This window comes from Xenorhabdus budapestensis, assembly GCF_002632465.1.
GTDB lineage: Bacteria > Pseudomonadota > Gammaproteobacteria > Enterobacterales > Enterobacteriaceae > Xenorhabdus > Xenorhabdus budapestensis.
Window position 1 is genome coordinate 22,565 of sequence record NZ_NIBS01000010.1, and the last position, 57,671, is coordinate 80,235.

At 42.1% G+C, this 57,671-nt stretch carries 50 protein-coding genes, 1 tRNA gene and 1 pseudogene (1 of these 52 cut by a window edge); 26 read left to right on the forward strand and 26 right to left on the reverse strand.

All coding sequences use genetic code 11. The annotated features are described in order from the left end of the window. Positions 1-360: 360 nt before the first annotated feature. Positions 361-840 carry a nuclear transport factor 2 family protein gene (locus tag Xbud_RS10525; protein ID WP_099136026.1) on the reverse strand — a complete coding sequence of 160 codons (480 nt, stop codon included), beginning with the start codon at positions 838-840 and terminating at the stop codon, positions 361-363. 255 nt (positions 841-1,095) lie between these two features. On the opposite strand from Xbud_RS10525, the gene Xbud_RS10530 reads away from it, so the two are divergent. Next, complete coding sequence (locus tag Xbud_RS10530) at positions 1,096-1,632, forward strand: TetR/AcrR family transcriptional regulator (RefSeq protein WP_099136027.1); 537 nt, start codon at positions 1,096-1,098, stop codon at positions 1,630-1,632. Between the two features lie 629 nt (positions 1,633-2,261). On the opposite strand, the gene Xbud_RS10535 is transcribed toward Xbud_RS10530, so the two are convergent. Continuing rightward, on the reverse strand, positions 2,262-3,119 hold the full coding sequence (locus Xbud_RS10535; RefSeq protein WP_099136028.1) for a queuosine precursor transporter: 858 nt from the start codon (positions 3,117-3,119) through the stop codon (positions 2,262-2,264). After that, entirely contained in the window at positions 3,103-3,717 is a 615-nt protein-coding gene (locus Xbud_RS10540) for a helix-turn-helix domain-containing protein (RefSeq protein ID WP_099136029.1), read from the reverse strand. The genes Xbud_RS10535 and Xbud_RS10540 overlap by 17 nt, the downstream gene beginning before the upstream one ends. A gap of 1,807 nt (positions 3,718-5,524) precedes the next feature. On the opposite strand from Xbud_RS10540, the pseudogene Xbud_RS10545 reads away from it, so the two are divergent. From Xbud_RS10545 to Xbud_RS10555, 3 genes and pseudogenes are all read left to right on the forward strand, one after another. Further along, positions 5,525-5,922, forward strand: a pseudogene (locus Xbud_RS10545) (GNAT family N-acetyltransferase). Positions 5,923-5,946: 24 nt separating this feature from the next. Beyond that, the gene (locus tag Xbud_RS10550; protein WP_099136030.1) at positions 5,947-6,636 is read left to right on the forward strand and encodes a helix-turn-helix transcriptional regulator; all 690 of its coding nucleotides are present in this window, start codon (positions 5,947-5,949) and stop codon (positions 6,634-6,636) included. A 26-nt stretch (positions 6,637-6,662) separates the two neighbouring features. Next, positions 6,663-7,946: a cytosine permease gene (locus tag Xbud_RS10555; protein ID WP_099136031.1), complete on the forward strand. Its 1,284-nt coding sequence runs from the start codon at positions 6,663-6,665 to the stop codon at positions 7,944-7,946. 55 nt (positions 7,947-8,001) lie between these two features. Here Xbud_RS10555 and iolB read toward each other — a convergent pair whose 3' ends face one another. The 8 genes from iolB to Xbud_RS10595 form a co-directional block, all read right to left on the reverse strand. Further along, complete coding sequence (iolB, locus tag Xbud_RS10560) at positions 8,002-8,832, reverse strand: 5-deoxy-glucuronate isomerase (protein ID WP_099136032.1); 831 nt, start codon at positions 8,830-8,832, stop codon at positions 8,002-8,004. A 35-nt stretch (positions 8,833-8,867) separates the two neighbouring features. Next, the gene (gene iolE, locus Xbud_RS10565) at positions 8,868-9,758 is read right to left on the reverse strand and encodes a myo-inosose-2 dehydratase (protein ID WP_099136033.1); all 891 of its coding nucleotides are present in this window, start codon (positions 9,756-9,758) and stop codon (positions 8,868-8,870) included. A 28-nt stretch (positions 9,759-9,786) separates the two neighbouring features. Continuing rightward, on the reverse strand, positions 9,787-11,745 hold the full coding sequence (locus Xbud_RS10570) for a bifunctional 5-dehydro-2-deoxygluconokinase/5-dehydro-2-deoxyphosphogluconate aldolase (protein WP_099136034.1): 1,959 nt from the start codon (positions 11,743-11,745) through the stop codon (positions 9,787-9,789). A gap of 253 nt (positions 11,746-11,998) precedes the next feature. After that, positions 11,999-13,132: a Gfo/Idh/MocA family protein gene (locus Xbud_RS10575; protein WP_099136035.1), complete on the reverse strand. Its 1,134-nt coding sequence runs from the start codon at positions 13,130-13,132 to the stop codon at positions 11,999-12,001. A gap of 35 nt (positions 13,133-13,167) precedes the next feature. Continuing rightward, positions 13,168-14,856: a solute:sodium symporter family transporter gene (locus Xbud_RS10580; protein ID WP_099136036.1), complete on the reverse strand. Its 1,689-nt coding sequence runs from the start codon at positions 14,854-14,856 to the stop codon at positions 13,168-13,170. Between the two features lie 102 nt (positions 14,857-14,958). Beyond that, a complete protein-coding gene (gene iolG, locus Xbud_RS10585; protein WP_099136037.1) occupies positions 14,959-15,945 on the reverse strand; it encodes an inositol 2-dehydrogenase in 987 nt (328 codons plus the stop codon). A 403-nt stretch (positions 15,946-16,348) separates the two neighbouring features. Continuing rightward, positions 16,349-18,313 (reverse strand): 3D-(3,5/4)-trihydroxycyclohexane-1,2-dione acylhydrolase (decyclizing), encoded by a 1,965-nt coding sequence (gene iolD / locus Xbud_RS10590; RefSeq protein WP_099136038.1) that lies wholly within the window; start codon positions 18,311-18,313, stop codon positions 16,349-16,351. Positions 18,314-18,317: 4 nt separating this feature from the next. Continuing rightward, positions 18,318-19,829, reverse strand: a complete 1,512-nt coding sequence (locus Xbud_RS10595; RefSeq protein WP_099136039.1) for a CoA-acylating methylmalonate-semialdehyde dehydrogenase — start codon at positions 19,827-19,829, stop codon at positions 18,318-18,320. Between the two features lie 271 nt (positions 19,830-20,100). On the opposite strand from Xbud_RS10595, the gene Xbud_RS10600 reads away from it, so the two are divergent. Then, positions 20,101-20,934, forward strand: coding sequence for a MurR/RpiR family transcriptional regulator (locus Xbud_RS10600; RefSeq protein WP_099136040.1), 834 nt, complete (start codon positions 20,101-20,103; stop codon positions 20,932-20,934). A gap of 208 nt (positions 20,935-21,142) precedes the next feature. Next, positions 21,143-22,318, forward strand: a complete 1,176-nt coding sequence (locus Xbud_RS10605; protein ID WP_099136041.1) for an MFS transporter — start codon at positions 21,143-21,145, stop codon at positions 22,316-22,318. Between the two features lie 335 nt (positions 22,319-22,653). On the opposite strand, the gene hpaR is transcribed toward Xbud_RS10605, so the two are convergent. Further along, positions 22,654-23,103, reverse strand: a complete 450-nt coding sequence (gene hpaR / locus Xbud_RS10610) for a homoprotocatechuate degradation operon regulator HpaR (protein ID WP_099136042.1) — start codon at positions 23,101-23,103, stop codon at positions 22,654-22,656. Between the two features lie 394 nt (positions 23,104-23,497). On the opposite strand from hpaR, the gene Xbud_RS10615 reads away from it, so the two are divergent. The 13 genes from Xbud_RS10615 to dtpB all read left to right on the forward strand — a co-directional run bounded on the left by Xbud_RS10615 (position 23,498) and on the right by dtpB (position 37,995). Beyond that, complete coding sequence (locus Xbud_RS10615) at positions 23,498-24,145, forward strand: fumarylacetoacetate hydrolase family protein (protein ID WP_099136043.1); 648 nt, start codon at positions 23,498-23,500, stop codon at positions 24,143-24,145. Next, positions 24,142-24,906, forward strand: a complete 765-nt coding sequence (locus Xbud_RS10620; protein ID WP_099136044.1) for a fumarylacetoacetate hydrolase family protein — start codon at positions 24,142-24,144, stop codon at positions 24,904-24,906. Before Xbud_RS10615 ends, Xbud_RS10620 begins: the two co-directional genes overlap by 4 nt. Further along, positions 24,903-26,369: a 5-carboxymethyl-2-hydroxymuconate semialdehyde dehydrogenase gene (gene hpaE, locus Xbud_RS10625; protein WP_099136045.1), complete on the forward strand. Its 1,467-nt coding sequence runs from the start codon at positions 24,903-24,905 to the stop codon at positions 26,367-26,369. The genes Xbud_RS10620 and hpaE overlap by 4 nt, the downstream gene beginning before the upstream one ends. Positions 26,370-26,475: 106 nt before the next feature. After that, positions 26,476-27,351, forward strand: coding sequence for a 3,4-dihydroxyphenylacetate 2,3-dioxygenase (gene hpaD, locus Xbud_RS10630; RefSeq protein WP_099136046.1), 876 nt, complete (start codon positions 26,476-26,478; stop codon positions 27,349-27,351). Positions 27,352-27,363: 12 nt separating this feature from the next. Next, positions 27,364-27,762: a 5-carboxymethyl-2-hydroxymuconate Delta-isomerase gene (locus Xbud_RS10635; RefSeq protein WP_099136047.1), complete on the forward strand. Its 399-nt coding sequence runs from the start codon at positions 27,364-27,366 to the stop codon at positions 27,760-27,762. A gap of 69 nt (positions 27,763-27,831) precedes the next feature. After that, the gene (locus Xbud_RS10640) at positions 27,832-29,304 is read left to right on the forward strand and encodes an NAD-dependent succinate-semialdehyde dehydrogenase (protein WP_099136048.1); all 1,473 of its coding nucleotides are present in this window, start codon (positions 27,832-27,834) and stop codon (positions 29,302-29,304) included. A gap of 21 nt (positions 29,305-29,325) precedes the next feature. Further along, positions 29,326-30,129, forward strand: coding sequence for a 2-oxo-hept-4-ene-1,7-dioate hydratase (gene hpaH, locus Xbud_RS10645; protein WP_099136049.1), 804 nt, complete (start codon positions 29,326-29,328; stop codon positions 30,127-30,129). Positions 30,130-30,146: 17 nt separating this feature from the next. Next, positions 30,147-30,953, forward strand: a complete 807-nt coding sequence (gene hpaI, locus Xbud_RS10650) for a 4-hydroxy-2-oxoheptanedioate aldolase (protein WP_099136050.1) — start codon at positions 30,147-30,149, stop codon at positions 30,951-30,953. A gap of 241 nt (positions 30,954-31,194) precedes the next feature. Next, positions 31,195-32,556, forward strand: a complete 1,362-nt coding sequence (gene hpaX / locus Xbud_RS10655) for a 4-hydroxyphenylacetate permease (RefSeq protein ID WP_099136051.1) — start codon at positions 31,195-31,197, stop codon at positions 32,554-32,556. A gap of 65 nt (positions 32,557-32,621) precedes the next feature. Beyond that, positions 32,622-33,515 carry a 4-hydroxyphenylacetate catabolism regulatory protein HpaA gene (hpaA, locus tag Xbud_RS10660; RefSeq protein ID WP_422645743.1) on the forward strand — a complete coding sequence of 298 codons (894 nt, stop codon included), beginning with the start codon at positions 32,622-32,624 and terminating at the stop codon, positions 33,513-33,515. A 261-nt stretch (positions 33,516-33,776) separates the two neighbouring features. Next, positions 33,777-35,339: a 4-hydroxyphenylacetate 3-monooxygenase, oxygenase component gene (gene hpaB, locus Xbud_RS10665; RefSeq protein WP_099136053.1), complete on the forward strand. Its 1,563-nt coding sequence runs from the start codon at positions 33,777-33,779 to the stop codon at positions 35,337-35,339. A 21-nt stretch (positions 35,340-35,360) separates the two neighbouring features. Next, positions 35,361-35,879 (forward strand): 4-hydroxyphenylacetate 3-monooxygenase, reductase component, encoded by a 519-nt coding sequence (gene hpaC, locus Xbud_RS10670; RefSeq protein WP_099136054.1) that lies wholly within the window; start codon positions 35,361-35,363, stop codon positions 35,877-35,879. Positions 35,880-36,528: 649 nt separating this feature from the next. After that, complete coding sequence (dtpB, locus tag Xbud_RS10675) at positions 36,529-37,995, forward strand: dipeptide/tripeptide permease DtpB (RefSeq protein WP_099136055.1); 1,467 nt, start codon at positions 36,529-36,531, stop codon at positions 37,993-37,995. Between the two features lie 105 nt (positions 37,996-38,100). Here dtpB and fbaA read toward each other — a convergent pair whose 3' ends face one another. From fbaA to dnaQ, 7 genes are all read right to left on the reverse strand, one after another. Beyond that, entirely contained in the window at positions 38,101-39,177 is a 1,077-nt protein-coding gene (gene fbaA, locus Xbud_RS10680) for a class II fructose-bisphosphate aldolase (protein WP_099136056.1), read from the reverse strand. Between the two features lie 57 nt (positions 39,178-39,234). After that, entirely contained in the window at positions 39,235-40,401 is a 1,167-nt protein-coding gene (gene pgk / locus Xbud_RS10685; protein ID WP_099136057.1) for a phosphoglycerate kinase, read from the reverse strand. Between the two features lie 51 nt (positions 40,402-40,452). Beyond that, positions 40,453-41,472, reverse strand: coding sequence for an erythrose-4-phosphate dehydrogenase (gene epd, locus Xbud_RS10690; protein ID WP_099136058.1), 1,020 nt, complete (start codon positions 41,470-41,472; stop codon positions 40,453-40,455). A 336-nt stretch (positions 41,473-41,808) separates the two neighbouring features. Continuing rightward, a complete protein-coding gene (gene tkt / locus Xbud_RS10695; RefSeq protein ID WP_099136059.1) occupies positions 41,809-43,803 on the reverse strand; it encodes a transketolase in 1,995 nt (664 codons plus the stop codon). Between the two features lie 95 nt (positions 43,804-43,898). Then, complete coding sequence (locus Xbud_RS10700) at positions 43,899-44,195, reverse strand: macro domain-containing protein (protein ID WP_099136060.1); 297 nt, start codon at positions 44,193-44,195, stop codon at positions 43,899-43,901. 61 nt (positions 44,196-44,256) lie between these two features. After that, a tRNA-Asp gene (locus Xbud_RS10705) sits at positions 44,257-44,333 on the reverse strand. Between the two features lie 138 nt (positions 44,334-44,471). Continuing rightward, entirely contained in the window at positions 44,472-45,221 is a 750-nt protein-coding gene (gene dnaQ, locus Xbud_RS10710) for a DNA polymerase III subunit epsilon (protein ID WP_099136061.1), read from the reverse strand. Positions 45,222-45,284: 63 nt separating this feature from the next. On the opposite strand from dnaQ, the gene rnhA reads away from it, so the two are divergent. Beyond that, a complete protein-coding gene (gene rnhA, locus Xbud_RS10715; protein ID WP_099136062.1) occupies positions 45,285-45,755 on the forward strand; it encodes a ribonuclease HI in 471 nt (156 codons plus the stop codon). Between the two features lie 11 nt (positions 45,756-45,766). Here the strand turns inward: rnhA and Xbud_RS10720 are convergent, their stop codons facing one another. Continuing rightward, complete coding sequence (locus Xbud_RS10720; RefSeq protein ID WP_099136063.1) at positions 45,767-46,483, reverse strand: class I SAM-dependent methyltransferase; 717 nt, start codon at positions 46,481-46,483, stop codon at positions 45,767-45,769. A gap of 48 nt (positions 46,484-46,531) precedes the next feature. Here Xbud_RS10720 and gloB point away from each other — a divergent pair, with 48 nt between their 5' ends. From gloB to Xbud_RS10735, 3 genes are all read left to right on the forward strand, one after another. After that, positions 46,532-47,287: a hydroxyacylglutathione hydrolase gene (gloB, locus tag Xbud_RS10725; protein WP_099136064.1), complete on the forward strand. Its 756-nt coding sequence runs from the start codon at positions 46,532-46,534 to the stop codon at positions 47,285-47,287. Between the two features lie 72 nt (positions 47,288-47,359). Next, positions 47,360-48,691 carry a murein transglycosylase D gene (gene mltD / locus Xbud_RS10730; protein WP_099136065.1) on the forward strand — a complete coding sequence of 444 codons (1,332 nt, stop codon included), beginning with the start codon at positions 47,360-47,362 and terminating at the stop codon, positions 48,689-48,691. A gap of 140 nt (positions 48,692-48,831) precedes the next feature. After that, positions 48,832-49,362: a MepB family protein gene (locus Xbud_RS10735; protein ID WP_099136066.1), complete on the forward strand. Its 531-nt coding sequence runs from the start codon at positions 48,832-48,834 to the stop codon at positions 49,360-49,362. Between the two features lie 619 nt (positions 49,363-49,981). Here Xbud_RS10735 and Xbud_RS10745 read toward each other — a convergent pair. Together Xbud_RS10745 and Xbud_RS10750 are read right to left on the reverse strand one after the other, a co-directional pair. Then, complete coding sequence (locus tag Xbud_RS10745; protein ID WP_099136067.1) at positions 49,982-50,752, reverse strand: ABC transporter permease; 771 nt, start codon at positions 50,750-50,752, stop codon at positions 49,982-49,984. Continuing rightward, positions 50,749-51,675, reverse strand: a complete 927-nt coding sequence (locus Xbud_RS10750) for an ABC transporter ATP-binding protein (protein WP_099136068.1) — start codon at positions 51,673-51,675, stop codon at positions 50,749-50,751. Before Xbud_RS10750 ends, Xbud_RS10745 begins: the two co-directional genes overlap by 4 nt. Positions 51,676-51,856: 181 nt before the next feature. Here Xbud_RS10750 and can point away from each other — a divergent pair, with 181 nt between their 5' ends. Continuing rightward, positions 51,857-52,510, forward strand: coding sequence for a carbonate dehydratase (can, locus tag Xbud_RS10755; RefSeq protein WP_099136069.1), 654 nt, complete (start codon positions 51,857-51,859; stop codon positions 52,508-52,510). Between the two features lie 80 nt (positions 52,511-52,590). Here can and hpt read toward each other — a convergent pair whose 3' ends face one another. From hpt to Xbud_RS10775, 4 genes are all read right to left on the reverse strand, one after another. After that, a complete protein-coding gene (gene hpt / locus Xbud_RS10760) occupies positions 52,591-53,136 on the reverse strand; it encodes a hypoxanthine phosphoribosyltransferase (RefSeq protein WP_099136070.1) in 546 nt (181 codons plus the stop codon). Positions 53,137-53,520: 384 nt separating this feature from the next. Continuing rightward, entirely contained in the window at positions 53,521-53,784 is a 264-nt protein-coding gene (locus Xbud_RS10765; protein ID WP_099136071.1) for a helix-turn-helix domain-containing protein, read from the reverse strand. Positions 53,785-54,077: 293 nt separating this feature from the next. Beyond that, positions 54,078-54,269, reverse strand: coding sequence for an AlpA family phage regulatory protein (locus Xbud_RS10770; RefSeq protein ID WP_244589918.1), 192 nt, complete (start codon positions 54,267-54,269; stop codon positions 54,078-54,080). Beyond that, positions 54,266-55,147 (reverse strand): integrase domain-containing protein, encoded by an 882-nt coding sequence (locus Xbud_RS10775; RefSeq protein WP_099136072.1) that lies wholly within the window; start codon positions 55,145-55,147, stop codon positions 54,266-54,268. Before Xbud_RS10775 ends, Xbud_RS10770 begins: the two co-directional genes overlap by 4 nt. 1,142 nt (positions 55,148-56,289) lie before the next feature. Between Xbud_RS10775 and Xbud_RS10780 the strand changes: the two genes are divergently transcribed. Both Xbud_RS10780 and Xbud_RS10785 read left to right on the forward strand, forming a co-directional pair. Beyond that, positions 56,290-57,279: a tyrosine-type recombinase/integrase gene (locus Xbud_RS10780; RefSeq protein WP_099136073.1), complete on the forward strand. Its 990-nt coding sequence runs from the start codon at positions 56,290-56,292 to the stop codon at positions 57,277-57,279. Beyond that, positions 57,276-57,671, forward strand: the 5' end (the start) of a protein-coding gene (locus tag Xbud_RS10785; protein ID WP_099136074.1) for a tyrosine-type recombinase/integrase. Its footprint extends 1,734 nt past the window's final position; 396 of the gene's 2,130 nt are visible here — the first part of the coding sequence; its start codon is at positions 57,276-57,278; the stop codon falls past the right edge of the window. Before Xbud_RS10780 ends, Xbud_RS10785 begins: the two co-directional genes overlap by 4 nt.

A 57,671-nucleotide genomic window follows, 5' to 3' on the forward strand; every position in this document is an offset into this window, starting at 1 on the left:
CTCTGCAAGATTGAGAAGACCCGCTTTGTGTTTAATAATTGGATTGCTAGTATGTAGCATGAGAGTTACCTCTTAGTTTCTTTGATTTAAGATTCAGCATCTTTAATCAAAGCGGGTAACTCTCTTCTTTTCAAATCGAAGTGTCAGATCTAGTCTGAACTAATACATATTTAGAACCAATCAACACGTTGAATGCATGACCCAAATCTGCTAATCCCCGCTTGTGCTATTTTACCTCGCCCTAAAAGGGCGAGATTTGTCACGCTTATTCGTCATAACTACTTACAGTAGCAATAAATTTTGGCTTGCATTCTTCCAAACTTGCCCACCAGTTTCCTTTGGCAATTATGCGACTGCAATTTATAGACCTAATTCACTGAGTCCAGGGTGATTATCTGGACGACGTCCCAAAGGCCAATGGAATTTACGTTCATCCTCATTAATAGGCATATCATTGATACTTGCAAAACGGTTGACCATCATGCCGTTTTCATCAAATTCCCAATTCTCGTTACCATATGAACGAAACCAATTTCCTGAATCATCATGCCATTCATAAGCATATCTTACAGCAATTCTGTTTCCCTCCACTGCCCATAGCTCTTTAATCAAACGATAATCCTGCTCTTTTCTCCATTTTCGGATTAGTAAATCTTTTGCTTCATTCCGGCCATTTACGAACTCTGTTCTATTTCGCCATTTGGTATCTTTGCTATATGCCAGAGCAACTTTAGCTGTATCACGAGTATTCCAACTATCTTCAGCAATACGGACTTTCTGCATTGCAGTTTCATAAGTAAATGGTGGAATAGGGATTCTTTTTTCAAAGGATTCAGACATACTTTCTCCAAAATATTTAACATGTTATGGAAAGAAATTGATAACTTCACCAATCTCTCTTACGTCATCCGCAGTAAATAGATTATTTCACTTTCAGATTAACAATCTGCAATAAAGTCCAATAGGTATGATACCATGTGTACAAACTTGTACACCCAGATAAATGTACAGATCTGTACACACAAAAACAACCTTAGATTTACCCTAAAAGCTATCTTTTATAGAACTAGATCGAATAACTAACAAGAAAATATTATGAGTAAAAAAGAACACATCCTAGATATTGCCGAGTCACTATTTAATAAATTTGGCTACAACGTTGTTGGCGTCGATTTGATAAGAGATCAGGCGAATGTATCAAAAACCTCCATGTACCGTTACTTTGGTTCCAAAAATAAGCTGATCGAAGGAATGCTATTCAGACGCCATCAGAGGTTTAAAAAAGAACTCACTATTGCTGTGTCTTCAACAGAAGGAATCGAAAACAAACTCAATGCCATCCTGGATTGGCATTTTTCATGGTTTGCTACAAAAGATTTTCAAGGGTGCCTGTTTATGCATGCTTTGGCTGAATTCAAAGGACACGATGAAGCTATCGTTAAACAAGCTCAACAACACAAAACATGGTTAAAGTCACTGCTATTATCAGTTTTCTTAACAGTCTCAAAAGATACGGAATCCAAAGCAGAAGCGTTGATAACATTTATTGAGGGAATGATAGTTAGAGCTGAGTTCGGGGAAGTTGTCGGTCATGAAGAATGCTATCGCACGATGGCTTACCGCTTGATTTAAGATGTTAAACTTGTTCATAAAATTAAGGTTATTCAGTCTCTTAACCAGCAGAGCTGACTAAGAGACTGATTACCATATAAGAACAAAAAGTGTTCTAAGATTACCCTGGTGTTGGGCGAGTCAAAACTAACTATTCAAAATAATGAAAATATTTGTCTACATAAAAGGCAGTGAAGATGCACTACCTGATACTCAGACAAAACCTTAATTATAACTTATATTTTTACAGACAAATTAATACACCAGACGCACGATAAAATCAACAAATAAAAGTTCAAATGTTGATTTTTATACTCAATCTCGGCGTCATTATTTGATACATAAAAAAATAAAACATAGCACAAAATCTCATATTTGATTGATTTTAATAAATAAAATAAAAATTCGTTGCACTAACTATTAAATATAAAAAAACAAACGCATCTGATAAAATTTCTTACATAGATGATGTGAATATGAAAAGAACTACTGTATAACTGTACGGAAATTGTAGCAGCCTTCTAGTCACAATCTGGTTTCAAAAACGTACCAGCCAGCAACTAGCTTCATTCGCATCGCAAGATGTTATACAACATAAAATAGGATTCAATCGAGGAAATAGCATGGAGAAAAACTCTCCATGCTGCTCATTAATGTGTGGTGTTAACAACCCAACGATTGAATAAATAACGCGAACCGTAAGCGGGGAAGACATTAAATAGTGCAAAGAAAATTTTAATTAATATCTGAATAATCATCATTGCAATAATTTGATTTAATGGAAGTTTTCCGTAGAACGCAACAAAACAGAAAACAAAACTATCAAGAATCGACGCGATGAAAGTACTGAAAAATACTCTTAGTGCTAAGAATCGGGAATTTGTCATGGCTTTTAACTTACACAAGACATATGAATTGACTAGTTCAGATACTAAAAATGACAACGAGGAAGCAAAAATCGCTGATAGGATATGGTTCATCAAATCATTGTATTGATCATTCAAACTCCAATTTGGAATAGCTGGTAAGCTCGTCGATATACTCAATAATGAGACTATGATCAGGTTAGAAGCCAGCGACATATATATTGCTTTTCTTGCTAATCTGAACCCATAAAATTCACTGAGTAAATCAATGACTAAAAAAGAAAAAGGGTAAATGAAAGTACCCGGAGTAACGATGATATCAAAATATTCGATATAAACAGGCTTGGCTGCTGCTATGTTACTGAAAGTATAGAAAATTGCCAGCAATAAGGCGAGAAGTGAATAAACAACCCAAGACTTTTCATTTCGTTCTTCAATTTCATAGATTGAGGGAGAATTTGGAAAGCTGGAGTATATCTTCCTGTAGAGTGATTTTGTTTCGTGATTATCAAAATCATCCGCTATTTCACTCTTTTCTAGCTCCTTTATATTAATCCTTAAAACTTTTCCGGTTGATGAAATCAATACATTCGCTGTATTATTCTGACTGTTGAATCCTAGTAATTTATATTTTTTTCCCATACCCAAACCGCTCTTCCATTATATCCCCAATCACTATCAAATCATCTGCATTTTCAATATAAAACTCGCTGATATGAAACTTTTTCTGTTTTGGTTCGAAACATAACTTAGGATTATCGCTTTGATAATTACCTCTCCTAACTATTAATAAATCACCAGCATTATATTTACCTGAAAAATCATTCTCAAGTAAAATGGCGACGATATTAGGGCCAAAACCAAAATAATAAGTCAGCTCTCTTCCAACGATCAGGGAACCAATTTTACTTTCAAAGAATTCGGCAGTGACACATTCAGATTGCCTAAACAACGGCACAGCGCTGGGATTCATATTACCTTCATAAGAAACAATCGCATCAATACGTTCTTTTTCTGCTATATCAGTTGTCTCTATTTCACTATACGAAACACCAAAAAAGTTGGATACTTTCTGGATAGTTGAAGAGTGAACACTTTGTACTCGACCATCTAAGATATTGTAGATAGTTGTACGATTAAGCCCGGTCCGATCACAAAGTGATACTCTGCTTTCCCCTCTGGAATCAAGTAAATATTGTAGATTTTTTCTCAGGTATTCCATTTTTTGTTTTTTATACATAGCAATGCCTAGAAAGTATTTAATCGGTTCACATAATATCGCATACAAAAAATATTTCTCTTTGAAGCATTACAAAAACCACTTTTATAAAAAAACACTTATTGATTAAAATATACTAATAAACAGAATTTAAATTTACTTGAAATAATAAATAATCACATAAATACAATCAATAATAATATCCCATATTTTTGCATAAGAAAGAAGATTACCTTTAAAAAAATTATCTTTCTGATACTTTATTTTCTTATCAATTCTAGTAAATTAACACAAATACAATTCTTTAGCGTAATTTATTAATCCGGTTGAGTTAATTGAAAAAATAATTACACTTTTCTTCAAGAACCTTGAAACAAAAAACACTAATCACTTTGACATAATTTTCATTAAGAATGAACATAAACCCCTATATCTTTAGATGTAAATTTTCAAGGATTATCTAAAAATACTTTAATTTTTTAAAAGGAAGATTTTATTCTCATATAATGTTTTATGAGAAAGACTACATACCTAACTCTTACTTTTCAAAAAAATCATAATTCAATAAAGTCAGTCTATATATCATATTATTAACTTTAGCTTTATTTGAAGCCCATCCAAAAGCTATATTATCATCCATACTCCAGAGGATCCACTCACTTATTACCACATTAAATCTTTAAATCCACAGGATATATAAAAAATTAGAGATTTAACTTTATATAATTTATGAAATAAAAAATAATCATTGTGTATTATTAGACTAACTTTAACTATATTTTTAACATCTCATCAAATTAAAAAATTTATATAAAGAGTGTTTAGTTAAATATTTAACAAAACCCATAGTAATGAATTATAAAAACAATAATCTCTACTCTATATTTAACAGTACCATACATAAATAACATTTTTTAGTACAATATTATATTTTTTATTATATATATCAATTTTGATTTCCACACGGAAAACTAAAAAAATCACATAAAGTTAAAATAACCAATGCGATTAATTAAAAGAAATCAATGTTGATTAGAAATTGGTAAGAAATAATTATAATAAAGATTAAAATAAGAACAAATAGTTCTAAAAATAAAAAATAAATTTTTGTTACCATTTAGGCGGCTACCTCTTCAAAGTAAAGAGCGGCTATTCATATAAAAAAACCTATCTATATTTTATTCTGTTCTAATAAGAATACTTACTAGGTGACAGATGGATTTTTTTTTGCTAAATAACAGAACGTAATTTAATAAGGTTAGAGGCCCAAAATCATCTACTCTTTTTTAGGTGTTTTTTTATATCATCATATACCTTAGAGAAAGCAACTTATGGTTTTCAGTATTCTATTTTTTTCACTACATACAAAAGCAATCAAAATGAAAACACTGAAAACCACCAAAAAAATTGATCCAAGTAAAAATAATGTAATTTATATGTGAAATTATTTTAAGGTTAATATTTATGAAACTTACGTATTTTGAAGATAAATGCTGAAGAGAACAGTTTTCTAGATATCTAGAAAAACCTTGCGTACTTCCTTTATATCAAAACATAAGTGTAAGTAAATTTCCCTGGTAATGCCCTAACTGGTCGCTATATTTTTTTAATAATATCAAATAGATTGGAACAGAAAATATTACGGAACGGTGAATTTCGCACTCTTCTGTCCCTTTAGTTAAATATAAGCATTTTTTATATAAAATTAAACGGGTGAAAAACACTCTTGAAATAAAGTTAAAAAAATGATATTGGCTAGGTTAGGACATTAATTTCACCAAGAAATAATAAAATAAATAATTATCTGGAGGAAAAATATATGTCGAAAATAAAACTCCATATTACAGATACTCCAAACTCACAAGATGAAGCATATGTGATCCAAAATACCTGGGCATTTAATGAACAATACACACCTGTAGATATTCATCCATTATTTCTAAGTATTACTGATGAATTTAACAAAATTATTGCAGGATTAGTCTTCAAAGCTTGGTGGAGCTATCTTAAAATTCAATATTTCTGGGTAAGTGAAAAGTATCGACAAAAAGGTTTGGGCAAACAGCTAATACTGAAGCACCAAAACGATATTGTCATATAGCTTATGTTGATACTTTTTGTTTCCGAGCAAAAGGCTTTTATGAAAAATTAGGCTATCAAACTTATAGAAAATTAGAAGGGTATACTCGTCAATATACCCGTTTCTACTTAGCAAAGAATATTTAAAACATCTAACGATGTGGCACAGATATGAATTTATCCTTTAAAGATAATGGTTCCTATTTGAAGGGATTAATAGCCATGATGGAACATCTTAGTGAACCTTGGGGTATTAAAGATTTGAGTTCACGCCATGTCTATATGAACAAGGCTGCCTATCTCTATACTAATACGCCTCTACAATTTGATATAGAAGGAAAATCTGATAACGAATTCCCTGCTGATTGGGCTGAATTAGCAGGGGATCTCACTGAGCATGATAAAAGAACGGAAGAAGCACAAGATAGAGTTTCTGTTATAGAAACTCATTATTGGTTCGGAAGAGACTGCTTAACACCTTTCATCAGTGAAAAATTTCCGGTGTATAACGATGACAAAAAGTGTATTTGGATAGTTTGGAATGCCAAGCCACTCAATACATTGTCACCATTACAATATATTAACCAACAAAAACCCAGCATCCTGACAACCGGAACCAGCACAAACCTTTTTACCAAGGCTGAGCTCGATATCATTTTTTTCATGTTGCATAGGTTTTCAAATAAGGAGATAGCCAAGATCTACAATGTCAGCCATAAAACGATAGAAAATCGAATATACAACATCTACCAAAAAGCTAATGTCCATTCTCTCCAACAGTTTGAAGAGTTTTGTAAACATATACATCTAGACAGCTATATCCCTGAACGCCTGATAACAAAAGGCATCCTTTTTATCTGAATTATATCGCAGAATAACTGAATATCATGATTAACGTTGAAGACTACCCACTTAGCCGAATGCCACAACAACAGCGCTTATCTCTGCTGAGCGTGGCTATCGTTCATATGGGCATGTTAACAGCATTAGATCAGTTTATGCTTGGAGCTGTCCTCGGCAGCTCCATGACACTGACAAATGCGTTTATTGTTATTTTTATTGGCAGCCTGATCTTTGGTATTGTAACTTTTGGGCTTGGCTTTGCAGGTATGCGAGAGGGGTTATCTGGCAGTTTACTGGCACGGTGGTGTGGTTTTGGTCGAATCGGTTCGGTGTTAATTGGCCTTGTTATTGCTGTCAGCTTATTAGGCTGGTTTGGCATCCAAAATGCTATTTTTGCTAAATCTTTTAACTTTGCCTCCGGGAATAAACTCGGATTTGGTTTAGCTGCGGCAATATCCGGTACTTTATTGACGACATTAGTCGCTTTTGGTTTTAAGGCATTACGGTTTACTGCCAGAATTACTGTCCCCATGTTTATTCTTCTGGTTGTTTATATCTCTACCATCGTATTATCAGGCGGTTCAGGTCAACATTGGTATGAGATTTTAAATCTGCCTCATTCAGATGAAACTCTGTCCATCAGTGCAGGTATTACGATAGTTGTTGGGGGTGCGATTGTTGCCAGTCTGATGACCCCGGATCTGACACGCTATACCAAATCAGGAAAACATGTTTTTGGGATCACTTTGCTGACAATTATTGCTGGTGAATTTGTCATCAATAGTCTGGCAATTTTAATCGCGAAAGCATTAAATACTGCTGATGTCGTGACTATTATGTCACAAGTCGCAGGTGGTGCAGGTTTGTTCGTTGTCGTATGCTCAACATTAAGAGTTAATGATCTGAACTTATACTCTTCATCATTGGGAATTATTAATGCTGTCGAAGGTATCACCGGTAAAAAATTACGCTATCCTCCTACAACAATCATAATTGGAATATTAGGAACTTTGTTTTCCATTCTCGGCATTTTAGACCGATTTGTAGATTTTCTTACTGTACTTGGTGTTGTTTTCCCACCAATATTGGGCGTAATGTTAGTTGATTATTATATCTTGCGCTCTTATCGCAAAGTATTAGATGAAAGTAAACAAAAAGGTAATCTTCCAGACGAAACTCCGACTATCGGCTGGGCAGCAATAATCGCCAGTGTTGTAGGTAGTGTTATTGGATTAACTATTGAATGGGGAGTACCAACAATTAATTCATTACTGACGGCAAGTGTGGTTTATTGGTTAATTAAATGTGCCTTTAAACGCCTCTCATAATGATAATCCTTGATGTATTGCTCCCCGTTTGGGAGCAATAATTGGAGCACAGCCCCTAACGTCTGGCATGCTTTTCGGCATAAGCTTCATCATTAACCCACTGATGGTCTGTTTCCCAAGTAAATAACCATTTACGAGTTGGCCCTGCCATCACATTCAGATAGTAGCTGTCATACCCAGCAATAGTCGCTACCGGGTGATACCCTTCCGGCACCATAACAACATCTTTGTCATATACCGCCATCGTTTCATCTAGTGAACGATCATTAGTATAGACACGCTGTAAACAAAAACCTTGTGGTGGATTTAATCGATGATAATAAGTTTCTTCTAAATAGGTTTCCTGTGGTTCATTATCAGTATCATGTTTATGGCTAGGGTAAGAGCTAGTACAGCCTTCATCAGTATAAACTTCAACCACCAATAAACTATCAGCAGGCTGATTATCCGGTAGGATGTTATGAACATAACGACGGTTGTTACCGTTACCACGTTGTTCAGCACCGATATCCTGTGGTGTAATCAATCGGGTGGAATAATTCCCTTTACTTTTTGCCTGACAAACAGCCAGTTCAAGATGAGTTTGGGCGACAATTTCCATTGTTTCATGCGGCGCAACATAAACAGCATAAGGTTTTTTACGCTCAAATGGACTCATACGATCACCAATCTGCTCGAATCTTTGTTGGGCAGTAATCACAGTCGCTTTTCCTGCAACCAATACTAAACAAGTTTCATTTTCCGAAGCCGCTAATGATATTGACTCTCCCGCATTCAATTCATAAACATCAAAATGAACATAACCCCAGTTCGCTATTTCCGGCGTGATATGTTGCGTCCGCTTGTGCTGATCAGGCTTATGATACTTTGATAGCAAATTAGACATGTGATTACCTCAAGGTCATTTTTAATGTCAGCGTCTTAAATCAACCCGGCTTCTCTGGCGAAGCGTGACAAATTGTTATACCCCAGTGTGGCGTAAGTCAGTGGATGAGCAACAGCAGGATCCTGTTCTGCTTCAACAACCAGCCAACCATGATAGTCATTAACTTTTAATACATTAAAAATGTCCGGGTAATTCACACAACCATCACCAGGTACAGTAAAGACGCCACTTAATACTGCATTGAGGAAACTCGTTTTACGATTTTTGACATCTTTCAGCACATCCAGGCGTATATCTTTACAATGTACGTGATTGATTCGTTTACTCCAACGTTTTGCTACGGCTAGTGGGTCATCTCCGGCAAAGGTTAAATGCCCGGTATCCAGTAATAGTCCCACTTCTTCACCTGTGTTTTTCATCAAATTATCAATGTCCTCTGCACTTTCAATCACTGTGCCCATATGATGGTGATAGGCAATCTGAACACCTTGAGATTGAGAATAATGGGCAAATTCTGTCAACTTTTCGCCATACTCCTGCCAGCATTCTGCCGGGAAAAGAGGCCTTAAATGCACCGGTTTATCCTGTTCGCCATGTATACAATTGGTCACTTCTGCAAAGACCATCACCTTTGCACCCAGTTCACGTAACAAGGTTAAATGTGGCTGAACAGCCATAATTTCTTCTGCAACACTGCGCGTCAATAAATTCCCTGAATACCAGCCAGACACCAATTGCAAATCATGGGAAGCCAGAATTGGCCCTAGTATATGTGACTGACGGGGAAATTTATTCCCGAGTTCAAAACCCGCAAATCCTGCCTGACGCCCTTCTGCCAAACAAGTTTCCAACGGGGTTTCTGCGCCCAGAGAAGGCAGATCATCATTGGTCCATGTCAGAGGATTGATGCCAAGTTGAACAGTCATGATGGTTCTCCTGTAAGGTGAGAGTAAATTAGTGAGAGTAAGTTATGCTCCAGCTTTTTTCTTCACTACCACGTTGACGCCAGTAGCTAATCAGGTTGTTGTAATTCGTTTTTACTTGCAGGATGAGTGTTTGATCATCAATTTCACCAGCCAGCCATTTCAGGGCTGGTTTAGCAAACAGCGTGCGCCCAACAGCAAAACCTTTGACAATGGATTTACCCGCCGCAGTGTTAAAACCTGCCTTTAATATCTCTTCGGAAGCATTCAGACCAAGGAGCACGACGCCATGACAATGAGGGTCTCGCTGAGTAATTAATTCTTCAATTTGATCCCAGGTCGTGGGCTGCATAGGGGGTAATTTCCACCAATCCGGCTTAATGCCGAGATTGTAAAAACGTTGGAGTGCACGCAGGTAAAGCTCATCAGAATGCGTCATACCCGATGGTAAGATCACTTCCAATAATAGTTCATGACCAGACTGGCAACAGGCTGCATAAATTTCCTGAACTGTTCTTTCCTGCTCCAAACGCAAAGAATGAACATCTTCAGGATGGAAAAATAGCAGGCATTTCACGATATGTTCCCGCGGCCAACTGATAAGCTGGGAACCAATATCACCATGCTCTAAGCGCAGTGGACGGGAACCCGGCAATTCAATCGGACGCCCAATCCATAGCCCTTTTCCAGTCGCTGCATTAAGAATATCCTGCCCGAAAGTGCTGTCACACAATATTCCGGCATGACCTTCCAGACAGGCTTCTGCACTCACTTCCTGACTGGCGCGGAATAACAGTTTTTTCAGTTGTGGAATGCGATCAGGATTAGCATTAACCTTACGTGCCATTTCAACAAACTGGATACGGTGATCAAACGCCATGACACACAACTCTTGCCACTGTTTATTACGACCACTAATTTTATGACGACTATTAATACGATGGAGATGGTTTAGATGAATGTCTAAATCAGGACGATGAACTTCCGCAGATCGTACAAGGTAATTATCCAATTCAGTTTTATCTGGCATCGCTGGCGCGCAACCATGGCGGGAAACCACTAATGCACCACAAGCATTCGCATAAGTACAGCTCTGCTCCCAACTTTCGTTATTAAGGTATCCCCGTAGCAAGCCAGACATAAAGGCATCACCAGCCCCTAAGACGTTCAGTATGTCTACTTTAACTCCCTGTACTGTAATACCTTCTTCAAGGATATCAGGAATATTTTCGGTAAACACGGAACAGCCTAATGACCCACGTTTGCAGACTAGTGTTGCTTTACTTAACTCCCTTACACAACGCAAAGCGTCAACAGTATTTTTAGAGCCGCCCGCGATATGAAATTCCTCCTCAGTTCCTACAATCAGATCAAATTGAGAAAGCACTTTCTGTAATTGTGCGGTGACCTGCTCTGAAGCGATATAACGGATTTCTCCGTCACCAAGTGACGTCAACCCCCATAATACAGGGCGGTAGTCAATATCAAGTACCGTTTTTACCCCACTGCGACGGGCATATTGTAATGCTGTCAATACTGCATCCCGGGTTTGCGGATGGGAAAGATGTGTTCCCGTAATTGCCAAACAACGGGCGGATGCAATATAGTCTTCACTGAAATCATCGCAGGTAATAGCCATGTCAGCACAGTTATCACGGTAGAAAATCAGCGGGAAAGTTTCATTATCTTTAATACCGAGTAACACTAAAGCCGTGAGCCTCTCTTTATCTGTGATTAAATGGCTGGTATCACATCCCACTCTCTCCAGTTCTTCACGTAAAAAACGCCCCATATGTTCATCACCAACTCTGGCCAACATGGATGATCTCAATCCCTGAAGCGCAGTGCCGTAGGCTACATTCCCGGAAGAACCACCAAGGTATTTAGAGAAACTGCTCATGTCTTCCAGACGGGCGCCTATTTGCTGACCATATAAATCAACTGCAATACGCCCCATGCAGATAACATCAAACTCTTTATGTTGCTCCATCACTACTCAGCCTCTTAACAAATACGCGTTTTGCTAACCAATTTTGCGATAGCCGTCATCTTCCAAGTTGCAGCTTTGTTGGCGGCGCTCACTCCCCCCAGTCACATAGTTATCTATGCTCCTGGGAATTAATGAGAGGCTCCTGCTTCTCACCGGAGGCCAGCCTTTGGCTGGGCAAATTCGTCAGGAACGAATTTGTCGCTCCCTTGCCGTCGCGCTGCATCTTAAAATCCATAGGATATAACCGCGAGATTTAATTAATTTCAGAAACATTAACCCAGCGTTTTTGATCATGAGAGCGTACAATCGCATCTAAAATACGGGAGACTTTCCAGCCTTCAGTAAAATCAGGCCAAATAGCCTTATCCTGAGCGATACCATCAATCAAATCCCTGACTTCCACCGTCTTCTGGTCATTGAAACCAATGCCATGCCCGGCACCATTACAGAAAGGGGCGTAATCCGGATGTTCCGGCCCAAGCAGAATGGTTTTGAAACCCTGACGATTTGCCGGTTCATTATGTCGATATAGTTTCAACTCAGCCATTCGTTCCTGAGTAAAGCTCAGAGTTCCTTTAGTACCTGTCACGATATAACTCAGTCCCATTTTGCGGCCACAGGCAATACGGGAAGTTTCAATCACGCCCATTGCTCCTGTATCAAAACGTACCATCGCATGTGCCTGATCTTCATTTTCAACGGGAACTAACACTGGAGAACCGGATTTTTTAGGGCGTGCTTTCACTACTGTTTCCAGATCACCGCAAACAGTCATAATGTCTCCCACCAGATATTGCGCCATATTGATAATATGAGCGGCGAGATCACCAAGTGCTCCCAAACCTGCTTTATCTTTAAGGCAGTGCCAATGAATCGGACTCAGAAGATCTGCCATATAATCCTCATTATGTGTACCGTAAAAGTGCACAACCTCACCAATTTCACCCTTCGAGATAATTTCTTTTGCTAACTGCGCTGTAGGGTTTTTCATATAGTTAAAACCTACCAACGTTTTCACTCCCGCATCTGTCGCTGCTGCCATCATTTCTTTAGCATCCTGGGAGTTCAGGGCCAGTGGTTTTTCACAATAGATATGTTTGCCATGTTTGATAGCTTCTAATACCATTTCTTTATGCAAGAAATTAGGCGTGCATATATCAACCACATCAATGTTTGGATCAGCAACCAGTTCCCGCCAATCTCCGGTTGAACGCAGAAAACCAAGTTCTTTTGCATGGATCTGGGCAAGTTCAGGGGTTATTCCTGCAATCATTTCACGTATCAGTTTCCCTTTTAGTGGAAATACCGTAGGAGCTTGTGCATAAGCAATAGCATGGGAACGTCCGATATAACCCGCGCCAATTAACCCAATCCGAATCTCTTTCATGTCATTTATTCTCCGGTTCATCTGTCTGGTTTTTTCTATGCACTTTTCCTGTGAATAGAGCGTTTAAACAGTGCTTTACTGATTTGATAAAAGACATAACCCAAGATCCCGGCAGCAAACACATAGTAGAGTGTTATTACATATAGCGGCACGTTCTGTGCCAGAAAAACATACATTGATATTGCCACTAGAGTAATCAGCCATCCCATTGGTTTCACCATTGCCCACGGCGTAATATCCACTTGTTTTGTATACACTTCTTGATAAGTTTCAGCAGGGAAGAAATAACCAATCGTCAGCATGAAAATAACGTTCAGTACAAACAGGATACCGACCAAATGGAAGAAATGGATATTGATGTGCAGGATAAAGTTAGAGATGATATAAGCCGACATACCAAACAACAGCCCCAGTTTTGCGGCAATCGGGGGAACACGTTTTGTCATTAACCCGACAAGTACTACACTGAGAATCGGAGCATTGAAAATACCTTGTAATTGCTGAATAAGGTAAAACAAACCATCCGGTGCATTAGCAACAAGTGGTGCAATAAACATGGTTAGCAATGCCAGTCCAATGCCCAGATATTTACCCACTGCGACTGTCCGTGCTTCGCTGGCATTTGGATTAATTCGTTGTTTGTAAATATTGACAGTAAACAGAGTAACGGAAGAGTTCAGTCCACCACTGAATGTTGAGAATACAGCCCCGACGACAACCGCGGCAAAAAAGCCAACCAGTATTTTAGGCAAAACTAATTGCACTAATGCAGGATAGGCATTATCCGGGTTATCTATTTGCCCATTGAAGATATGAAATGCGATAACGCCGGGTAAAATAATGATAGACGGGATAATAAGCTTCAACACGGCACATAACATCACTCCTTTTTGCCCTTCTGCCAGATTCTTTGCTCCCAGTGATTTTTGTACGATGGATTGGTTGGTACACCAGAAAAACATGTTAGAAATGATCAATCCTGTGAACAAAGTTGAAAATGGGACAAGTGAATCTTCACTGCCAATGGAGTTAAATTTATCAGGGTGTGCCTGATAAACGTCGGTCAGGCCTTTCCATGCACTACCATCGCCTACATACAATAAAGCGAAAATAGTAACAATCCCGCCACCGACAATTAATCCGATACCATTAAGAGTATCAGCAACTGCAATTGCTTTAATTCCGCCGAAAATAGCGTAAATAGCGCCAAGCCCACCAACACCCCAGACCATAATCCATAATGCAGTGGTTTTATCGACCTGAAATATCTGAGAAACCTGAAATAAACTTTCCAGTGCAATAGCGCCGGTATATAAAACAATAGGCAGTAACGAAATAACGTACATTGCCAGAAATAAAATTGAGGTAATCAGCAATGTGTTTTTATCAAATCGCCGCTCCAGATATTCAGGAATTGTTGAGATACCCAATTTTAAATATTTTGGCAAAAAATAAATGGCAAACAGCACAATAGTTAACGCTGCTATAACTTCCCATGCCATAACAATAAACCCTGTTCTGAATGCCAATCCATTCAAACCAACCAGATGTTCTGTGGATAGGTTCATTAATAACATGGAACTGCCGATATAAATTCCGGTCAGAGAGCGTCCACCTAGAAAATACCCTTCGGTGGAATCAATTAAATGTTTGTTCCTTGTTTTATAATAAGCAATCCCAGCAACCAGCAGGGTAAAACCAATAAAAGAAAGAAAAGCTGACATATATTCCTCCCCCTGATTTTCTGCCCAAAGGCAGCAACAGGCCGACAAGAAAATGGTTTTCCTGAAAAAATGATCTTTCTTATTTTTATAATATTTTGTTGCTTATAATTTAATTTCCTTACCAGTCAGTAAGGATTCAAGTGCCTTATCAGCAAGGTACAATGCTTGTACACCATCAAAACCCGTGGTTTCGGGAGTGGCCCTGCCTGCCATAACATCGACAAAATGGCTCCATTCCGCGATATACGCCTCATGGTAACGTTGCAGGAAAAAGTGTTCAGGTTTGGCAGAAAGGCATCCATCTTCTCCCCAAAATTCCACGCTGTTTTCCTTAATATTACCCGCCGTCAGTAAGCCTTTTTCACCATGTAGTTCAAGGCGTTGGTCATAGCCATACCCTGAACGACGGCTGTTGGAGATGGTTACCATAGCTCCTGAAGGAAACTTCATAACAATAAACGCAGTATCAATATCACCAGCCAAGCCAATGGCAGGATCGACCAAATTACTGCCTTGTGTATAAATAGCACAGGGTTCTTCACCGATAATAAAACGAGCCATGTCAAAATCATGGATAGTCATGTCCCTGAACATACCACCAGAAACCCGGATATATTCAGCAGGTGGAGGAGAAGGGTCACGGGATGTGATAAGCAGAGATTCTGCTTTACCAATTTTGCCGGAATGGAATAAATTTTTCAGCCGACGAAACTGAGGATCATAACGACGGTTGAAACCGACAAACAGAGGAACCTGAAACTGCTTGACTATAGCAAGGCACTGTCGAACCCGTTCAAGGTCAAGGTGAACCGGTTTTTCGCAGAAAATCATTTTATTGTGCCGAGCCGCCAGTTCGATCAAATCAGCATGTGTATCTGTTGCTGATGCAATAAGAACACCGTGCACATTGGGATCAGCCATCGCTTCTTCAGTCGTTTGTATTTTAGCCTGATATTTCTGTGCCAGTATTTCTGCATTTGCCTGATCAGGGTCAATCACGGAGTAAAGGCAAGTTTCTTTATGGTTGGCAATATTAGCTGCATGAACCCGCCCAATCCTACCTGCGCCAAATAATACAATATTGAACATAAATTCTCCTTGATACCTCTGTATCTGCTTTTGGGGTGGATAAAAATATATCAAGTAAAATATTTATTTCAATTTGCATAAATTTGAAAATTTTGTTTTTTAGAAGTGGTTAGCATTTTGTGATGAAAAAGCTGCAATTAGTGTTATATCTATCACGAAAAAAGCGTTATTTCATTGGATATTCAATATAAATTTTATTTAAAATCATAGAATAATATAAAATAATCATTCCACTAAGGCATGGTTAAAAGAATACAATGTGATCAATAAACCGTGATCAACAAACAATGACAGCGACATGATTGGATATGAAATAAAATTTCCATATCCAACATAGAATGGTTCGTTTCACCACTAGGCAGGCAGCATCAAACCATATTGCAGGGGCTACATCGCAAGAAGATTAATATTGACGAGTGTATTTCTCCACATATTGCCTGATGTTTTCAGCCACCGTTGTAACAGCAGGGTTGTCTGCAACCTGTGCTGTTCCTGTTCTCCACCATGATTCATAATCATGGGTCATGGTTTTTGGCAGCACTTTAATATCGATTAGAGTTGCGCGGGGTTGTGTTCTGGCATCCTGTAAAGCAGCAATCAGTTGCTGTTCGTTATGTACCTGGTAACTTTTGCAGCCATAACTTTCTGCGTTCTTAGCAAAATCTACCTGTACAAGTGCACCATCTAATTGACCACTTTGTTGATTACGATAGCGATTTTCTGTCGCAAAACTCCCCATACCCTGACTCATCTGCAAGTTATTAATGCAACCAAAACCAGCATTATCAAATAACAACACGGTAATCTTGATGTTTTCCTGAATCGCCGTTTGTAATTCACTGTGTAACATCATATAAGATCCATCCCCAACCATTGCATAAACAGGTTGGTTCGGACAGGCAAGTTTTGCCCCCAGTGCTGCTGCTATTTCATATCCCATGCAGGAATAACCGTATTCAAGGTGATAAGTATCAGGCTCTTTAGGCTGCCACAATCGCTGTAAATCTCCCGGCAAGGAACCTGCTGCACCAACAATAATGGCATTAGGTTCTAGGTGATGATCCATCAGGCCTAGTACCCGTGTCTGAGTCAGGTTGGTCTGTAATGTTTCACTGTATTCATTTAATTTATCATCCAGATGCCCCGCAATTTCCGGTTTGTCCCCGACCTGATACTGTATGGAAAACAGTCGTGACAGTTCTTGTTGCCAGGTTGCTTTCGCCTGAATAATCTCCTGCTGCCAGTCAGAACGCCATGCTGTTTTCATCAGTGCCTGAGTAATCGCATTCAGTCCTTCCCTGGCATCAGCAATAACTGCGACGGCATCCAGCTTGCAGGCATCAAATTCCGCTACATTAATCGTAATAAATTCAGCTTCCGGATTTTGGAACAAAGATTTTGATGCAGTAGTAAAGTCAGTAAAACGTGTACCAACACCTATGATTAGATCAGCTTCTTTAGCCAGCAAATTTGCCGCCAGGCAACCCGTTGTACCGAGCCCGCCACAATTCAAGGGATGTGCTGCGACAATAGCACTTTTGCCTGCCTGTGTTTCAGCAAATGGGATATTGAAAGTTTCAGCGAATTGACGGAAAGCTGCATGAGCATCGGAATAACGGACTCCGCCCCCGCAAACCAGCAACGGTTTTTTCTTACGCTGGATGAGCTCTACGGCATCCTGAATACGGGGCAATGAAGCAGGCCGGCGTTCAAGACGATGCACTCGTTTCTGGAAAAAGTAATCAGGGTAATTCCATACTTCCCCCTGCACATCCTGCGGTAAGCAGATGGTAACTGCGCCAGTATCTGCCGGATCAGTTAATACTCGCATGGCGTGGATCATTGCACTCATCAATTGTTCAGGTCTGGCAATACGATCCCAATAACGTGACACAGGGCGAAAACAATCGTTAGTGCTGATGGTGCCGTCATTATACTGTTCAACCTGCTGTAAAACCGGATCGGGCTGACGACATGCAAAAGTATCTCCCGGTAATAATAGTAACGGGATACGGTTCGCAGTTGCTGTAGCAGCGGCTGTAACCATATTGGCTGCCCCCGGTCCGACAGAAGAGGTTACAGCAAAAACCTGTCGGCGTTTTTTCTGCTTGGCAAAACCGGTGGCAATATGCGCCATGCCTTGTTCATTACACCCCTGATAAATTCTGAGGTGCCCCGATTCTTGTTCTAACGCCTGCCCCAATCCCACCACATTACCGTGGCCAAATATGGTGAAGATGCCGCAAATAAAGGGGAACTCCTCCCCGTCAACGTTGATGTATTGCTGATTGAGAAATTTGACCAGAGCCTGAGCCATTGTCATCTTTTGTGTATTCGTTGCCTGCACATGCGTTATTGATGTATTCATAGGATTACTCCATCGTTGGCATGTTGAAATTGCCGTCATGGTGCTCCAGACGCACACTGGCTGGCCAGCGACTGGTTACTGTTTTCATTCTGGTATAGAAACGTACACCATCATTGCCATGTACATTCAACGGGCCAAAAATGGAACGCTTCCACCCCCCGAAACTATGGAATGCCATTGGCACAGGAATAGGAATATTGACGCCAACCATGCCAGCCAATACATCTTCACTGAATTGACGAGCAGTTTCCCCATCACGGGTAAAGATAGCAGCCCCATTACCGTATTCATGCTGATTAATCAGTTTCAAGGCTGTTGCATAATCCGGTACGCGAACAATGGATAATACCGGCCCGAATATCTCTTCCTGATAGATTTCCATATCTGGCGTGACATAATCAAACAGGGTCGGCCCAACGAAATAGCCGTTTTCATAACCAGGAACCTGATATTCACGCCCGTCCACCAGCAATTTCGCTCCCTGAGCTATACCACTGTTAATGTAATTACAGATTTTAGCTTTGTGTTGCTCAGAGATGACTGGCCCCATGTCGTTTTCCCTGCCTTCAGTGATCCCAGCACCGACTGCCATTTTGTCAATTTGATTTCGGAGTTTTGCTACCAATTCATCTGCAATTTCATCCCCGATCGCCAAAACAACAGACAATGCCATACAACGCTCTCCTGCTGCGCCAAAGGCTGCCCCGATAATGGCATTTGCAGCCATATCCATATCGGCATCCGGCATAAGAATGCTGTGATTTTTCGCTCCACCCAATGCCTGACAACGCTTACCATGTGCGGATGCCGTGGTATAAACATATTCTGCAATCGGTGTAGAACCAACAAAACTCACCGCCTCAACATGAGGATCGGTCAGCAATACATCTACGGCTTCCTTATCTCCTTGTACAACATTAAATACCCCATCCGGCAAACCGGCCTGCTGCAATAATTTAGCCAGTTCGATTGAGAGAGAAGGATCTTTTTCAGAAGGTTTCAGGACAAAAGTATTTCCCGTCGCTAACGCAATCGGGAACATCCACATAGAGACCATTGCCGGAAAATTAAATGGAGTAATCCCTGCACAAACGCCCAGTGGCTGCATCAGGGAATGACTATCAACTCCTGTACCCACATTGGCAGAATGTTCTCCTTTCTGTAAGTGGGGAATACCACAGGCAAATTCGACAACTTCAAGGCCACGAGTCAATTCCCCCGTAGCATCAGAATAGATTTTTCCATGTTCTTCGGAAATCAGACAAGCCAGCCGATCCTGATTTTCTTCGAGTAGTGACTTAAATTTGAACATGATCCTGGCTCTTTTCAATGGAGGGGTTTTAGACCACTCTTTAAAGGCCTGATGAGCAGATCTAATAGCTGATTTAGTCTCATGGACTGTACTCATGGCAACTTGACGAATTGACTGTCCTGTCGCCGGGTTAGACACGAATGAAATACGATCACTTTGACTACCAATGAGTTGCCCGCCAATAAAATTTTTAATCTGTTCCATTCTGAGCCTCTCTCAATACAATTATAAGGTTAACCATTTAAGATGAGTTGAATCATTATGAATTGAATCACGATGCTACAGATATATGAAATATATATTTCATTTTCAATAAGAATTGAAATACCATTTTATTAATGTGATCAACACGCTATTTTTGTGCAATTACATTCATTAGACAGTGGCAACTTGCGAACATCTTCGCCTGCATTTAACAGGCTTGCCTGACGATGAATAAATTATCAATTTCATTACAATTTCTTAGGGAGGCATTATGTCTGCTGCGTCGAATCTGCATGAACTGCAAGAACAAGTTCGCTCGCGTTATGATGAGTTAAGTAAACGGTTACAACAAGTTGCAAGATATGTTTTGGATAATACCAATAGCGTAGCATTTGATACTGTTGCGGTTATCGCAAAAAAGGCCAATGTTCCACCTTCCACGCTTATTCGCTTTGCCAATGCTTTTGATTTCAGCGGATTCAATGAAATGAAACAACTATTTCGTATGAATCTGGTAGAAGAAACAGCCAGTTATACAGATAGAGCCCGCCTGTTCAAGGCGTTGGACGGCGATAAACAGAAACCGGAAGATCCACAATATATTTTGCAGGAGTTTGCCTATTCTAATGCACAGGCCATTCAGCAACTTGCCGCCCGCACCCCTGTGGAGGATTTAAATAAGGCCGTAGATTTATTGGCAAATGCTCACAATATTTACATTATCGGGCTACGCCGATCTTTCAGCATCGCGTCATACTTTGCTTATGCTCTGAGCCATCTGGAGTGCCGTCCCTTGCTGGTGGATGGCTTGGGCGGAATGTTTCGCGAACAGATGAATATGATTGGCGCTGATGATGTTGTGGTATCTATCAGTTTTACACCGTATGCCGAAGAAACGGTAATGGTCAGTGAAAGAGCAGCACAGGCCGGAGCAAAGCAGATTGTGATTACTGACAGCCAGATCAGCCCACTGGCAAGTTTCAGTGACATTTGCTTTGTGGTGAAGGAGGCAAAAATTGATGCATTCCGTTCTCAATCAGCCACGTTATGTCTGACGCAATCATTGGCTGTTGCTTTGGCTTACAGGAAAGAAAATGCAGGATAAGTGATTTCTTTCAAGTTGCCACTTTAATTGGTGGCAACTTGAAATATAGTGATTGATGGAACAGAAAATTTTTCAGCTACTTCCAAATTGAATGCTATATGAATATATTGATATATCATTCTTCGCATTCAGAAATAAACACACTCTGTGATAATAATAACAGGTTTTATTACACCCCTATTATTCATTCTCTGATCAGGAGCACTCTATGCCAGCAGCTATTTGGGTTCTAGCTTTAGCAACATTTGGGATCGCCACAACTGAATTTATTATCGCTGGTTTGCTTCCGGAAATTGCCATTGACTTTAGTATATCAATACCCACAGCAGGATATATGGTCACCAGTTATGCACTCGGTGTATTTATTGGGGCACCCGTTTTGATTATTCTGGGTGGGCGCATAGAGAGAAAAAAGATGCTCGCTATGTTAATGGTATTATTCATTATCGGAAATATGCTGACGACTTTATCCCCTACATTTTATCTGGCTATTATTGGTCGTATTGTTGCCTCGCTGACTCACGGCGCTTTTATGGGGATAGGGGCGATTATTGCGGCAGAACTGGTGCCGAAAGATAAAAAGACAACCGCTATTGCATTTATGTTCAGTGGCATGACGCTTGCTAATTTGGTTGGGATACCTCTTGGCACATGGATAGGAAAAGTGGTTTCCTGGCGGGTCACGTTTGCCATCATTACAGTTATCGGCGTTATCGCATTACTTGGAATCTTAAAATTACTGCCTAAATTCAATCAACAAGCCCCTGCCAGTATCAAAAAGGAATTGTTAGCTTTTTCCAATGTTCACGTCCTGCTGGCTATGGGGATCACTGTTCTGGGGCCTGCTGCTTTCTTTACTTCTATTACTTATATTGCACCATTAATGACCAATGTTGCAGGATTACCTGAAAGTGCAATCACATGGGTCCTTGTAATACTAGGGCTGGGATTCTTTTTTGGCAATATTGTTGGTGGAAAACTGGCAGATAAAGCCATGATGCCATTGCTATATTGGACTCTGGGGTCACAAGCTTTAGTTTTGTTTATGTTCTGGCTCTCCGGTGACAATCCATTTATTGCCTGTTTGAGTATATTCCTTATGGCCGCACTTGGTTTTGCCACAGTATCACCAATTCAGCGCCTGGTGATGGATAAAGCCCAGGAAGCCGGTGCACCTAATCTTGTTTCTTCTGTCAATATTGGATTTTTTAATTTGGGTAATGCCATAGGAGCATGGTTAGGCGGGGTCATTATCGCAGCTAATTATAGTTATTCTATCCTCAATTTGACTGGTGGTTTACTAGCTTCTATGGCATTGTTACTGGCCGTCATTTCAGGTTTCCTCGCCCATAAGAAAACGTACACAAGGATATTGAGAAAATAATTTCACAATATGTGATAAAAAATGTTTAAATTAAAATAAGTATCATAAATAAAAAAGTTTGGAATATCACTCGTGTATTATTTTTGCTCCGACATATTCAACTCCAATATTGAATATGAGTTATTCCGTATAGCATATAGACAGGAAAGCTTTGGCATAAATATATTTTATGAACCATAAATAAAATCAATAAGTTCTAACAATTAGTTCAATTTACCAAATAACAGAGAAACCACCGGAATAAACTGCTCAGAAAATCACGGCCAGTTTATTCCGGTGCTCTTTCTCTTATCATTAAAGTATCAATTAATTAATATATTAATACACATCTATCGCTACTGTTCTTCATTTTCATCTATATCGTCCTGAGAACGATTTCCGATAGAAATAAACTCATCCAATAATCCTAAAAGTTGAGCTAATTTTTCTGGAGAGAAAGCAGCTTCAATTGCCTCATAACCTTCATCAACTTTTCCTTTTGCTTCTTCATACAGTTCCTGACCCGCCGGAGTCAGAGAAACGTATAATTTTCGTTGATCATTCATAGGTTTTAGACGAAAGATCAGACCATCACGCTCCATGCGAGTCAGAATACCCGTCAAGCTAGGACGTAAGATACAGGTGAGATTGGCCAAATCATGAAAATCAATCGAACGACTACTCGCAAGTACACGAATAATGCGCCATTGCTGCTCAGTTAGATTATAACTCTTCAATATCGGACGGAAAAAACTCATCGCGGTTTCCCGAGCTTGAAGCAATGCTATTGTCAAGGATTCATGCATAATTAAAGGTGACTCTTAAAGTTAACCACGGGTAATTCTCTATAAGTTGAACGCGCACGCTACCGATTATAGACAACATTAACGGCAAAGAGACTAACATGCTCATAACTATCCACAAAGGGAAAAGAATTCAATATTAACAAATAAATAAAATTATTTTGCCATAGAAAGTTAACAAAGAGTTAAATGAAATACCAAATGACCTGGTAGATAATATAATGGCTTGATCTTTATGTGTTAAAAACAATCATAGACAGGATGTTGTTACAGAGATCACAATTAAAATTAACAATTAGCTTAACATATTGAACATCATCAGAACTTGATTTATTAATACATTAATAACTGTTCTTGCGACACGTCTTTACGTCGCTCAGCTTTTAAGGAGTTGTTAATGAAAGGCACCGTTTTTGCCGTCGCTCTCAACCACAATAGCCAGCTTGATTTTTGGCGCAAGGCATTTCACGAAACACCTTATAACACACCACCTCAAACTCCAATTTGGTTTATCAAACCGCACAATACCGTTATTGCTTCCGGTGATATCATTCCTCATCCTATTGGAGAAACTGTACAAAGTGGCGCAACGTTGGCGCTGTTTATCGGCACAGACAAGGCAGGCAAACCCGCCCGCAGAGTTTCCGTTAAAGACGCTGAGCAATACATTGCCGGTTATGCACTGGCAAATGAAGTCAGCTTGCCAGAAACGTCATTTTATCGTCCCGCCATAAAAGCTAAATGCCGGGATGGCTTTTGCCCAATCGGCCAGATGATCAGTACAAGAAACGTGGATTCACTTGAGATCACAACCGAAATCAACGGTCAGGAAGTTGACCGTTGGTCAACAAAAGATCTGGTACGCTCGTCGTCAGAACTTTTGTCCGCATTAAGTGATTTTGCCACCTTAAAAGAAGGTGATGTCATTCTGCTGGGAACCCCACACCAGCGTGTTACTCTCCATCCCAATGATACCGTCACGATCAACGCTGATGGCTTCCCAACTTTACAAAACCCAGTTGTATTGGCAGGAGGTCAAGCATGAGACACGCCAGAGTTCATTATCAAGGCCAGGATCTTCATGTCACTGTTGATGAACAGGAAAATGTGTTGCTCCCCGATGGTAGCAAAGTCAGCAAACTTGATGTTTTGTGGCTCCCCCCCGCCAATGGAACACTATTCGCATTAGGTCTGAATTACGCCGATCATGCAACCGAGCTGGAATTTAAACCGCCAGAAGAGCCTCTGGTATTTATCAAGGCAGCCAATAGCTTCACAGGCCATTGTCAGGTTTCTGTCCGCCCTGACAATGTGGAATATATGCATTATGAGGCAGAGTTAGTTGTCGTGATTGGTAAACCTGCTCATCAGGTTTCCAGAGCAGATGCGATGGATTACGTTGCAGGCTATACCCTCTGTAACGATTACGCTATCCGGGATTACCTGGAAAATTATTATCGCCCTAATCTGCGCGTAAAAAGCCGCGATACATTAACGCCAATCGGCCCGTGGATTGTTGACAAAAATGAGATCGCCGATCCTCATAACCTAACCTTGAGCACTTGGGTCAATGGTGAGCTACGCCAGCGTGGAACAACCGCAGATTTGATCTTCGATATTCCCTTCCTGCTCGCCTACTTAAGTGACTTTATGACGTTACAGCCAGGGGACATGATTGCTACAGGCACCCCTAAAGGGCTATCCGATGTCGTTCCCGGTGATGAAGTCATTGTGGAAATCGAAGGCATCGGACGTTTGGTAAATCATATTGTCAGCCAGCAAGAATATGAGGAAAGTTTGTCATGACCACCATTAACCACTGGATCAACGGCAAGAACATTAGCAGCAAAACTTATTTTGAAACGACAAATCCTGCAACCGGAGAGGTGTTGGCAGAAGTTGCTTCAGGAGGAAAAGAGGAGATTGATCAGGCAGTTGCCGCCTCCAAAGAAGCCTTTCCAAAATGGGCAAATACTCCAATGAAAGAACGCGCACGCCTGATGCGCCGTTTAGGTGAGTTAATCGATCAGAATGTTCCTGATATTGCCGCAATGGAAACCAAGGATACTGGTCTGCCAATCCACCAAACACAAAATGTACTTATCCCACGCGCTTCCCATAATTTTGATTTCTTTGCTGAAATCTGTCAGCAGATGAACGGGCGAACTTATCCCGTTGATGACAAGATGCTCAATTATACATTGCTCCAACCTGTGGGCGTTTGTGCACTGATTTCCCCGTGGAATGTGCCTTTTATGACCGCTACATGGAAAGTTGCTCCTTGTCTGGCGCTGGGAAACACCGCAGTTTTGAAAATGTCCGAACTTTCGCCACTCACAGCCGACCGATTAGGCGAACTGGCTCTGGAAGCGGGTATTCCAGCAGGAGTGCTGAATGTGGTACAGGGCTACGGCAATACGGCAGGGGATGCTCTGGTAAAACATCATGATGTTCGTGCTGTCTCTTTTACTGGCGGAACAGCGACTGGCCGCCTGATTATGCAAAATGCAGGGCTGAAAAAATATTCGATGGAGCTGGGCGGAAAATCTCCGGTGCTGATCTTTGAAGATGCCGATATTGAACGTGCATTAGATGCTGCTCTATTCACGATTTTTTCGCTTAATGGTGAACGTTGCACCGCAGGTTCCCGTATTTTTATTCAGGAAAGTATCTATCCTGAATTTGTTAAGCGCTTTGCTGAACGCGCCAATCGGCTGCGTATCGGTGATCCGCAGGATCTGAATACACAAGTCGGCAGCCTGATTAGTCAACAACATTGGGAAAAGGTTTCCGGTTATATCCGCCTTGGCATTGAAGAAGGGGCAACCCTGCTGGCAGGCGGCCCGGATAAACCCACCGATCTGCCTGAACACCTGAAAAATGGTCATTTCCTGCGTCCGACTGTATTAGCAGATGTAGATAACCGGATGCGTATAGCGCAAGAAGAGATCTTCGGTCCTGTTGCTTGCTTGCTGCCATTCAAGAGCGAAGAAGACGGGCTGCGCATGGCCAATGACGTGGAATACGGTTTGGCATCTTATATCTGGACACAGGATGTGAGCAAAGTCCTGCGATTGGCCCATGGTATTGAAGCTGGCATGGTATTCGTCAATTCTCAGAACGTACGCGATCTGCGCCAGCCATTTGGTGGCGTGAAAGCCTCAGGTGTAGGACGCGAAGGTGGCGAATACAGTTTTGAAGTTTTTGCTGAAGTAAAAAATGTTTGTATTTCAATGGGAAATCATTCGATTCCTCGCTGGGGGCTTTGATTCAGAATTGGAAGCTTTAACCCGGACTGAGGTTTTTGACACGGGAAAAGTGTAATCAATTCCAGCGTTAACCACGTTTCACCATCCTGATATTAAGTGAGGATTTATGGGCAAGTTAGCGTTAGCAGCAAAAATTACACATGTACCTTCTATGTACTTGTCCGAATTACCGGGCAAACATCACGGTTGCAGACAGAGTGCCATTGACGGGCATAAAGAGATCAGCCGACGTTGCCGAGAGTTAGATGTTGATACCATCATTGTGTTCGATACCCATTGGCTGGTAAACAGCGCCTATCATATTAACTGTGCAGAGCATTTCTCCGGTATTTATACCAGTAACGAATTGCCGCATTTTATTCGTGATATGAGTTACGAGTATGACGGCAATCCCGAACTGGGACGAATTATTGCAGAAGAAGCCTGTAAGATGGGTGTTCGCGCACAATCACATGAAATCCCAAGTCTGAAACTGGAATATGGCACATTAGTTCCAATGCGCTATATGAATAGTGACCGCCATTTCAAAGTGATTTCGATTTCTGCTTTTTGCACCGTTCATGCTTTTGCAGACAGCCGTAAATTAGGAGCGGCTATTTTACGAGCGATTGAAAAATATGACGGTACAGTTGCAGTTTTGGCAAGTGGCTCGCTGTCTCACAGTTTCATTGATGATCAACGTGCTGAAGAAGGAATGAACAGTTATACCCGTGAGTTTGATGAACAAATGGATCGCCGGGTCGTGGAACTCTGGAAGGAAGGCAAGTTCAAAGAATTCTGCAAAATGCTGCCTGAATATGCCCACTACTGCCACGGTGAAGGCAATATGCATGATACCGTAATGTTACTTGGGCTGCTTGGTTGGGATAAATACGACGGTAACGTCGAATTTCTTACCGAATTATTTGCCAGCTCAGGGACAGGACAAGTGAATGCCGTTTTCCCGTTATCAGATTCTGTTCATCAGACAACTACCGTCTGACAGGAGTTAACCATGCCACATTTTTACGCTGAATGTACCGAAAATATTCGCAAAGAAGCCAACTTACCGGAACTGTTTGCCAAAGTGAATCAGGCGCTTGCAGATTCAGGCATTTTCCCTCTGGGTGGTATCCGCAGCCGGGCGATTTGGTTGGATACATGGCAGATGGCGGATGGCAAACAGGACTATGCCTTTGTTCACATGACACTGAAAATCGGTGCAGGACGCAGCTTTGAAGATCGCCAGAAAGTCGGGGAGATGCTTTTTTCGCTCATCAAAATCCATTTTGCTGATTTAATGGCACAGCGTTATCTTGGCCTCTCTTTCACAATAGAAGAACTTGATCCAATACTGAATTATAAATCCAATAACGTTCATAAGTTGTTTAAGGCAAGCGATCAGACATTATGAACAGCGTAATTTAAGGTTATTTAATTCAGAAAAACCAAGTTCACCTTTTTGTTAAATGGAGAGAGAACCATGACAAACCATTTCGATACTTTAATACTTGATACCTTATTACTGCGCCAGCAGGCTTATATTAACGGGCAATGGGTTGATGCGGATAATCAGGCAACCTTTACAGTTACCAACCCTGCCAATGGTGACATCATCGCCAATGTCAGTGATATGGGAGCAACAGAAACTCATCGCGCTATTGAAGCGGCTGAAAATGCGCTTCCTGCATGGCGAGCTTTAACAGCTAAACAGCGTAGTCAGATACTCAGGCAGTGGTTCAATCTGATTATGGATAACCAGAAAATTCTGGCCGAGTTGTTGAGTATGGAGCAAGGAAAAACTCATGCAGAAGCGATGGGAGAAATAGCCTATGGAGCCAGTTTTATCGAATGGTTTGCAGAAGAAGGTAAGCGGATTTATGGGGAGACTATCCCCTCCCCGATGCCAGGACGTCGTCTTTCTACCATCAAACAACCTATCGGGGTCGTCGCGGCTATCACGCCGTGGAATTTCCCTAATGCCATGATCACCCGTAAAGCCGGCCCGGCACTGGCAGCAGGTTGTACTATTGTATTGAAACCTGCCGCAGAAACTCCACTTTCTGCACTGGCACTGGCTGCATTGGCAGAGCAAGCGGGAGTTCCGGCTGGTGTTTTTAACATTGTCACGGGGATGGATGCCAAAGCCATTGGCGAAGTTCTGACTTCTAGCCCTATCGTGCGCAAACTCTCTTTCACTGGCTCAACTCGTGTAGGTAAGTTACTGATGGCGCAAAGTGCCGATACGGTGAAAAAACTCTCTCTTGAATTAGGTGGCAATGCACCTTTCATCGTCTTTGATGATGCCGATTTGGATGCTGCGGTAGAAGGTGCCATGACTACAAAATTCCGTAATAGCGGGCAGACCTGTATCTGTGCCAACCGGATTTTAGTGCAGGAAAATATTTATGAGGCATTTGCTGAACGTCTGACTCAGGCGGTTAAACAACTACGGGTCGGGCCAGCTAATGACAGCACATCACAACAAGGGCCTCTGATTAATCAGGCGGCGGTAGATAAAGTACAAACTCATGTTAGTGATGCAGTTTCCCGTGGTGCACGGCTCCTTACTGGTGGTGAATCACACAAACTGGGTGGACTGTTCTTCGAACCAACCGTGCTGGCTGATGTTGACGAAACAATGCTAATCACTCATGAAGAAACATTCGGCCCTTTGGCCGCCCTATTCAAATTCCGTAATGAAGAAGAAGCTATCCGCCTTGCCAATAATACGGAATTTGGCCTGGCCGCTTACTTTTACTCCCGCGATCTTGGCAGGATTTACCGGGTGGCTGAAGCTCTGGAAAGCGGCATGGTCGGTATTAACGAAGGTTTTATTTCTAACGAAGTTGTGCCATTCGGAGGCATAAAACAGTCTGGCTTGGGACGTGAAGGTTCACGTTACGGTATAGAAGACTATCTGGAAGTGAAATACCTCTGTTTCGGAGGGTTATAAACCAAAGGAGCTTAACATACTATGCTACAACAAGAAGTCGTATCACAGGTTGCGCGCCGTTTACACCAGGCAGAAAAAGACCGTAAACAGATCCGCCAAATCTCATTGGATTATCCGGAAATAACCATTGAAGATGCGTATGCCATTCAACGTGAATGGGTCGGTATGAAAATCGCAGAAGGTCGGGTGTTGAAGGGGCATAAAATCGGTCTGACTTCCAAAGCCATGCAGGCTAGTTCTCAAATTGATGAACCGGATTATGGCTCATTGCTGGATGATATGTTTTTTCAGGCAAGCAGCGATATTCCCTGCGAACGTTTTATTGTGCCGCGTATTGAGGTCGAACTGGCATTTGTGCTGGCAAAACCGCTGTACGGCCCAAACTGTACGTTGTTTGATGTTTACAATGCGACAGATTACGTTATTCCGACATTAGAACTGATCGATGCACGCTGTCATAACATTGATCCTGAAACCCAGCGTCCGCGCAAAGTGCTGGATACGATTTCTGATAATGCAGCCAATGGTGGTGTCATTATGGGTGGGCGCCCCATCAAACCCAATGAATTAGATTTGCGATGGGTCAGCGCCCTACTCTATCGTAATGGTATCGTTGAGGAATCAGGTGTTGCTGCGGCGGTTCTTGATCATCCTGCCAATGGAGTCGCATGGCTGGCTAATAAATTAGCTTCGCATGGTGTTCAACTTGAAGCTGGTCAGATCATTCTTAGCGGCTCTTTCACCCGTCCCGTCCCTGCCCGTAAGGGCGATACATTTCATGTAGATTACGGCGTATTGGGTTCAGTCAGCTGCCACTTTGTTTAAGAATTTAGGGTGTACTTATGGATCAGCTAACAAATAGATTTAAACAAGCCCTGCAATCGGGGCAACCACAAATTGGTTTATGGCTTGGGCTTTGCAGTTCATACAGCGCCGAAATTCTGGCGAATGCAGGTTTTGATTGGTTACTGATTGATGGAGAACACGCCCCTAATGATATTCCTTCAATTCTGAGCCAGCTACAAGCAATAGCTCCTTATCCAAGCCAGCCCATTGTCCGTCCACCGTGGAACGATCCCGTCATTATCAAACAATTACTGGATATCGGTACTCAAACATTGCTGGTGCCAATGATTCAGGATGCTGAGCAAGCACGCGAAGCAGTACGGGCAACCCGCTATCCTCCTGAAGGCATTCGTGGTGTAGGCAGTGCGCTGGCAAGAGCTTCACGCTGGAATCGCATTCCCAATTATCTGGCTCGTGCCAATGAAGAAATGTGTGTCTTGGTTCAGGTGGAAACTCGTGAAGCTTTGAATAATTTAGCAGAGATCCTGGCAGTCGATGGTGTCGATGGCGTATTTATCGGCCCGGCCGATCTCAGTGCAGATATGGGATATCCTGGCAATCCTCAACATCCTGACGTTAAGGCAGCGATTGAACAGACTATTACCCAAATCACAGCCACAGGCAAAGCTGCGGGAATTCTGATGACCAATATTGAAGCTGCGGAGCATTATCTGAAGCTTGGGGTGCAGTTTATTGCTGTCGGTGTCGATATCACACTGCTGACAGGAGCAGTCAGTTCATTAGCGGCCCGCTTTGGCAAGAAACAGGAAAATATCACCCCACCTGTAAACAGTATTTATTAAATTCTGGTATTGAATTCTGGGTACTTCTGCCGAGCCAGAATTGTGTTTGCTATACCCAAATGTTTTCTATACTCAATAAATTTCAATATGCAGGGTATATCGGGCAGATGCCAATCGCAGCATCTGCCATCGCAGTTGTCGTTCCTTCTATTTCTATAAAAACAGAGTGTTCATAACAAGTTAAATATCCATAATAAAGCTCGATTCATAAAAATAACTAATTATAAAAAAGGTAACAACAATGAGCAGTTCACCTGAAGCCATACAAAAATCCGATAATCCGGCTTACCCACATAAACAACTCACTGCCCAACAGCAAAACGTTATCAATAAATTGTTTCGCCGCCTGATCCTGTTTTTATTTGTCCTGTTTATATTTTCCTTTCTGGATCGCATTAATATTGGCTTTGCCGGTTTAACGATGGGAAAAGATCTTGGCCTCACATCTACCATGTTCGGGCTGGCTGCTACACTGTTTTACGTTACTTACGTGGCTTTCGGTATTCCCAGCAATATCATACTGAGTATTGTAGGAGCCAGACGCTGGATTGCCACAATTATGGTTCTGTGGGGTATTGCCTCTACTGCTACGATGTTTGCCACCGGCTCCACCAGTTTGTATATCCTGCGTATGCTGGTAGGTATTGCGGAAGCTGGCTTCCTGCCGGGTATACTGGTCTATCTGACCTATTGGTTCCCAGCCTATTATCGTGCCCGCGCTAATGCCCTGTTTATGATCGCAATGCCTGTCACTATGGCGTTTGGATCACTGGCTTCCGGTTATATTCTGGAAATGGATGGAATTTGGGATCTGCGTGGCTGGCAGTGGCTATTTTTTCTGGAAGGATTTCCCTCTGTTTTACTCGGCATTGTTGTCTGGTTTTATCTGGATGATTCACCGGAAAAGGCCAACTGGCTGACAAACGAGGATAAAAAATGCCTTCAGGAGATGATAGAGAACGATAGAATTTTTTTGGCTCAGGCTGACAACCCACAAACAAAAACCAGCCTGTGGCGTGAAGTTTTTACCCCGATTGTCCTGATGTACACCTTCGCTTATTTCTGCCTGACCAATACCCTGAGCGCCATTAATATCTGGACGCCACAAATTATGCAGAGTTTTAATCAGGAAAGCAGCCATGTTGTTATTGGCCTGCTAACGGCTATTCCGCAGTTCTGTACCATTTTGGGCATGATTTATTGGAGTCGCCGTTCCGATCGCCTGCAAGAACGTAAAATGCACACGGTACTTCCCTATCTGTTTGCCGCCTTCGGTTGGCTCCTGACTTCACTGACAAACAACAGTCTGGTGCAGCTTTTGGGGATCATCATGGCATCAACCGGCTCCTTTACTGCCATGGCGGTATTCTGGACAACCCCTGATCAATCCATCAGCCTGCGTGCACGTGCTATCGGGATTGCCGTGATCAATGCCACCGGAAATGTAGGTTCTGCTGTTAGTCCATTGTTGATCGGATGGCTGAAAGATCAGACGGGTAGTTTTGACTTTGGTCTCTATTTTGTAGCTGGGTTACTCATTATCGGCGCACTGATGGTCTTGCTGATCCCAATGAAAAAGTCAAAACTACAGGCAATATCATAGCCCCGATCAACCATATTCCTAATTACAAATCTCAATAAGGGAAGAAATTGATGTCAGACACTCATATGAGCAAAACCACCATTGCTAATATTGATATCAGCAAAGATTATGATGAAACACAGGGATCAGATGATGTGCACTATCAAACTTTTGGACGCATGGCCGCTTTTTTTGGTCGTGATATGCAGGCGCATCGCCATGACGGTTTTTTTCAGCTTCATTATCTGGTAACAGGCCGGATAGAATTACAATTAGATGATCTTCGCTACTCCGTACAGGCTCCTCTGTTTATCCTGACTCCTCCTTCCGTTCCTCACGCATTTTTTACGCAAGAAGATACCGACGGTTATGTCCTGACAGTACGCCAGGAGTTGATTACACCCCTGCTTAATTCTCTCTACCCTCTCCATCGGGAGTTTATCGATATTCCTGCTATTTGCCTTTCCATCGTGGATAAACCTGATGAATTGGAGACATTCAACCACTATTGGGCACTGATCGGGCGTGAGTCTGCCAACCAATTTGCTGGCCGCGAGCAATCATTGGCCTTTTTAGCGCAATCACTGTTTACCTTCCTGTTACGCAGCATCCCCCTTGATGATCACCATTCCGGTGGAGTCAGAGGAGAATTAAAACTATTCCAGCGTTTTAACCAATTGATTGATCAACATTACCGTCAACATCTTACTGTACCGGAATACGCCCAAAAACTGGGCGTCACTGAGTCACGTCTGAAAGATATGTGTCGTCGGTTTGCCAACCGACCACCAAAAAGATTAATATTTGACCGGCTATTACGGGAAGCTAAACGGTTATTGTTGTTCAGTGACAGTCCTGTATTTGACGTGGCATATCAACTCGGTTTCAAAGACCCGGCTTATTTTGCCCGATTTTTTAATCGGTTGGTGGGATGTTCTCCGAGCGTTTGGCGGGAAAAGAATGTACAGCCAGCTCAATAATTGCCCCATCCTCAGTGCTTATGCAACAGAATATCACGTTGGCAACTGTGCAAAAAATTATTATCAAAACATAAAGGCGATCACATTTACGCAACAAATTATCCGATTTTACCGAAAAGTACCAGCGGATCTTCTGAAAGTCTCTTCAAGTTTTTCCTCTCAATCGCTTCAATCAACCCTATAAAGAAACATAAATTTAACACTTAACCTCCTATTAGGATAACAAATCAAAACAGGAGGTTTCGGAATGATGAGGTAGCCATGAGACCAGAAGATTTGCGAGCCGATCATAAACGCCCATTAACCAGCAAAGAGTACCTGAATTCCCTTCAGGATGGACGGGAAATTTATATCTATGGTGAACGAGTTAAGGATGTCACTACACATCCCGCTTTTCGCAATGCGGCAACCTCTATCGGTCAACTGTATGATGCCCTGCATGCCCCAGAAACCCATGATGTACTCTGTTGGGATACGGATACTGGCAGTGGCGGTTATACCCATAAGTTCTTCCGTTTCGCGACCAGCCCCGATGATATCCGCCAACAACGCGATGCCATTGCTGAATGGTCACGCCAGAGTTATGGCTGGATGGGCCGTACTCCTGACTATAAAGCGGCATTTTGCTGTGCGTTAGGTGCTTATCCTGAATTTTACGGACAATTCGCCGATAACGCCCGTATATGGTATAAGCGCATTCAGGAAAACGCGCTCTATTTCAACCATGCGATAGTTAATCCCCCGATTGATCGTCACAAACCTGCTGATCAGGTTAAAGATGTTTTTATCCAAATAGAAAAAGAGACAGATGCAGGCATTATTGTCAGTGGTGCCAAAGTAGTCGCAACTAATTCGGCATTGACTCACTATAATTTTATCGGTTTTGGCTCAGCACAAGTCATCGGCGATAACCCTGATTTTGCCTTGATGTTCGTCGCTCCGATGGATTCTGAAGGCGTTAAATTAATTTCCCGGGCTTCCTATGAATTAGTGGCGGGAGCCACAGGTTCACCTTTCGATTATCCCCTTTCCAGCCGGTTTGATGAAAATGACGCCATTCTGATAATGGATAAGGTATTGATTCCATGGGAAAACGTGTTAATTTATCGCGATTTTGATCGTGCTCGTAATTGGGCTGTCCAGAGTGGATTTGCCCGCCTGTTTCCAATACAGGCTTGTGTACGACTGGCGGTAAAACTGGACTTTATCACCGGATTGCTGCAAAAGAGTCTTGAATGTACTGGAGTGGTGGATTTTCGTGGTGTTCAGGCAGATCTTGGTGAAGTCGTGGCATGGCGCAATCTGTTCTGGTCTCTGACCGATGCAATGTGGGCAGAAGCCAAACCGTGGGAAGGTAATGCCTACCTGCCGGATACACAAGCAATACAAACTTACCGTATTATGGCACCGATGGCTTATACGAAAATTAAAAACATCATTGAAAGTAATGTCACTAGCGGATTAATTTATTTACCATCCAGCGTGCGGGATATGCAAAATCCTGAAATCAATAAGTACCTGGAAAAATATGTACGTGGCTCCAATGGTATTGATCATGTGGAGCGAATTAAGATTTTGAAATTAATGTGGGATGCTATCGGTAGTGAATTCGGCGGACGTCATGAATTGTACGAAATCAATTATGCCGGCAGTCAGGATGAAATTCGCCTGCAATGTCTGCGCCATGCGTATGGTTCCGGCAATATGAAGAAAATGACGGAGTTGGTGGATCGCTGTCTCTCTGACTACGATGTGAATGGCTGGACAAAACCCCATTTACATAATAACCACGATATTAATTTATTAGATAAGCTGCTGAAATAAATCAGTAGCAGGAGGCTTATTATGTCTTTAAAAAATGAGCATCGCTTGCGTTTCAGGGATGCGATGGCAAGCCTTTCCGCTGCGGTGAATATCATCACTACGGATGGCCCAGCAGGGCGCTGCGGTATAACAGCAACGGCGGTCTGCTCTGTGACAGATACGCCTCCGACTCTGATGGTGTGTATGAATCGCAACAGCACCATGAACCCGGTATTTCAGGGAAACGGCCGGCTGTGTGTCAATATCCTGAATCATGAACAAGAATTAATGGCCCGCCATTTTGCTGGCATGACCGAAGCCAGTATGGAAGAGCGCTTTAGTTGGGATATCTGGCAAACAGGGATACTGGAGCAACCCATGTTGAGAGGAACACTCGCCAATCTGGAAGGAAGTATTGAACAAGTACAGGAAATTGGTACTCATAATGTTTATCTGGTGGAAATAAAACAGATTATTGTTCGTGAAGAGGGACATGGATTAATTTATTTTAAGCGTAGTTTTCATCAGGTGATGAATAAGACTTTGGCTACCGCTGTTTAAGAATATCAGCTTATACTCCTTGTCATACTTCAAGTTGCAGCTTTGTTGGCTGTAACTTGAAATCCATTAGGATACAGTTATTTATCTCGAATTTAATTTTGAAATAATATCCCGCTAGTTAAGCCTCCGCTGCATTGATTAAAAAACCATCTTATTCCAATATTGAAAATCAGCCGGTAACTTGATTTATTATTTAATAAATATGAAAGATTATATAAAATTATATGATCTTTATGTAGATTTCATCCCTGTAAAAATATTAATCACATAACAAAAATTTAATATATTGATATTTATGATCTCATTTATTAATACCAATTTTTAGGTAGTCATTCTTCGATAAAAAACAAACAAAAAAGATTAAACAGTCATCAAATTGATTCATTTGCGAACATTTAAACCATTCATGCATGATTCTTGTTATTAATTTAGTGAATATTTTGCCAAATCTGGTATTAATTTTTACATTAGTGTGATCAACTACTGAGAAGATATTGTACTAGTATATTAACCTCCTGCGCTTCCGGTCACTCTGAATAAATAAACAAAATCACAACCCGTGCAATACATTATGTTATCCATATGTTAACAGCAGTATGAACTCTGGATGTATTGTCCACCGGTATGACAACTAACAGAGGCAGTTACTATGAATAAAACCGTTCCAATCGGTTTATGGGATCAACCGAAACCCTTTTTCATGATCTTTTTTGTGGAATTATGGGAAAGATTTGGCTACTACGGCGTTCAAAGCATTCTTGCTGTTTACTTTGTTAAACAACTTGGCTTTTCAGAAGCACAATCATTTATCACCTTCGGTGCGTTTACTGCACTGGTTTACGGCCTGATTTCCATCGGCGGTTATGTTGGTGACCATTTATTGGGAACAAAGCGAACTATCGTTCTGGGTGCCATTGTACTGGCAATAGGCTATTTCATGATTGGTCTTTCCATCATGGAACCTGAGCTGATTTTTTATGCTCTGGGAACCGTGGCTGTTGGTAATGGCCTTTTCAAAGCCAACCCCGCCAGCTTGCTGGCAAAATGTTACCAGCCCCAAGATCCACGCCTGGATGGTGCATTTACGTTATTCTATATGTCTATCAATCTTGGCTCTCTATTTTCTCTTGCTCTTGCCCCTGTCATTGCCGACAAATATGGCTACGCCGTCACTTATAATATCTGTGGTATTGGCCTGATTATCGCCTTGCTGGTTTATGTCGCCTGCCGCCGCATGGTAAATAACATCGGCTCTGAACCAGATCATACCCCTCTGAACTATGTAACTCTGTTTTTCGTTTTGCTTGGTACAGTGGCTATGATTGGGGTCTGTGCATGGTTATTGCACAATATCGACATTGCCAATATTGCCCTCATGGCGATTTCAGCTGTTGTTGTAATGATTTTCTTCTGGCAGGCATTCAAACAGGACAGGATCGGCCGCAATAAGATGTTAGTGGCATTTATTTTGATGCTTCAGGCGATTGTGTTCTACATCCTGTATAACCAGATGCCGACTTCCCTCAATTTCTTCGCTATCAACAACGTCCACCCCCAGATCCTCGGCTTTAATGTTAACCCCATCAGTTTCCAGGCACTGAATCCATTCTGGATCATTGTGGTCAGTCCTATCCTGGCTGTGGTTTACACCCGCTTGGGTGCGAAGGGAAAAGACTTTTCCATGCCAACAAAGTTTACCTTCGGCATGTTCCTATGTTCTCTCGGCTTCATGACAGCAGCCGCTTCGGGTTTATTTGCCGATGAACAAGGCATGACTTCCCCATGGTTTATTGTGCTGGTTTACCTGTTCCAGAGCGTCGGGGAATTGATGATCAGTGCACTGGGGCTGGCAATGGTAGCAACGTTTGTTCCTAGCTACCTGACAGGGTTTATTCTGGGCATGTGGTTCTTATCTCAGGCAGCAGCATCAGTATTAGGAAGTTATGTTGCAACATTCACCGCTGCACCAGAAGGCGTGACCGACCCTCTGCAAACTCTGCCACTTTATACAGGTGTATTTGGAAAAATAGGCATTGCCACTCTTATTGTTGCCGTGATTATGGCTTTCATGGTGCCGTGGCTGAACCGCATTATGAAGGATGGAGCGAAAGCATAACCAATCTGATTCGATTTAATTAAACAAAATTCCCGTTCGTTGATAATTAAAATAACGAGCGGGAACTAAAAAAACTACTTTAATCCATGCCAATCAGTATGGAAATTATAGCACGTCAACCGCGTTCAATTCTTTGAAAGCCTGCTCCAGACGAACTGTCATAGAAACCTGACCAGCACGCAGCCAGACGCGTGGATCATAGAATTTCTTATTCGGTTTATCCGCACCTTCCGGGTTACCCAGTTGGCCTTGCAGATAACCTTCATTCTTCTTGTAATAGTTCAGAATACCTTCCCAGGTAGCCCATTGAGTATCGGTATCAATATTCATTTTCACCACACCATAGCTGACGGCTTCCTGAATCTCTTCTGCGGTAGAGCCGGAACCACCATGGAAGACGAAATCCAGGCTGTTGTGTGGCAGGTTGAATTTCTCAGAAACGTAGTCTTGAGAATTGTGCAGGATTTTTGGTGTCAGTTTAACGTTACCTGGTTTATATACACCGTGAACGTTACCGAAAGATGCCGCGATGGTAAAACGTGGGCTGATAGCACTCAGTTTCTCATAAGCGTAAGCCACATCTTCTGGTTGAGTATATAGAGAAGAGCTGTCCAGATGAGTGTTATCAACGCCATCTTCTTCACCACCAGTACAACCCAGTTCAATTTCCAGCGTCATGTCGATTTTCGCCATGCGTGCCAGATATTGGCTACAAATTTCGATATTTTCTTCCAGAGATTCTTCTGACAGATCAATCATGTGAGAAGAAAATAATGGTTTGCCAGTCTGAGCATAGTGCTTTTCACCAGCGTCCAACAGACCATCAATCCACGGCAGTAATTTACGCGCGCAGTGGTCGGTATGCAGGATCACTGGCACATCATAATGCTCTGCCATCTGATGTACATGGTGAGCACCAGAAATTGCCCCCAGAATTGCTGCTTGCTGCCCTTCAAGCTTCAAGCTCTTACCCGCTACAAATGATGCACCACCATTGGAAAACTGGATGATTACCGGAGCACGTACTTTTGCCGCTGTTTCCAGCACTGCGTTGATAGAGTCAGTACCGACACAGTTAACTGCCGGCAGAGCAAAGTTATGTTCTTTTGCGATGGCAAAGACTTTTTGAACATCATCACCAGTGATGACACCCGGTTTTACGAAATCAAAAATTTTAGACATGTTACGTGGTCCTGTATTGACATTGAACAGGCAGTATTCACTGCCTGTTATCACAACTTATTTACTATTAGCACGTTCTTCCAGCATCACAACGGCTGGTAGTTTTTTGCCTTCAACAAACTCAAGGAAAGCACCACCACCTGTAGAGATGTAAGATATTTTATCAGCAATTTCAAACAGATCTATTGCTGCCAAAGTATCACCACCACCTGCAATCGAGAAAGCATCGCTCTCTGCAATTGCACGGGCAACAATTTCGGTTCCTTTACGGAAATTAGGGAACTCAAAAACACCAACCGGGCCATTCCACAGAATAGTCTTAGCGTTTTTCAGGATTTCAGCCAGACGCTCAGCAGATGCGTCGCCCAAATCAAGGATTTGCTCGTCATCTTTAATTTCACTGGTGGATTTCAGCATGGCTTCGGCAGTTTCAGAGAATTCTGTCGCAACACGAACATCAGTAGGTACTGGAATATCACAGCTTTCCAGCAGTTTTTTCGCTTCAGGGATCAAATCATCTTCATACAGAGAGCGACCTACATTGTGGCCTTCTGCGGCAACAAAGGTATTAGCAATTCCGCCACCAACGATAAGCTGATCAGCAATTTTGGACAGTGAATCAAGAACAGTCAGTTTAGTTGAAACTTTAGAGCCACCGACAATCGCCACCATTGGACGAGCTGGGCTGTGCAGTGCTTTGCCCAGGGCTTCCAGTTCACCAGACAATAATGGACCAGCACAGGCAATCGGCGCAAATTTAGCGACACCGTGAGTTGACGCCTGAGCACGATGTGCTGTACCAAAGGCATCCATTACATATACATCACACAACGCTGCATACTGTTTCGATAACGTTTCGTCGTCTTTTTTCTCACCTTTGTTGAAGCGAACGTTTTCCAGAACAACCAATTCACCTTCCGCCACTTCAACGCCATTCAGATAATTTTTTTCCAGACGAACAGGAGAAGAAAGTGCACCTTTCAGGTAATCAACGACGGGTTGCAGTGAGAACTCTTCGTTGTATTCTCCCTCAGTCGGGCGTCCCAGGTGAGAAGTAACCATGACTTTGGCTCCCTGATTCAACGCAGCCTCAATCGTCGGCAAAGACGCACGGATACGTGCATCAGAAGTAACTTTGCCATCTTTTACAGGCACATTCAGATCAGCACGGATCAGAACACGTTTACCCGCTAGATCTAAATCAGTCATCTTAATTACAGACATGGTGAATCCTCTCATTGATTCTCTATAAAATTACTCAATCTTCTGTTGTGATTACATGAAACCTTTAGAAGCCATTACCAGCGTTGTATCAAGCATACGATTGGCAAAGCCCCACTCATTATCACACCACACAAGCGTTTTGATCAGATGATTTCCACTCACTCTGGTTTGTGTACCATCCACAATAGCACTGTGAGGATCATGGTTAAAATCCGTTGAGACCAACGGTAGATCAGTGAAATCCACTATACCACGAAACGAATTTACCGCTGATTTTTGCAGTAGCTGGTTTACCTCACTGACATTAACGGCAGCACTGACTGTCACACTTAAATCAATCGCTGTTACATTGATGGTAGGTACTCGTACAGAAATAGCTTCAAACCGATCACTGAATTTGGGAAAGATACGTGTGATCCCCACAGCTAGTTTTGTGTCGACTGGAATGATCGACTGGCTGGCCGCACGGGTTCGACGTAAATCACAGTGATAAGCATCAATTACTGGTTGATCATTCATGGATGCGTGAATTGTTGTCACCGTGCCCGATTCAATGTTAAACGCATCATCCAGCACTTTAATGATCGGGATAATACAATTTGTTGTACAAGATGCATTAGAAACAATGCGATCTTCGGCAACCAATAAATCATGATTTACACCATATACCACCGTTGCATCCAGATCATTGCCTCCTGGATGGGAAAACAGAACCTTTTTGGCGCCACTAGTGAGATGAGCTTCTCCATCCACTCGTTCACCATACTTCCCCGTACAATCGAGTACAATATCAATACCCAGTTCTTTCCACGGCAAATCCGAGATATCTGGTTGATGAAACAGCCGTATACTGTCATCTCCTACGTGCAATACTTTATTGTTCAGGCGTATATCCCATGCAAAACGCCCATGACTGGAATCGTATTTCAATAAGTGAGCGATACCTTCTGCATCAGCCAGCTCATTGATAGCAATAACCGCAATTTCAGCCCGACGCCCGGTTTCGTAGAGAGCACGCAGAACACTGCGCCCTATTCTCCCAAAACCGTTAATCGCTACCCTGATTGTCATGTTACTCCCTGAATTTTTCTATGGTCACGCAACGGCTTAGAATAACTGAGCAACTGCAAATTGTACGGATGATTCATCATAAAATTAATCAGATTGTGACAGACAAGACATTTTGCCTGCGATAACTGAAACGGTTCAGCTATTTATAAGGGAAGACTACGAGAAAAAGAGAGCAATGGCAAGGATCATTAATAGCATAATGAAAAAATTTTGATGAAAAAAAGAGCGCATTAGCCCAACAAAGTTTGATGCTAATGCGCTTCTTCCCCTTTCATCTTTCAGCAAGCAGTTTTTATTTGCTGCTTTCTAAAACCTATTCAGGGTATAGTTTGCTTGTTATTTCAGTAGTGCGGTTGCTTTGGCAACGACATTTTCAACAGTGAAGCCAAATTCTTTGAACAGCGCATCAGCAGGAGCAGATTCACCAAATGTATCCATTCCCACGATAGCACCATTAATACCAACGTATTTAAACCAGTAATCAGAAATACCTGCTTCAATCGCAACACGGGCAGAAACCGCAGCAGGGAGAACCGCTTCACGGTATGCCGCATCTTGTTTGTCAAATACATCAGTAGATGGCATAGAAACTACGCGAACTTTACGGCCCTTTGCACTCAGTTGCTCAGCAGCTTTCACTGCCAGCTCAACTTCAGAACCCGTCGCAATCAGGATTAATTCAGGCTGACCTGCGCAATCTTTCAGGATATAAGCGCCTTTCTCGATATTCGCCAGTTGCTCAGCAATACGCTCCTGCTGTGCCAGATTCTGACGGGAGAAGATCAGAGAAGTTGGGCCATTTTTACGCTCTATAGCATATTTCCACGCTACCGCAGACTCTACTTGATCACATGGGCGCCAGGTGCTCATATTCGGTGTTACACGCAGGCTGGCAATTTGCTCAACTGGCTGATGAGTCGGGCCATCTTCACCCAAGCCGATAGAATCGTGGGTATAAACGAAGATGTTACGGATCTTCATCAGTGCAGCCATGCGTACTGCGTTACGGGCGTATTCAACAAACATCAGGAATGTCGCACCATAAGGCACAAAACCACCATGCAGAGCAATACCATTCATGATGGCAGACATACCAAACTCACGTACACCGTAATGAATGTAGTTACCATCCTGAACTTCGTTCAGAGGCTTGGAGCCAGACCACATCGTCAGGTTACTTGGTGCCAGATCAGCAGAGCCGCCCATGAATTCAGGCAGAATTTTACCAAATGCTTCCAGAGCATTTTGTGATGCTTTACGGCTGGCAATAGAAGCGGGATTCTGTTGCAGATTTTCAATAAATGCTTTGGATTCAGTTTCCCAGTTTGCAGGCAATTCACCACTGGTACGACGGCGGAATTCTGTAGCTAGTTCTGGATAAGCTTCAGCATAAACGGTGAATTTTGCATCCCAAGCGCTTTCTTTAGCTTTACCGACTTCTTTTGCATCCCATTCTGCATAAATATCCTGAGGAATTTCAAAAGCAGGATACTCCCAACCAAGAGCCTTACGGGTCGCTTCAATTTCAGCGTCACCCAGTGGAGCACCGTGACACTCTTCTTTGCCTGCTTTGTTTGGCGAACCAAAACCAATAATAGTTTTGCACATTAACAGAGATGGTTTGCCGGTTTCTTTACGAGCTTCTTCGATAGCAGCCTGAATTGCAGCAGAGTCATGGCCATCTACGCCACGGATAACATGCCAGCCATAGGATTCAAAACGTGCAGCGGTGTCATCAGTGAACCAACCTTCAACTTCACCATCAATGGAGATGCCGTTGTCATCATAGAAAGCGATCAGTTTACCTAGCTTCAGTGTACCCGCCAGAGAACAAACTTCATGGGAGATCCCTTCCATCATGCAACCATCACCCATGAATACATAAGTGTAGTGATCGACAATATCGTGGCCCGGACGGTTAAACTGCGCTGCCAATGTGCGTTCCGCAATAGCAAAACCAACTGCGTTGGCAATACCTTGTCCCAATGGACCGGTTGTCGTTTCTACGCCCGGAGTATAACCATATTCTGGATGACCAGGGGTTTTAGAATGCAGTTGACGGAAATTTTTCAGATCGTCGATAGAAACATCGTAACCAGTCAGGTGCAGCAAGCTATAAATCAGCATAGAGCCGTGACCATTGGATAATACGAAGCGGTCACGATCAGCCCAGTCAGGATTGACAGGGTTATGGTTCAAATAGTCGCACCACAGCACTTCAGCAATGTCAGCCATTCCCATCGGTGCACCAGGATGCCCTGATTTTGCTTTCTGCACAGCATCCATGCTCAAGAAACGGATAGCATTCGCAAGGGTTTTACGAGTGGTCATTCTTTACTCCAAGTCGGATAAAAGCGTTAGTGAACTAGAACTAATTTTCGCAGCGCAGCATATAAACCGCAATCATTAATGCCAATAAACGAAAACTATCTTAATTTCCGCTCGGCATCAATTCTTTGATTTACCCCGCTGTTAACAGCCTGATTCAAAAGAGGAGGCTGAGTTAAAGAACGATAAATGTCGTAATTTTCATCATCAAAACAAACAAGATTCACTTGTAATATATTTTGATTGATAGAAAGGCTTGAATGAATTGTTTCCAAAGCGATTTTTGCTGCCATTTTCTGCGGGAAACGGTAAATGCCTGTGCTGATATTGGGAAAAGAGACAGTCGCAATATTGTATTGTTTAATAATCTCAAAACAGTTCAGATATAAATTGATTTGAAATCTTTGGTAATCAAATAAAAAAGCCCCGAGTTAAAAACTCAGGGCTTATAAATTCTGGCGGTGCGGACGGGACTCGAACCCGCGACCCCCGGCGTGACAGGCCGGTATTCTAACCAACTGAACTACCGCACCGCATGGTGTTCTGGTTGAGAACACAGTGGATAATACGGGCCTCCGCACAATCCGTCAATCGCATTTTATAATAAAATAGTGCGCTTGCACAGTTTTTCACCTTAATGGCAAATTAATCCCCACTTATCGCAATCTCAATCAATGTAATTGTTCAGGTTCTGTTCGCCACAGGCAACTTCCCCCTTTCTTTTGCACCAGATCCAAACGGGACTCATGCTGAATCAATTCCTCATCAGAAGCATAAATAACTTTCAGCCCCGCTTGAGGACGAGTTATTTTTTGAATTTCTGCAACCTGAGCATTGTTGGATACTTCTCCTTCCATCGAAAAAGCCAGTGATGTCTGACCGCCAGTCATTGCCAGATAGACATCAGCCAGAATTTCGGCATCGAGTAATGCCCCGTGGAGAGTACGCTTCGAGTTATCAATATGGTAACGATCGCACAACGCATCAAGGTTATTACGTTTACCGGGGAAAAGTTGCCTTGCCAGTATCAAACTATCCGTAATCGTACAGAATTCTGCGGTTGGCGGAATATCACGATTAAGCTTGCTGAATTCATAATCCATAAAGCCGATATCGAACGTCGCGTTATGGATGATCAGCTCAGCCCCACGGATAAATTCAATAAATTCCTCAGCAATATCAGCAAATTTGGGTTTATCCAGCAAAAACTCATCACTGATACCATGAACCTCAAACGCTTCCGGATCAACCAAGCGTTCAGGTTTAATATAAATGTGGAAATGACGCCCTGTCAGGCGACGGTTGATGACTTCCACCGCTCCGATTTCAATGATGTTATGCCCCTCGTAGTGAATTCCCAGTTTATTCATACCAGTTGTTTCGGTATCGAGGACGATTTGACGGGTAATTGCAGTGCTCATAGTGTTTTTTTGTGTCAGACTTAGAGTTTTGATTGAAGATGATATAGGAAGAGTCTACCAAATATGAGCAAACAGGTAGAAATTTTCACCGATGGTTCTTGTCTCGGTAATCCCGGTCCCGGTGGATATGGTGTTTTACTTCGTTATAAACAAAAGGAAAAAACCCTAAGTAAAGGCTACTTCCGCACGACCAACAACCGTATGGAACTTATGGCCGCCATTATCGGGCTAGAGGCGCTCAAAGAATCCTGCAAAGTGATTCTGACCACCGACAGTCAATATGTTCGCCAGGGTATTACTCAATGGATCCACAACTGGAAAAAACGTGGCTGGAAAAAAGCAGATAAATCTCCCGTGATCAATGTTGATTTATGGCAACGACTGGATAAAGCCATTTCACCCCATGATATTGACTGGCGTTGGGTTAAAGGGCATACAGGCCATCGGGAAAATGAATTATGTGATGAATTGGCTCGCACAGCAGCCAACTCCCCGACCCAAGATGATGGTGGCTATATCGAAAATGCAAACTAACCTACACGAAATTAATTACGTTGGTGAAAATTTTTCACTATCCCTAACGCATTACTGAATTTAGGTTTCAACAATCTGGCCCGCATGGGATTGAGAGTTAAAGGTATTGTCCGCTTGCGGGCAATAATCACATTCAGACAACCAAGCATTGATGTCGTATGCTCATAGAAACTATTTCCACTCTTCCACGGTAAGACATGAAAATTAGCATGGTAAAGAACTTCATAGTTAAGCAAGCGAAGCCAGTCCAATTGACGCAATCTGGAAAACATTTGGGCACGGTAAGATCGTCTGAAACATACAGGTGAAATCACTTTTCTCAGCCCTAATAAACTTATTGGATTAAAACCAGAAATGATCAACCAGCCATCATCAATCATAATCCGATCCACTTCCCGAAGCAGCCAATGAGGATCAACGCTATAAGTCAGCATATGAGCCAATAAACAGGCATCAACGGATTTTGCCTCGAAAGGAAGATAATGAGGATCAGCAATTACATCCATACCTTCACCTGCCAATCCTACGTTGACCTGGTGACTGATTAGACAAGAGCGACTATCAATCTCTACACTTAAATTACCGACTTTAGCTAAATGAAAGCCAAAAATTTTTGGCCACCACGGTTCCAATTGACGTTCCAAAGCGACACGGTAATATTCTCCCCAAGGTAACTCAGCCCAAGATTCAGGAGGAGTTATTTGTTTGATTGCATGTACTGATTGCATGTCATTTTCCTTCCAACCTACAAAGCTATTGTTAAAATGAGGCATATAATGAAGCTTATCAGGCTCCCCGCCCTTTCAGATAACTATATTTGGTTACTTTGTGATGAAGACAAACGTTGTGTTGTTATCGATCCTGCTGAATCACGCCCCGTCATGGAAATTTTAGCAGCTAACCAACTTATTCCCGCTGCTATCCTGCTGACACACCATCACTACGACCATGTTGGTGGTGTCGCTGGCTTGTGCAAACAATACCCTGAATTACCTGTGTATGGTCCAGAAGAGACCCTAAGTAAAGGGGCAACCCATATTATCCATGAACATAATGTCATTGATATTGGTCATTTCTCTTTCCAGATTATAGCATTACCGGGTCATACACTTGGCCACATCGCTTTCTATCAGGCACCTTACCTGTTTTGTGGAGATACCCTATTTTCAGGAGGTTGTGGCAGACTATTCGAGGGTACTGCTGAACAAATGTTTTCTTCTCTTAGAAAAATCGCATCGCTACCCGATGACACATTAATTTGCTGTGCTCATGAATATACAGCCACAAATTTGAGATTTGCACAGGCAGTATTACCTGAAAATCAAACAATTAACGATTATTATAAAAAAATTATTGAGTTACGCGAAAAACATCAAGCAACAGTGCCCACTACTTTACAAACAGAGAGAAAAATTAACGTCTTCCTAAATTGTCACGATCTTGATTTACAAAAAAATATCGGTATCAAACCTAATTCAATGCCACTTTCTTCTGTTTTTCAGCAATTAAGGGCTTATAAAGATCGATTTTGATTTTGTTGGGTTGTCTTCTGCGTAATAGGTCAGTATGATTGCTCACCTTTTAGGCATACATCAAAAGAAAATATGAAGACAAAAGCGATCTTGTTCGCGTCTGTCTTGCTTGCCGGGTGTCAGTCGGGTCTTCAACCAAAGTCTCCCTCCCAGCAGCATGTACAGAAAATGTCTTCGACTAATCAAAAAGTAGCAGGTATTGCAGAGCCAAACGATACTGCAAACTGGAAGGTGAGTCCGACAGCCCAACAAGATTTGTGGGGACATATCCGTGATGAGTTGAAGATGGAAATTCCTGACAATAACAGGGTGCGTGAACAACAAAACTATTATCTGAAACACAAGAGCCATCTCCAAAATGTGGCGTTGCGAGCAGAACCATATATATATTGGATCGTTGAGCAGATTGATCAGCAAAATATGCCCATGGAAGTAGTCTTACTTCCCATAGTGGAGAGTGCTTTTAATCCCCATGCTACGTCTTACGCCAAAGCAGCAGGTTTGTGGCAGATTATCCCTAGTACAGGCCGCCATTATGGTCTGACACAGGATAAATGGTACGATGCTCGTCGTGATGTCGCTGCATCTACTACCGCAGCTTTAGATATTCTTGAGCGTTTGAATGTGCGCTTTAATGGGGATTGGTTATTAACTATCGCAGCTTACAACAGTGGCGAAGGCCGGATTGTACGTGCAATTAAAGAAAATCAGTCGCGGGGAAAACCGACAGATTTTTGGTCATTAGCATTACCTCATGAAACCATGCATTACGTCCCCAAAGTACTGGCGCTCAGTAATGTCATTCGTCACAACGAGAAATTTGACCTTAAATTGCCAAAACCCAACAATCAACAGGCTCTCGCCAAAGTTGAAGTAGGGCAACAAATCACATTGTCACAAGCTGCTGAGTTATCTGGGTTATCACTGACTTCCATCAAAACCTATAACCCTGGCTATAAGCAAGGTATGACATCTCCCTATGGGCCACATTACATTATGTTGCCGAAAGAGAATGCCAGCCAGCTTAAACACTCGCTGACAGATGAAAATGTTTTGAAAAATATCCGTCTGGCTGTCGCCAGAAATATTCGTCAGCTACAGCAACAGAGTCATTACACTGTTCGTTCTGGTGATACGTTATCAGCGATTGCAAAACGTTTTAAGACATCTCACCAGCAGCTACAAAGGCTAAATAGCTTGAAGACGGTTGATAGACTCAGGGTTGGACAGGTTTTGAAAGTTAATACTAATGATCCTGTTATGTATCAGGTTCGCAAAGGTGATTCCTTTGCCAGCATCGCCAAACGGCATGGCGTAAATCTTAATGATCTGATGAATTGGAATAAAAACATCAAGCTCAAAGACATTAAACCCGGTATCGCTCTGACGCTTTATATTAACTAATTTATTTTATTCCACCAGCATATAACTTCCTGCCTTTCAGGCAGGGAGTTTTTGCTGTGCCAGATCTTATAACCTTGTACACAACATATAGTAATTCGAATATACTCAATATATTTCAAGTTCAATAAAGGAATCTCACTTTGTCATCATTTGCCAGTGATACAGATAATTTCCCTGACAGCTTCAATGAAATATATAAATACCTGCTACTTCCTGCCGGATATCACTTTAGTGTTATTCCCTATCGGGAAAATGAAAGCCATGAGTATGAAGCAATACGATTCGGGCTTAATAATAAATCAATCCTTTTTCGCCAAGCCAAAATTACTCCACGCAAAATAGGTCACTTTGTCACATTGTGGAAAAGGCCTTTCCCTGATACAGAAATAATGCCATTTGAACAAAAAGATAATATTGATTTTTGCATGGTAGTAACCTATTCAGAGAATCAGAAAGGTTTCTTCCTGTTTGATTCAGATATTCTGACCACGCAAGGCATATTTTCCACTGGAAATAAAGAGGGAAAAAGAGCTATCCGAGTATATCCCTCTTGGGTATTTCCTGATTCAAAACAATCAATTAAAACACAAAAATGGCAGTCTTCATATTTTATAAATTTAGAGAATCAATTATTTTCCATTGAAATGTTTAATAAAATATTTTCTAACTAAAATAGTAATATTCCAATGCTATTAAAAAAATATAATCTTAATAAAATAACTTTAAATATCATTTCAACTTGATTTTATAAATGATCTAAAACAAGATACTGTGGAACCATAGTTCCACTTTATTCAATGATTATCGTCGCCATGCAACAACGTTTTATAATCCTGCCCACCATTGAATACACCAAGAATAGACACAGATTCCGATTCTACTATATGAACGCAATATAATCGTATAATTCGACTATATGCGTTTCAGTCTCGAGTGAAAATATAACGGTATGATTCATTTCGACTGATCGTGCCGTTCCGCCAGATGAAAACAAACCTGATCAATGCTAACGGCTCGTAATGGGTCAGATTTTAGGACGTCATAGGCAGGGCCAACTTGATTATGCAACCAGTTTTCGAACGCGGGATTTCACAATCTCCACCATCTCTCATTCGGCAAGGTTATGCGCATTTATTGTGTGGTTCGCATCGCTTTAACCTCCAATCGTGTTCAGTAGCAAAAGTTCCACCACCTCTAAAATTGAGGAATTTTTTAACCAAAATATGCGGCTCTGCCGAACAACATAGCAGAACCGCATATTTACAGATGTTTATGTTCAGACAATCCTGCTTAAGTTCTCAGCCCTCTGCCCGACTCGATCAAATACCAAGCTAGTAAGTAAAAACCGAGAATAAACATACTCAGCATACCTAATGTCATTACCAGAGACACATCAGCAATACCGAGGAAGCCATAGCGAAATCCACTGACCATATAAACGATTGGATTCAGCTTCGATACTATCTGCCAAAATTCAGGCAGTAAAGTCAGGGAATAAAACACACCGCCTAAATAGGTTAATGGCGTCAGCACAAAAGTCGGAATGATGCTGATATCATCGAAAGTTTTCGCAAAAATGGCATTCAATAAGCCAGCTAATGAAAATAAGATCGATGTTGCCAGTAGGGTTATTACAACCATTCCCCATGAGTGGAGCTGTAATGGCACAAAAAGCAAAGAAACCAGTGTAACTAAAATGCCCACACATACACCACGAGCCACTCCACCGCCGACAAACCCGGCAATGATGACATGTGTTGGCACAGGTGCAACCAGTACTTCTTCAATACTACGCTGGAACTTAGCACCAAAGAAGGAAGAGGAGACGTTCGAATATGAGTTAGTGATCACAGACATCATAATCAGGCCGGGAACAATAAACTGCATATATGCTACGCCCCCCATTTCCCCAATGCGGGAACCCACTAGATTGCCAAAAATGACAAAATAGAGAGACATAGTAATCACAGGCGGTAGCAAAGTCTGTACCCAAATACGGCCAAAACGAGTAACTTCTTTAATCCAGATAGTTTTTAATGCCACCCAGTATAGTTGGATCATTGACGGGCTCCTTGGTTATTATTTGTCAACCCAACAAACAGCTCTTCCAGGCGATTCGCTTTGTTGCGCATACTGTTAATTTGGATGCCCTGCATACTCAATTGGGAAAAAATATCATTTAATCCCTGCCCGCGTTTCACATCCACTTCTAATATGATGGTGTCTACCAAACGATAGCTATAACCTTGCAGAATCGGCATATTTCCTTTCGGTGCTAAATCGAATAAAAACGTTTCCAGTTCCAGTTGGCTGAGTAAATCCTTCATGCTGGTATTTTCCACCAACTCACCATTCTGAATAATACCAATATTACGGCACAGCATTTCAGCCTCTTCCAGATAGTGAGTTGTCAGGATGATAGTCGTTCCCTGTGCATTCAAAGTTTTCAAAAACTCCCACATGGAGCGACGCAGTTCAATATCCACCCCAGCAGTAGGTTCATCTAAAATTAATAAATTGGGTTCGTGTATCAAAGCACGGGCAATCATTAGACGGCGTTTCATGCCTCCTGACAAACGGATTGCCCGTTCATTGCGTTTGCCCCATAGGTCCAGTTGTGACAGATAGGTTTCCGCTCTGCTTTGCGCCACATCGCGTGGTACGCCGTAATATCCCGCCTGATTTAATACAATCTGAATCACTGTTTCAAATGGATTGAAATTAAATTCCTGCGGCACTAAACCCAACTGACGTTTAGCATTGACCAGGTCCGTATCAATATCGTAACCAAATACGTTGACCTTACCGCTACTTTTATTAACCAAAGAACTGATGATGCCGATGGTGGTCGATTTTCCTGCACCATTTGGCCCCAAAAGCGCGTAGAAATCGCCAGCTTCTACACGTAGATCAATCCCACGCAATGCTTTTACTCCACCTTTATAGGTCTTCGTGAGCTGTGTTAACTCCAATGCATAAGCCATAAGTAAACAACACCTTTATTATTTGCTATTTTTGAGTGCAAGATAGAGATTATGCCATTATTTTCCCTATGCTTCTTTTCAATGATAGAGATCAAATCAAAAACATTACTCAATTAAATATTAAATTCTCAATTAATGTTGTATATGATTCTATCTCAAAAATGTTGCCAGGCTATTAGTCATGATGAGAAAAATTGAAGAGCTGTTTGCCAGGAACAAACAGTGGTCTAAATCCGTAAATGAAGAAAACCCGCATTTCTTCAATGAATTATCAAAAGCACAAAAGCCCCACTTTCTATGGATAGGCTGTTCTGATAGCCGTGTACCTGCTGAAAAGCTTATCGATGCCGCACCGGGTGATCTTTTCGTCCACCGGAATGTTGCGAACCTTGTTATACATACCGATTTAAATTGTTTATCCGTTGTACAATATGCTGTCGATGTTTTACAGGTTGAGCATATTATCATCTGTGGTCACTACGGATGCGGTGGTATTGAAGCGGCAGTAGACGGCACTGAATTAGGCTTAATCAATAACTGGCTGCTTCACATTCGTGATTTGTGGTACAAACACAGCTCAATGCTTGGCGAGTTGCCGCCTAATGATCGACTGAATCGTTTATGCGAACTGAATGTTATTGAACAAGTTTATAACCTTGGTCATTCAACCATTATGCAATCAGCATGGAAACGTGGGCAAAAAGTAATGATCCACGGTTGGGTATACGGTTTGAAGGATGGTGAACTACATGATCTGGATATTACCGCAGACAGCCGGGAAAAATTGGAACTAAATTACCGCCAGACTATCTCTAAGCTGGCTAATAAAAAGTAACAAATTTCTGTAAAAATAAATGGCAGCTAAAACTGCCATTTATTTACTGCACCAATGCCCTTGTACACTAGCGCAAGAATTTACTCTTCCAGCAGAGTAACATGGCCAATATAAGGCAGATGACGATAACGTTGAGCATAGTCAATGCCATAGCCAACCACGAATTTATCTTCAATCGAGTAACCAATCCATTCTACTGGCACATCAACTTCACGACGGGATGGCTTGTTCAACAATGTACAAATTGCCAGCGAGTTTGGTTCACGCAGAGCCAGGATTTCCCGAATTTTATTTAGTGTATTGCCTGAATCGATAATATCTTCAACGATCAACACATCTTTATCACGAATATCTTCATCCAGATCCTTCAGAATTTTCACATCGCGGGTAGAGTTCATTCCATTACCATAGCTGGACGCTGTCATAAAATCCACTTCGTGAGGAACCTGAATTTCACGGCACAAATCCGCCATGAAAATAAACGATCCTCTTAACAGACCAACCAATACCAGTTCACGATCGCTATTGCGGTAATGCTCTGTGATCTGTTGCCCCAGTTCAGCAATACGTTGCTTAACCTCCTGCTCGGAGAGCATTATTTCTACAATATGTTTTGGTTTACTCATAACTATATATTTTTAAACAAAAATTAAAATAAAATCATGTGTCTTTTTACGAAAAGTGATACACCGATTGATATACCGTTCACCACACAAAGACGCACACACAAAAAAACATGAGAACAAAATATTTTGCAAAGCATATCAGAATTCACCGCCTACAGTAAAAGGAGGGTTGAATCTATGACTACCTACAAATATCGTTGCCAGTGAGTAGAACAGTACACTAAACGTTCTGACCTTGTGATAGGAGGTTACAATGCATTTCGTCGGAAGGTATTAAAAATTGCGGTGACGGCTAACCAATTGTGCCACCTCATCGAAGCAAATAACACAGTAGGTAATTAGATGAGGTGACTATTTCCCTGATATTTTCCGGTATTAGGGTAATTATTTTGATGATTTATCGCGAATTTTGCGTTCGATAAGATTACCGTTCATATCAAAATAACGGCTCGGCCAGATTTCAGACGGGTGAATGTCGAGATAATTAGCAATAATCCATTCGCCTTTAGGCCAAGGACGTGACAGCGTGTTGGCTAATGTAGAAGAACTCAATCCCGCTTCACGAGAAACAGCCGCCAAGGTTGTACCACGCTTACGCAATGCAGCAATAATATCGGCTTGATGCCAATCATTTCTAATATTATTCATTCCTGCTACCCCTTCCATTAATTAATATTGATGGTGGCGATTCAGACAGGGTTCGCAGTACCGGGGACGATCGTTCCGGCGAGGCCGAAGCCTCCCCTGCCTGAACCGCCATTGAAAATGGCGATAGCAGACACACTGGTAGAAACTTCCTACCAGTGGATCGTCCTATACAAGGCTGCGAAACCCTGACCAATAGATTTTGCTAATGGCGCGATTACTTTAACTGATTGGTTTATTGGACTCAATAACTGAATCACTAATACCAACCACTAACTCAGCGCCAACTCAACACGTTAAGTCGTTTTTCTGACTTTATTGGCAGCCCATTCATCAACTTCTTTTGCTATCCATAACATAGAACGGATACCCAATCTGCGCGGTTTGGGGAAATTTCCCAGCCTAATCAAATGGTCGATTTGTGATTTTTCCAGTCCGGTCTTCTGCATTACATAGTCCAGACGAATAAAAGTCAGAGTTTCCATCATTCCAAACCTCCCTGACTATAAACTCTTTCGACGTAACGCCCGCGACCATCACCATGCCCCAAATCCATTGAAACCAGTGCCCTTGCTTCCTGACGACTAAAACCATTCTGCTGGTAAAAACTTAGTGCATCCTGCGCCCAGGCATACCGCAAACTGTGGGGTGAATGGCCCCCCTTTAAACCAATTCTTGTGGTATGTGTCCGCCAGTAGTTCATAGCTTGTTTAAGATCTGGTTTATCAATCAGCCTACCGCCCCGTTGTCCTGCAATGGCGATGGCCTGCTCGACAGCCTCTTTTACAGCAACAACATTCAATACGCAGGTTTGTCTTGGTCTGCCGCCTTTTGTGCCGAAAACAACATGAAGTTTTGGCTCTGGCTGCTCTAATTGTTTCCGCCAGCTTTTCAATGAAGCACTGCATTGCACCGCTTCCTGAGAACGTAACCCCATCAAACGAGCAAGTTTCAGTGTGACGGCAAATCCGGCATCACGTTCAAGCGCCTTCTGATAAACATCCTGAAATGTGGCATCAGGGATCGCCTGCTTCGTTCCGGCACGGCTAGTTCCACTTAATCCCAATGCCTGATTGCTCAAACGAGGCGAGATTTCCAGTTTCTCCCTGCCTGCCATACGGAAAATATTGCGTAGCGCAGACATTTCATTTTGCACTGTTCGTTTTGCAATCCCCTGAGATAAACGGACACCAACGTAATGTTCTACATGTTTGGCTTTCAAATGGCTGAGACTTTTAACCTGAATATTCAGGCTCAATAACAACGCGCCCAAACGCCCTGCAATCCGAGTACGGTCATGACAGGTCTTATGGCTGCCACCACCCTGCCGGGCAAAAAACTTCAATTCTTTAATCAATCGGCTCATTAGCTTATCTCCCTACTTATACCTGACAACATGCAATCTCTGGCGCGCGACAATGCTGACAAAACAGGAAATGCCTGCTTTGTCCTTGACGAATATCTGTGCGCCAGAGTGAACGCGGGTTGAGGTATTGCGGGGTATCGGTTAAGTACGCTGTACTGCCGCCTGCATAAACAGGTCATCCCCACTGGCAAAAAGCCAGCCTCGATATCGTCAAGTTCTCCTTTTGATGATTTTTTAATCTATAAAATGCAGTGTCAGATTCACTGCGCTGTTAAGCAGGCATGAGCCTGTAATCGTCATGTTGTCCTTTTGCTGCGGCGTCACTTTCAGCGGTAAACCGACAAAAAGTGACGCCTTAAGCCCCGTAAACGGTCAGCAAAAGTAGTGCAGCGTTGAAGTGCCAGCAGGCACAGCAAAACGCCGCAAGGTAAAGTGTCAAACGGTAGCAATGAGCTAATTATTTAGGTGTAGAAAATCCGTCCGCTGAATATTTCAGGCAGACATAGCTAGACATGAACTGGATGCGTGAAAGCAATCCTGCTCATTGAAGTGAAATGAGATCAAGGCGTAGCCCAATCCCACTGGGCGAAAGGCTATCACCTAACGCTAATGTGAAAAGTAAGCGAGCGCGTGTTTCAGCCCACTTGAAGTCAAATATAAATTAAGAGTGGATCTTCCCCACCCTGAAACCAGCTACGAAAGGCAATGAAAACCATAACCTAACGCGCCTAAGTACCGTTGTACTCTATTAGTTAAAAAAACCTTCACCGCCGAACTAGCTAGGATTGTTCATATTGACGATATCTGCTTCCAAAGGTGCGCAGATGTACCACAATTCTTGCTCTCCCTTTCAGGCTACGGGAGTTTTTTAGTCGCTCGAAAGCGCTTCCTCTCAGACTATGGAAGCATTGGTGACCATCGGAAATGGTGATTGAACGAGTTTAGATTAACGAATCTTTTTAATAGTGGCAAGTGAGAGGGGTGTTTTTATAGGCGCACGAATAAATCTTTTCTCTCTGCGATCCACACAATTATCCTATTATTTTAATCAAAGGAAGTTCCTTTCCTTATAAAGTATGTTAAGTGGAATGCAACATAATCTCGCCTACACTGAATTAAAGGCGAGATGAATAAGGGGCTCCATGATGAATCCACTTTTAACGCAGCATTCTGCCCAATGGGTTGAACAATGGCTTAAAATTTTATCCGATTTAGGGCGAGCATCATCCACTATATCGGCCTATCGCCAAGCATTGAACCACTATTTAACCCATTGTGATATTAACAATATTCAACCTGAACTCGTCACATTTGAACATATTTCGGCCTATCTTCGTCCACAGTTACCCGGCATGGAACACCCAGTGGCAAGTGCGACATTGCAATTGCGGATCACGGCGATCCGTTTGTGGTACGACTTTTTGTTGTATCACAATATTTGCGAAACAAATCCAGTACCTCGCGCCACATCGTCGTCACCCATATTTGTCGGAAGAGGCTTAATTCCGCGTCTCATTAAACTGCCTGTTATTCCGAATGATACTGAATGGTTTCATTTTCTAAAATTGACGGCAACCGCACCACTACGAGACCGATTAATGCTTGCACTGGCATATTATGGTGCATTAAGGCGAGCTGAAGTCACTTCATTACGCATCGAAGATATGGATTTGGCACATCGCTTGATTCGGATCCGTGCAGAAATCACCAAAAATCATCGTGAGCGGGTTGTGTGTTACCACCAAGAAATAGCCTCTTTGCTTATGCGACACCTGAAAGAATTAAAACGTGTAGATTGTACTGGCGGGGCTTTATTTCGTTCTGTGTCAGACAGAAATAATGGGCAACCACTGAGTTATTGGAGTTGGAGCAAAATTGTCAGAGCATGGGCTATTCAAGCAAATTTACCTGATTTGTCAACGCACACGTTTCGACATTTACGTTTAACGCATCTTGCCAGAGCGGGCTGGAAATTGCATGAGTTAGCGACGTATGCGGGACATCGAGATCTGAAAACCACCCAACTGTATTTACATCTTTCAGGTACAGAATTGGCGGCCAAAATGTCAGGGGCTATTGCCGCGATGGATCTGAAAGTCGCTCAGATTTTTTTAAATGGGGACGAGTCATGAAACCGAAAGATATACAGCAGGTTGTGTACACACCATTTGACCGTTCACGCTATATCTTAAGCGATACGCTGACTGAAAGAGAACGAATTGCTATTAGCAGCGTAACAAGGCGTCATCATTACCTCCGTCAAACCAATCCAGAGCCGCCATTGCTGAAACCACTCATCGACATTACCGTATTGAGTGGCTTGTCAACAGAAATTATCAATAAAGCTCTACGGGCCATGCTGTTAAAAACACATGAAGAAAATCTACCGTGTTGGAAATGGCCCCTATCAATTTGGGAGAAATTATTATCTCAGAACCGATTAAGCGGGCCATTACTCACGGCGTTTGCTTATCATCTTGGTCCTATTCAACAGCCACTAAACCTGCCGCGCTGTCGCCAATCT

Excerpts from the sequence above, each read along its gene's own strand:
- Xbud_RS10525 (WP_099136026.1), bottom strand. The coding sequence starts at position 840 with ATGTCTGAATCCTTTGAAAAAAGAATCCCTATTCCACCATTTACTTAT.
- Xbud_RS10530 (WP_099136027.1), top strand. The coding sequence starts at position 1,096 with ATGAGTAAAAAAGAACACATCCTAGATATTGCCGAGTCACTATTTAAT.
- Xbud_RS10535 (WP_099136028.1), bottom strand. The coding sequence starts at position 3,119 with ATGGGAAAAAAATATAAATTACTAGGATTCAACAGTCAGAATAATACA.
- Xbud_RS10540 (WP_099136029.1), bottom strand. The coding sequence starts at position 3,717 with ATGTATAAAAAACAAAAAATGGAATACCTGAGAAAAAATCTACAATAT.
- Xbud_RS10550 (WP_099136030.1), top strand. The coding sequence starts at position 5,947 with ATGAATTTATCCTTTAAAGATAATGGTTCCTATTTGAAGGGATTAATA.
- Xbud_RS10555 (WP_099136031.1), top strand. The coding sequence starts at position 6,663 with ATGATTAACGTTGAAGACTACCCACTTAGCCGAATGCCACAACAACAG.
- iolB (WP_099136032.1), bottom strand. The coding sequence starts at position 8,832 with ATGTCTAATTTGCTATCAAAGTATCATAAGCCTGATCAGCACAAGCGG.
- iolE (WP_099136033.1), bottom strand. The coding sequence starts at position 9,758 with ATGACTGTTCAACTTGGCATCAATCCTCTGACATGGACCAATGATGAT.
- Xbud_RS10570 (WP_099136034.1), bottom strand. The coding sequence starts at position 11,745 with ATGGAGCAACATAAAGAGTTTGATGTTATCTGCATGGGGCGTATTGCA.
- Xbud_RS10575 (WP_099136035.1), bottom strand. The coding sequence starts at position 13,132 with ATGAAAGAGATTCGGATTGGGTTAATTGGCGCGGGTTATATCGGACGT.
- Xbud_RS10580 (WP_099136036.1), bottom strand. The coding sequence starts at position 14,856 with ATGTCAGCTTTTCTTTCTTTTATTGGTTTTACCCTGCTGGTTGCTGGG.
- iolG (WP_099136037.1), bottom strand. The coding sequence starts at position 15,945 with ATGTTCAATATTGTATTATTTGGCGCAGGTAGGATTGGGCGGGTTCAT.
- iolD (WP_099136038.1), bottom strand. The coding sequence starts at position 18,313 with ATGAATACATCAATAACGCATGTGCAGGCAACGAATACACAAAAGATG.
- Xbud_RS10595 (WP_099136039.1), bottom strand. The coding sequence starts at position 19,829 with ATGGAACAGATTAAAAATTTTATTGGCGGGCAACTCATTGGTAGTCAA.
- Xbud_RS10600 (WP_099136040.1), top strand. The coding sequence starts at position 20,101 with ATGTCTGCTGCGTCGAATCTGCATGAACTGCAAGAACAAGTTCGCTCG.
- Xbud_RS10605 (WP_099136041.1), top strand. The coding sequence starts at position 21,143 with ATGCCAGCAGCTATTTGGGTTCTAGCTTTAGCAACATTTGGGATCGCC.
- hpaR (WP_099136042.1), bottom strand. The coding sequence starts at position 23,103 with ATGCATGAATCCTTGACAATAGCATTGCTTCAAGCTCGGGAAACCGCG.
- Xbud_RS10615 (WP_099136043.1), top strand. The coding sequence starts at position 23,498 with ATGAAAGGCACCGTTTTTGCCGTCGCTCTCAACCACAATAGCCAGCTT.
- Xbud_RS10620 (WP_099136044.1), top strand. The coding sequence starts at position 24,142 with ATGAGACACGCCAGAGTTCATTATCAAGGCCAGGATCTTCATGTCACT.
- hpaE (WP_099136045.1), top strand. The coding sequence starts at position 24,903 with ATGACCACCATTAACCACTGGATCAACGGCAAGAACATTAGCAGCAAA.
- hpaD (WP_099136046.1), top strand. The coding sequence starts at position 26,476 with ATGGGCAAGTTAGCGTTAGCAGCAAAAATTACACATGTACCTTCTATG.
- Xbud_RS10635 (WP_099136047.1), top strand. The coding sequence starts at position 27,364 with ATGCCACATTTTTACGCTGAATGTACCGAAAATATTCGCAAAGAAGCC.
- Xbud_RS10640 (WP_099136048.1), top strand. The coding sequence starts at position 27,832 with ATGACAAACCATTTCGATACTTTAATACTTGATACCTTATTACTGCGC.
- hpaH (WP_099136049.1), top strand. The coding sequence starts at position 29,326 with ATGCTACAACAAGAAGTCGTATCACAGGTTGCGCGCCGTTTACACCAG.
- hpaI (WP_099136050.1), top strand. The coding sequence starts at position 30,147 with ATGGATCAGCTAACAAATAGATTTAAACAAGCCCTGCAATCGGGGCAA.
- hpaX (WP_099136051.1), top strand. The coding sequence starts at position 31,195 with ATGAGCAGTTCACCTGAAGCCATACAAAAATCCGATAATCCGGCTTAC.
- hpaA (WP_422645743.1), top strand. The coding sequence starts at position 32,622 with ATGAGCAAAACCACCATTGCTAATATTGATATCAGCAAAGATTATGAT.
- hpaB (WP_099136053.1), top strand. The coding sequence starts at position 33,777 with ATGAGACCAGAAGATTTGCGAGCCGATCATAAACGCCCATTAACCAGC.
- hpaC (WP_099136054.1), top strand. The coding sequence starts at position 35,361 with ATGTCTTTAAAAAATGAGCATCGCTTGCGTTTCAGGGATGCGATGGCA.
- dtpB (WP_099136055.1), top strand. The coding sequence starts at position 36,529 with ATGAATAAAACCGTTCCAATCGGTTTATGGGATCAACCGAAACCCTTT.
- fbaA (WP_099136056.1), bottom strand. The coding sequence starts at position 39,177 with ATGTCTAAAATTTTTGATTTCGTAAAACCGGGTGTCATCACTGGTGAT.
- pgk (WP_099136057.1), bottom strand. The coding sequence starts at position 40,401 with ATGTCTGTAATTAAGATGACTGATTTAGATCTAGCGGGTAAACGTGTT.
- epd (WP_099136058.1), bottom strand. The coding sequence starts at position 41,472 with ATGACAATCAGGGTAGCGATTAACGGTTTTGGGAGAATAGGGCGCAGT.
- tkt (WP_099136059.1), bottom strand. The coding sequence starts at position 43,803 with ATGACCACTCGTAAAACCCTTGCGAATGCTATCCGTTTCTTGAGCATG.
- dnaQ (WP_099136061.1), bottom strand. The coding sequence starts at position 45,221 with ATGAGCACTGCAATTACCCGTCAAATCGTCCTCGATACCGAAACAACT.
- rnhA (WP_099136062.1), top strand. The coding sequence starts at position 45,285 with ATGAGCAAACAGGTAGAAATTTTCACCGATGGTTCTTGTCTCGGTAAT.
- Xbud_RS10720 (WP_099136063.1), bottom strand. The coding sequence starts at position 46,483 with ATGCAATCAGTACATGCAATCAAACAAATAACTCCTCCTGAATCTTGG.
- gloB (WP_099136064.1), top strand. The coding sequence starts at position 46,532 with ATGAAGCTTATCAGGCTCCCCGCCCTTTCAGATAACTATATTTGGTTA.
- mltD (WP_099136065.1), top strand. The coding sequence starts at position 47,360 with ATGAAGACAAAAGCGATCTTGTTCGCGTCTGTCTTGCTTGCCGGGTGT.
- Xbud_RS10745 (WP_099136067.1), bottom strand. The coding sequence starts at position 50,752 with ATGATCCAACTATACTGGGTGGCATTAAAAACTATCTGGATTAAAGAA.
- Xbud_RS10750 (WP_099136068.1), bottom strand. The coding sequence starts at position 51,675 with ATGGCTTATGCATTGGAGTTAACACAGCTCACGAAGACCTATAAAGGT.
- can (WP_099136069.1), top strand. The coding sequence starts at position 51,857 with ATGATGAGAAAAATTGAAGAGCTGTTTGCCAGGAACAAACAGTGGTCT.
- hpt (WP_099136070.1), bottom strand. The coding sequence starts at position 53,136 with ATGAGTAAACCAAAACATATTGTAGAAATAATGCTCTCCGAGCAGGAG.
- Xbud_RS10765 (WP_099136071.1), bottom strand. The coding sequence starts at position 53,784 with ATGAATAATATTAGAAATGATTGGCATCAAGCCGATATTATTGCTGCA.
- Xbud_RS10770 (WP_244589918.1), bottom strand. The coding sequence starts at position 54,269 with ATGATGGAAACTCTGACTTTTATTCGTCTGGACTATGTAATGCAGAAG.
- Xbud_RS10775 (WP_099136072.1), bottom strand. The coding sequence starts at position 55,147 with ATGAGCCGATTGATTAAAGAATTGAAGTTTTTTGCCCGGCAGGGTGGT.
- Xbud_RS10780 (WP_099136073.1), top strand. The coding sequence starts at position 56,290 with ATGATGAATCCACTTTTAACGCAGCATTCTGCCCAATGGGTTGAACAA.